General features: G+C 57.5%; 54 protein-coding genes and 2 pseudogenes (2 of these 56 running past the window's edge). 36 read left to right on the top strand and 20 right to left on the bottom strand.

What is annotated here, in order from left to right:
- The 3 genes from FE783_RS02600 to FE783_RS02590 all read left to right on the top strand — a co-directional run.
- A protein-coding gene (locus FE783_RS02600; RefSeq protein ID WP_138877735.1) for an energy-coupling factor transporter transmembrane component T family protein crosses the window boundary here: on the top strand, nt 1-134 show its end. 661 nt of this gene lie to the left of the window's left edge; 134 of the gene's 795 nt are visible here — the last part of the coding sequence; the start codon falls outside the window, past its left edge; the stop codon is at nt 132-134.
- 31 nt (nt 135-165) lie between these two features.
- Nucleotides 166-828 (top strand): thiaminase II, encoded by a 663-nt coding sequence (gene tenA, locus FE783_RS02595; RefSeq protein WP_138877734.1) that lies wholly within the window; start codon nt 166-168, stop codon nt 826-828.
- Between the two features lie 191 nt (nt 829-1,019).
- Nucleotides 1,020-1,652 (top strand): PilZ domain-containing protein, encoded by a 633-nt coding sequence (locus tag FE783_RS02590; protein WP_158301587.1) that lies wholly within the window; start codon nt 1,020-1,022, stop codon nt 1,650-1,652.
- Nucleotides 1,653-1,687: 35 nt separating this feature from the next.
- Here FE783_RS02590 and FE783_RS02585 read toward each other — a convergent pair whose 3' ends face one another.
- Both FE783_RS02585 and FE783_RS02580 read right to left on the bottom strand, forming a co-directional pair.
- On the bottom strand, nt 1,688-2,332 hold the full coding sequence (locus FE783_RS02585) for a response regulator (RefSeq protein ID WP_138877732.1): 645 nt from the start codon (nt 2,330-2,332) through the stop codon (nt 1,688-1,690).
- 349 nt (nt 2,333-2,681) lie between these two features.
- On the bottom strand, nt 2,682-4,835 hold the full coding sequence (locus tag FE783_RS02580) for a GAF domain-containing sensor histidine kinase (RefSeq protein ID WP_138877731.1): 2,154 nt from the start codon (nt 4,833-4,835) through the stop codon (nt 2,682-2,684).
- Between the two features lie 220 nt (nt 4,836-5,055).
- Between FE783_RS02580 and FE783_RS02575 the strand changes: the two genes are divergently transcribed.
- Nucleotides 5,056-5,634 (top strand): hypothetical protein, encoded by a 579-nt coding sequence (locus FE783_RS02575; RefSeq protein ID WP_138877730.1) that lies wholly within the window; start codon nt 5,056-5,058, stop codon nt 5,632-5,634.
- Between the two features lie 204 nt (nt 5,635-5,838).
- On the top strand, nt 5,839-8,382 hold the full coding sequence (locus FE783_RS02570) for a PEP/pyruvate-binding domain-containing protein (protein ID WP_138877729.1): 2,544 nt from the start codon (nt 5,839-5,841) through the stop codon (nt 8,380-8,382).
- On the opposite strand, the gene FE783_RS02565 is transcribed toward FE783_RS02570, so the two are convergent.
- Nucleotides 8,369-9,085 carry a hypothetical protein gene (locus FE783_RS02565; RefSeq protein WP_138877728.1) on the bottom strand — a complete coding sequence of 239 codons (717 nt, stop codon included), beginning with the start codon at nt 9,083-9,085 and terminating at the stop codon, nt 8,369-8,371. The genes FE783_RS02570 and FE783_RS02565 overlap by 14 nt on opposite strands.
- The gene (locus tag FE783_RS02560) at nt 9,054-10,313 is read right to left on the bottom strand and encodes a M48 family metallopeptidase (protein WP_238402827.1); all 1,260 of its coding nucleotides are present in this window, start codon (nt 10,311-10,313) and stop codon (nt 9,054-9,056) included. Before FE783_RS02560 ends, FE783_RS02565 begins: the two co-directional genes overlap by 32 nt.
- A gap of 170 nt (nt 10,314-10,483) precedes the next feature.
- Between FE783_RS02560 and FE783_RS02555 the strand changes: the two genes are divergently transcribed.
- Together FE783_RS02555 and FE783_RS02550 are read left to right on the top strand one after the other, a co-directional pair.
- On the top strand, nt 10,484-10,999 hold the full coding sequence (locus tag FE783_RS02555) for a GNAT family N-acetyltransferase (RefSeq protein ID WP_138877727.1): 516 nt from the start codon (nt 10,484-10,486) through the stop codon (nt 10,997-10,999).
- An 80-nt stretch (nt 11,000-11,079) separates the two neighbouring features.
- Nucleotides 11,080-11,382, top strand: a complete 303-nt coding sequence (locus FE783_RS02550) for a hypothetical protein (protein WP_138877726.1) — start codon at nt 11,080-11,082, stop codon at nt 11,380-11,382.
- A gap of 136 nt (nt 11,383-11,518) precedes the next feature.
- On the opposite strand, the gene FE783_RS02545 is transcribed toward FE783_RS02550, so the two are convergent.
- Nucleotides 11,519-11,920, bottom strand: a complete 402-nt coding sequence (locus FE783_RS02545) for a VOC family protein (protein ID WP_158301586.1) — start codon at nt 11,918-11,920, stop codon at nt 11,519-11,521.
- 112 nt (nt 11,921-12,032) lie between these two features.
- Between FE783_RS02545 and FE783_RS02540 the strand changes: the two genes are divergently transcribed.
- Nucleotides 12,033-12,860, top strand: coding sequence for a helix-turn-helix domain-containing protein (locus FE783_RS02540; RefSeq protein WP_158301585.1), 828 nt, complete (start codon nt 12,033-12,035; stop codon nt 12,858-12,860).
- Nucleotides 12,861-13,068: 208 nt separating this feature from the next.
- On the opposite strand, the gene FE783_RS37380 is transcribed toward FE783_RS02540, so the two are convergent.
- Both FE783_RS37380 and FE783_RS37885 read right to left on the bottom strand, forming a co-directional pair.
- Nucleotides 13,069-13,239: a hypothetical protein gene (locus FE783_RS37380; protein ID WP_158301584.1), complete on the bottom strand. Its 171-nt coding sequence runs from the start codon at nt 13,237-13,239 to the stop codon at nt 13,069-13,071.
- A gap of 20 nt (nt 13,240-13,259) precedes the next feature.
- Nucleotides 13,260-13,427, bottom strand: a complete 168-nt coding sequence (locus tag FE783_RS37885) for a hypothetical protein (RefSeq protein ID WP_202916113.1) — start codon at nt 13,425-13,427, stop codon at nt 13,260-13,262.
- A gap of 306 nt (nt 13,428-13,733) precedes the next feature.
- Here FE783_RS37885 and FE783_RS02535 point away from each other — a divergent pair, with 306 nt between their 5' ends.
- From FE783_RS02535 to FE783_RS02525, 3 genes and pseudogenes are all read left to right on the top strand, one after another.
- The gene (locus FE783_RS02535) at nt 13,734-14,360 is read left to right on the top strand and encodes an SGNH/GDSL hydrolase family protein (protein WP_138877723.1); all 627 of its coding nucleotides are present in this window, start codon (nt 13,734-13,736) and stop codon (nt 14,358-14,360) included.
- Between the two features lie 141 nt (nt 14,361-14,501).
- Nucleotides 14,502-15,792, top strand: a pseudogene (locus tag FE783_RS02530) (aspartate aminotransferase type Ic).
- 43 nt (nt 15,793-15,835) lie between these two features.
- Nucleotides 15,836-16,270 (top strand): DMT family transporter, encoded by a 435-nt coding sequence (locus FE783_RS02525; protein WP_138877722.1) that lies wholly within the window; start codon nt 15,836-15,838, stop codon nt 16,268-16,270.
- Here the strand turns inward: FE783_RS02525 and FE783_RS02520 are convergent.
- A complete protein-coding gene (locus FE783_RS02520; RefSeq protein ID WP_138877721.1) occupies nt 16,258-16,881 on the bottom strand; it encodes an NUDIX hydrolase in 624 nt (207 codons plus the stop codon). The two genes, FE783_RS02525 and FE783_RS02520, sit on opposite strands and share 13 nt — an antisense overlap.
- A gap of 105 nt (nt 16,882-16,986) precedes the next feature.
- On the opposite strand from FE783_RS02520, the gene FE783_RS02515 reads away from it, so the two are divergent.
- Nucleotides 16,987-17,229 carry a hypothetical protein gene (locus tag FE783_RS02515; protein ID WP_138877720.1) on the top strand — a complete coding sequence of 81 codons (243 nt, stop codon included), beginning with the start codon at nt 16,987-16,989 and terminating at the stop codon, nt 17,227-17,229.
- Nucleotides 17,230-17,233: 4 nt separating this feature from the next.
- On the opposite strand, the gene FE783_RS02510 is transcribed toward FE783_RS02515, so the two are convergent.
- Nucleotides 17,234-17,713 (bottom strand): MarR family winged helix-turn-helix transcriptional regulator, encoded by a 480-nt coding sequence (locus tag FE783_RS02510; protein ID WP_138877719.1) that lies wholly within the window; start codon nt 17,711-17,713, stop codon nt 17,234-17,236.
- A gap of 148 nt (nt 17,714-17,861) precedes the next feature.
- On the opposite strand from FE783_RS02510, the gene FE783_RS02505 reads away from it, so the two are divergent.
- A complete protein-coding gene (locus tag FE783_RS02505) occupies nt 17,862-19,238 on the top strand; it encodes an MFS transporter (RefSeq protein WP_138877718.1) in 1,377 nt (458 codons plus the stop codon).
- Between the two features lie 62 nt (nt 19,239-19,300).
- Here FE783_RS02505 and FE783_RS02500 read toward each other — a convergent pair whose 3' ends face one another.
- A complete protein-coding gene (locus FE783_RS02500) occupies nt 19,301-20,182 on the bottom strand; it encodes a pirin family protein (RefSeq protein WP_138877717.1) in 882 nt (293 codons plus the stop codon).
- Between the two features lie 212 nt (nt 20,183-20,394).
- Here FE783_RS02500 and FE783_RS02495 point away from each other — a divergent pair, with 212 nt between their 5' ends.
- On the top strand, nt 20,395-20,958 hold the full coding sequence (locus tag FE783_RS02495; RefSeq protein WP_138877716.1) for a dihydrofolate reductase: 564 nt from the start codon (nt 20,395-20,397) through the stop codon (nt 20,956-20,958).
- 23 nt (nt 20,959-20,981) lie between these two features.
- Here the strand turns inward: FE783_RS02495 and FE783_RS02490 are convergent, their stop codons facing one another.
- Together FE783_RS02490 and FE783_RS37375 are read right to left on the bottom strand one after the other, a co-directional pair.
- On the bottom strand, nt 20,982-21,623 hold the full coding sequence (locus FE783_RS02490; protein WP_138877715.1) for a class I SAM-dependent methyltransferase: 642 nt from the start codon (nt 21,621-21,623) through the stop codon (nt 20,982-20,984).
- A 141-nt stretch (nt 21,624-21,764) separates the two neighbouring features.
- Nucleotides 21,765-21,911, bottom strand: a complete 147-nt coding sequence (locus FE783_RS37375; protein WP_158301583.1) for a hypothetical protein — start codon at nt 21,909-21,911, stop codon at nt 21,765-21,767.
- A gap of 148 nt (nt 21,912-22,059) precedes the next feature.
- Here FE783_RS37375 and FE783_RS02485 point away from each other — a divergent pair, with 148 nt between their 5' ends.
- Complete coding sequence (locus FE783_RS02485) at nt 22,060-22,422, top strand: helix-turn-helix domain-containing protein (protein WP_138877714.1); 363 nt, start codon at nt 22,060-22,062, stop codon at nt 22,420-22,422.
- Nucleotides 22,423-22,513: 91 nt separating this feature from the next.
- On the opposite strand, the gene FE783_RS02480 is transcribed toward FE783_RS02485, so the two are convergent.
- The gene (locus FE783_RS02480) at nt 22,514-23,407 is read right to left on the bottom strand and encodes a LysR family transcriptional regulator (RefSeq protein ID WP_138877713.1); all 894 of its coding nucleotides are present in this window, start codon (nt 23,405-23,407) and stop codon (nt 22,514-22,516) included.
- Between the two features lie 118 nt (nt 23,408-23,525).
- Here FE783_RS02480 and aroA point away from each other — a divergent pair, with 118 nt between their 5' ends.
- The gene (gene aroA, locus FE783_RS02475) at nt 23,526-24,905 is read left to right on the top strand and encodes a 3-phosphoshikimate 1-carboxyvinyltransferase (RefSeq protein WP_202916112.1); all 1,380 of its coding nucleotides are present in this window, start codon (nt 23,526-23,528) and stop codon (nt 24,903-24,905) included.
- A gap of 64 nt (nt 24,906-24,969) precedes the next feature.
- On the opposite strand, the gene FE783_RS02470 is transcribed toward aroA, so the two are convergent.
- Nucleotides 24,970-26,040, bottom strand: a complete 1,071-nt coding sequence (locus FE783_RS02470) for a YheC/YheD family endospore coat-associated protein (protein WP_138877711.1) — start codon at nt 26,038-26,040, stop codon at nt 24,970-24,972.
- 530 nt (nt 26,041-26,570) lie between these two features.
- On the opposite strand from FE783_RS02470, the gene FE783_RS02465 reads away from it, so the two are divergent.
- Both FE783_RS02465 and FE783_RS02460 read left to right on the top strand, forming a co-directional pair.
- Nucleotides 26,571-26,909 carry a L,D-transpeptidase gene (locus FE783_RS02465; RefSeq protein ID WP_138877710.1) on the top strand — a complete coding sequence of 113 codons (339 nt, stop codon included), beginning with the start codon at nt 26,571-26,573 and terminating at the stop codon, nt 26,907-26,909.
- A 42-nt stretch (nt 26,910-26,951) separates the two neighbouring features.
- Nucleotides 26,952-28,118 carry a glycosyltransferase family 4 protein gene (locus FE783_RS02460; protein ID WP_238402826.1) on the top strand — a complete coding sequence of 389 codons (1,167 nt, stop codon included), beginning with the start codon at nt 26,952-26,954 and terminating at the stop codon, nt 28,116-28,118.
- A 70-nt stretch (nt 28,119-28,188) separates the two neighbouring features.
- Here the strand turns inward: FE783_RS02460 and FE783_RS02455 are convergent, their stop codons facing one another.
- Nucleotides 28,189-29,244 carry a CotH kinase family protein gene (locus tag FE783_RS02455; RefSeq protein ID WP_138877709.1) on the bottom strand — a complete coding sequence of 352 codons (1,056 nt, stop codon included), beginning with the start codon at nt 29,242-29,244 and terminating at the stop codon, nt 28,189-28,191.
- A gap of 135 nt (nt 29,245-29,379) precedes the next feature.
- Nucleotides 29,380-29,790, bottom strand: coding sequence for a hypothetical protein (locus FE783_RS02450; protein ID WP_138877708.1), 411 nt, complete (start codon nt 29,788-29,790; stop codon nt 29,380-29,382).
- Nucleotides 29,791-29,995: 205 nt separating this feature from the next.
- Here FE783_RS02450 and FE783_RS02445 point away from each other — a divergent pair, with 205 nt between their 5' ends.
- Nucleotides 29,996-37,543 carry a WIAG-tail domain gene (locus tag FE783_RS02445; RefSeq protein ID WP_138877707.1) on the top strand — a complete coding sequence of 2,516 codons (7,548 nt, stop codon included), beginning with the start codon at nt 29,996-29,998 and terminating at the stop codon, nt 37,541-37,543.
- A 68-nt stretch (nt 37,544-37,611) separates the two neighbouring features.
- Nucleotides 37,612-37,860 (top strand): annotated as a pseudogene (locus tag FE783_RS02440) (ATP-dependent Clp protease proteolytic subunit); the annotation flags it as partial.
- Between the two features lie 44 nt (nt 37,861-37,904).
- On the opposite strand, the gene FE783_RS02435 reads toward FE783_RS02440, so the two are convergent.
- A complete protein-coding gene (locus tag FE783_RS02435; protein ID WP_158301582.1) occupies nt 37,905-38,780 on the bottom strand; it encodes a metallophosphoesterase family protein in 876 nt (291 codons plus the stop codon).
- 68 nt (nt 38,781-38,848) lie between these two features.
- Nucleotides 38,849-39,496, bottom strand: a complete 648-nt coding sequence (locus tag FE783_RS02430; RefSeq protein ID WP_138877704.1) for a helix-turn-helix domain-containing protein — start codon at nt 39,494-39,496, stop codon at nt 38,849-38,851.
- A gap of 444 nt (nt 39,497-39,940) precedes the next feature.
- Here FE783_RS02430 and FE783_RS02425 point away from each other — a divergent pair, with 444 nt between their 5' ends.
- The 13 genes from FE783_RS02425 to FE783_RS02365 all read left to right on the top strand — a co-directional run bounded on the left by FE783_RS02425 (nt 39,941) and on the right by FE783_RS02365 (nt 52,281).
- Nucleotides 39,941-40,783, top strand: coding sequence for a glycosyltransferase family 2 protein (locus FE783_RS02425; protein WP_138877703.1), 843 nt, complete (start codon nt 39,941-39,943; stop codon nt 40,781-40,783).
- Between the two features lie 4 nt (nt 40,784-40,787).
- Nucleotides 40,788-41,921: a glycosyltransferase gene (locus tag FE783_RS02420; RefSeq protein ID WP_138877702.1), complete on the top strand. Its 1,134-nt coding sequence runs from the start codon at nt 40,788-40,790 to the stop codon at nt 41,919-41,921.
- Entirely contained in the window at nt 41,918-42,655 is a 738-nt protein-coding gene (locus FE783_RS02415; RefSeq protein WP_138877701.1) for a glycosyltransferase family 2 protein, read from the top strand. Before FE783_RS02420 ends, FE783_RS02415 begins: the two co-directional genes overlap by 4 nt.
- A 30-nt stretch (nt 42,656-42,685) precedes the next feature.
- On the top strand, nt 42,686-43,414 hold the full coding sequence (locus FE783_RS02410; protein ID WP_138877700.1) for a sugar phosphate nucleotidyltransferase: 729 nt from the start codon (nt 42,686-42,688) through the stop codon (nt 43,412-43,414).
- Nucleotides 43,411-44,628: an L-2-hydroxyglutarate oxidase gene (lhgO, locus tag FE783_RS02405; protein WP_138877699.1), complete on the top strand. Its 1,218-nt coding sequence runs from the start codon at nt 43,411-43,413 to the stop codon at nt 44,626-44,628. Before FE783_RS02410 ends, lhgO begins: the two co-directional genes overlap by 4 nt.
- A gap of 17 nt (nt 44,629-44,645) precedes the next feature.
- Entirely contained in the window at nt 44,646-45,209 is a 564-nt protein-coding gene (gene rfbC / locus FE783_RS02400) for a dTDP-4-dehydrorhamnose 3,5-epimerase (protein ID WP_138877698.1), read from the top strand.
- Nucleotides 45,209-46,252: an NAD-dependent epimerase/dehydratase family protein gene (locus tag FE783_RS02395; RefSeq protein ID WP_138877697.1), complete on the top strand. Its 1,044-nt coding sequence runs from the start codon at nt 45,209-45,211 to the stop codon at nt 46,250-46,252. Before rfbC ends, FE783_RS02395 begins: the two co-directional genes overlap by 1 nt.
- Complete coding sequence (gene rfbD / locus FE783_RS02390; RefSeq protein WP_138877696.1) at nt 46,249-47,133, top strand: dTDP-4-dehydrorhamnose reductase; 885 nt, start codon at nt 46,249-46,251, stop codon at nt 47,131-47,133. The genes FE783_RS02395 and rfbD overlap by 4 nt, the downstream gene beginning before the upstream one ends.
- 4 nt (nt 47,134-47,137) lie before the next feature.
- Nucleotides 47,138-48,280, top strand: a complete 1,143-nt coding sequence (locus tag FE783_RS02385; protein ID WP_138877695.1) for a CgeB family protein — start codon at nt 47,138-47,140, stop codon at nt 48,278-48,280.
- A 37-nt stretch (nt 48,281-48,317) separates the two neighbouring features.
- Nucleotides 48,318-49,409: a CgeB family protein gene (locus tag FE783_RS02380; protein ID WP_138877694.1), complete on the top strand. Its 1,092-nt coding sequence runs from the start codon at nt 48,318-48,320 to the stop codon at nt 49,407-49,409.
- Nucleotides 49,410-49,500: 91 nt separating this feature from the next.
- On the top strand, nt 49,501-50,508 hold the full coding sequence (locus tag FE783_RS02375) for a GT-D fold domain-containing protein (protein WP_138877693.1): 1,008 nt from the start codon (nt 49,501-49,503) through the stop codon (nt 50,506-50,508).
- Nucleotides 50,509-50,539: 31 nt separating this feature from the next.
- Nucleotides 50,540-51,901, top strand: coding sequence for a glycosyltransferase family 2 protein (locus FE783_RS02370; RefSeq protein WP_138877692.1), 1,362 nt, complete (start codon nt 50,540-50,542; stop codon nt 51,899-51,901).
- Nucleotides 51,902-52,011: 110 nt separating this feature from the next.
- On the top strand, nt 52,012-52,281 hold the full coding sequence (locus tag FE783_RS02365) for a hypothetical protein (RefSeq protein ID WP_138877691.1): 270 nt from the start codon (nt 52,012-52,014) through the stop codon (nt 52,279-52,281).
- 177 nt (nt 52,282-52,458) lie between these two features.
- Here the strand turns inward: FE783_RS02365 and FE783_RS02360 are convergent, their stop codons facing one another.
- Nucleotides 52,459-53,229 (bottom strand): sulfotransferase domain-containing protein, encoded by a 771-nt coding sequence (locus FE783_RS02360; protein ID WP_202916111.1) that lies wholly within the window; start codon nt 53,227-53,229, stop codon nt 52,459-52,461.
- Nucleotides 53,230-53,294: 65 nt separating this feature from the next.
- A complete protein-coding gene (locus FE783_RS02355; protein WP_238402837.1) occupies nt 53,295-53,801 on the bottom strand; it encodes a DUF4214 domain-containing protein in 507 nt (168 codons plus the stop codon).
- 302 nt (nt 53,802-54,103) lie between these two features.
- Here FE783_RS02355 and FE783_RS02350 point away from each other — a divergent pair, with 302 nt between their 5' ends.
- The 3 genes from FE783_RS02350 to FE783_RS02340 all read left to right on the top strand — a co-directional run.
- Nucleotides 54,104-55,039: a GDP-L-fucose synthase family protein gene (locus FE783_RS02350; protein WP_138877689.1), complete on the top strand. Its 936-nt coding sequence runs from the start codon at nt 54,104-54,106 to the stop codon at nt 55,037-55,039.
- Nucleotides 55,036-56,304 carry a glycosyltransferase family 2 protein gene (locus FE783_RS02345; protein ID WP_138877688.1) on the top strand — a complete coding sequence of 423 codons (1,269 nt, stop codon included), beginning with the start codon at nt 55,036-55,038 and terminating at the stop codon, nt 56,302-56,304. Before FE783_RS02350 ends, FE783_RS02345 begins: the two co-directional genes overlap by 4 nt.
- 277 nt (nt 56,305-56,581) lie before the next feature.
- Nucleotides 56,582-57,452 carry the 5' portion of a mannose-1-phosphate guanylyltransferase gene (locus tag FE783_RS02340; RefSeq protein WP_138877687.1) on the top strand. The gene runs 164 nt beyond the window's last position, so the window shows 871 of its 1,035 coding nt (coding positions 1-871); its start codon is at nt 56,582-56,584; its stop codon lies beyond the right edge, outside the window.

The following is a 57,452-nucleotide window of genomic DNA, read 5'->3' as shown; positions in this document are numbered from 1 at the left end:
GGCGCACCTTCTATTACGAAATCGGATTTTCCGCGGCGGACGCCGCGTTCGTCGCGGGAACGGCGCTTGTATGTGCTGCGGCCTATGCGGCAGGCATGCTGCTGCCGTATTTTCCGATCGCGGATGTACGTTAATTAGCCGGATATTGGGAGAGGAGAGATAACGATGTTGTTTTCCAAACGTTTGAGAGAGGCGGCCGATTCGAGCTGGGAGGCGAGCTTCGCCCATCCGTTCGTAACGGGCATCGCCGACGGCACGCTGCCGCTTGACTGCTTCAAGCATTACGTGCTGAACGACGCTTACTATTTGTCCTGCTTCGCGCAAGTGCAGGCGCTCGGCGCCGCCAAAGCGACGGACCTGCATACCGCGAACCGGATGGCCGTGCACGTGCAGGGCACTTACGGCGCCGAGCTGTCGCTGCACGAGAAGTTTTCCGGCATGCTGGGCATTACGGCGGAAGAGAGGAGCTCGTTCCAGCCGGCTCCGACCGCATACGCATACACTTCGCACATGTTCCGCGCGGCCTACACGGGCCATTTGGGCGACATTATCGCCGCCATCCTGCCGTGCTACTGGCTGTACTACGAGATCGGCGAGAGATTGCAAGGCGCGACGCCGGACGAGCCGATCTACCGCGAATGGATCGCGGCCTATGGCGGCGAATGGTTCAAGCAGCTCGTGCAGGAGCAGATCGACCGGCTGGACGCGATCGCCGATACGGTAACCGAAGCGGACCGCGAACGGATGGAGCGCCATTTTCTGATCAGCAGCCGCTATGAGTATATGTTCTGGGATATGGCTTACAAGAAGGAAAGCTGGCCGGTATAGTGCAAACCGCTCGAGAGGCGATAACATGATATAAGACGGACCGTTACCTTTCATAGGGGCGGTCTGTTTTTCGTCAAAACCCGAAAAAATGACATCGACTTTACTCTCCATTGACAGCCGGTTAACGTTTGTCCGGTAAAATCATCCATATGAGAAGAAGCATCAATGTCATGTCAGCGGAGGGATGCCGAATGGAAAGACGACTGCAGTGGATGTACGATCAAGCGGGGGCGGCGGGCGCAAGCATCGTAGTGGAAAACAAAACGTACGTGGAAACCGGTACGATCCGTTTTATGGAAGGCGATATTATTGAAGTGGAATGCGTGCAGACGAATAAGTACGCTGTCGGTGAGCAGGTGAAAATGAACATTTATGCGCGGGACGGGATGACGACGCATATTTCGACGATTATCGCCATTCATCGAAACGCCATGTTTTTATTGAACCCGGCGGAATTGCAAAGCAAAGCTTTGTGGAAACGAAGAAACGTACGCCTCGCGACTAACATCCCGGCAAGCATCGTACTTAATGCCGGCGAACATCAAATAGAGGCACAGGAGTCCGTCCGCTGCCTCATTCATGACTTTTCCGCGGGCGGGATCGGACTCGCCGTGGCCGGATCGCTAAGGCTGCTGGAGCAATTCGTCTACGGCATTCAAATCGACCTCGGGTTCGAATTCTCCTGCCATATCCGAATTCTGCATGTGCAGACGTCGGACACCGGGCTGAAATACGGGGCGGAGTTTGTCCATCTTCCGAAACCGATGGAGCATAAGCTTCGATCGTTTATTTTGCTGCAGCAGGTAAAAGCGCGGATCGGATAACGCGGGGAAGACCGAAATGGGTTGGAGCCCCTCTTCTAATCGTCCTTCGTTCGCTGCAGCCATTTCCTCGCTTCATTCCGGTCGGCTACCTGCAGCTTGTTCAGCAAATTGGATACGTTGTTGGCCACGGTTTTGACGCTGATGTGCAGCCGTGCACTGATTTGCGCGTTGGTGTCGCCCTCGGCGATCCGCTCCAATATTTCCAGCTCCCGCTTCGTCAGCTCGGACAAGACCGGATGCGCCGCAGTATCCGCCGAAGGGGTACGCTCGGAGAAATAATGGATCATCCGTTCCGCGATATCCGAGCTGAACACGGCCCGTCCGCCGCCTACCATCCGGATCGACTGGAGCAGCTCGTCCTCGTCCGCGTCTTTGAGCACATATCCTTTCGCACCGGCGCGCATGGCGGTAAAGACGGATTGATCGTCCCGGAACATGGTCAGGACGAGCACTTCGATTCGCGGGTAGCGCTCCTTGATCAGCCTCGTAACTTCGATTCCGTTCAGTCCGGGCATGCGGATATCCATCAGCACCAAATCCGGCTGCATCGTTCCGGCCAGCTCCAGCGCCTCGTCTCCGGACGAAGCTTCTCCCACTACATCCAGATCGTCCGTCGTTCCAAGCAAATTTCGCACCCCTTTACGAAACAGGGGATGGTCGTCCGCGATAATGATCCTCATCTGGCAGCGCTCCTTTCTTAACGATAAAGAAAGATTAACTTCGCTGAAGCGTTAAAGCGAAGTAAGACTTTCTTTACCAAGAAAAACTTCCGGAATTCGGGTCCCCGAAAAGTACCCGGTGCAACCTTCGAAGGATAGCGTCACTTTTTGGGGTGAGAGAGGCGGTCGCTCATCCTTGAAGTACGTCGATAGACGTTTTTCTTATCGATACAGAAAATTTAAGTTCGCTAAAGTGATACAGCTGCGAAGCAATGCCCCGTTAAAGCGAATTGTAAGTTTCTGTACTAAGAATAGCTACCTCTTACGCAGGGTCATTCATCGTGGAAAAGGCTTCGATTAGAAGCTTTTCTTACAGGGGAATGATGGCCGAAACTCGCGTACCGCCCTTCTCCATTCGCTCGATCGTACATTGGCCGCCGAGCTCGGCCGCCCGTTCCCGAATGGAAGTGAGGCCGATGCCACCTTTGTCTCCCGAGGCTTTGGTCCTGGTATGGATGCCGCCGCCGTTATCCGTTATGTCGATAACGAGCTCCTTGGACGGAGAAATGTCCAGCTGCACCGTGCACGAAGTTGCCTTGGCATGCTTGATAACATTTGCGAGAGACTCGGTCACGATCCGGTAGACGGCTACCTCTACGGCTGCAGGCACGGCCGGAAGCGGCGTCGGCGTATGGAACCGGATGAAGAGGGCGTCGGCCGCTGGATCGCCGGCAAGTGCCAGGGCAGGCTTGTTAAGCTCGGCGATTTTCGCTTCGATAGCGCCCGCAAGCCCCAGCTCATCCAGGGCGGGCGGACGCAATTCGTGAACGAGCGTGCGGATTTCCTCGACGGTCGAACGGATGACCTGTCTCAGCTCGGCCAGCATTTCAATCGCCGCGGCCGGCTGCTTTTCGACGTATTTTTGCGCCGTTGCCGCGTTCAGGGCAAGCGCCGCCAGCCTCGGGGCGAGATCGTCGTGCAAATTGTTGCGTATTTGCCGGCGTTCCTCTTCCCGGGCCAATATAAGCTTCTCCCGCGACTCCTGCAAATCTTGGACGAGCAGCTTCATGCCGAGCGTCATGTTGACGTTCTCCACGATCGGACCGGCTTGCCGCAGCAAGACGTCGAGCAATTTGCCGTCCTCGGACGAGAACGCTTCCCCGGGCGAGCGGCTTGCCAAATAGAGCGTTCCGACCTGCTCGCCCCGATGAATGATCGGAAACGTATGCGGATCGTCAGCCGGCTCCCCATCGGAGGCGACCATCGTATCGTGGCTGCCCACGCCGATGGATATTCCCGTATAAGGAAGGCGCAGCGCCGTTTTGACCGTCCGTACGACCGCATCGAGCATCGCATCCGGCGGCAGCGGACGGATCAGATGGTTGCCGAGCTCGATCAGCACGGCGTAAGGATCGTCGTGTCTGCCTTTCATCAGCCGGTTAATATGACGCTGCAGCCATTCCTTCAACGGAGCGAAAGCGACGGCAACGACCGCCGTGGCTAGCAGCGAAACGATAAAACTGTCGCCGGTCCGGAACAACCGGCCCAAATACAGCACGGCGGCCGTATACAGCAGCACGACGGAGACGCTTAATGCGGCATAGACGAGCGTCCGATTGACGAGCGGATCGATGTCCCACAGTCTTCTCCGCAAAACGGCGAGCGTGAGAGTCACCGGTATGGCCGTCAAGGCCAAGTTGAGCAGCGCGTTCAAATAGACGTAAGTAATCGCCGTACCGTCATGAAACTTCGGGTCGAACAAGAAGCTCATGCCGCTGAACCCGATAAAACCGATCGAGACCCCGTACACGACCCATTTTGTCTGCTGCCGCTCCGCCGGCGAGGACGATTTGCGGAACCGGTAAATTTGCGAGTAGATGAGAATGGCCGTCGACGATACGTACCATGCCAGTTGAACATAGGCCGGGATATGAAGCGGCTCCCACATACGCCCTCCGTATAGCAGGTTGAGGACATCGACTACAACGATTCCGGCGAAAAAAAGCCGCGACCAGCCGGGCACGAACCTTCCGTCGGGAAAAACGAAGAAAAACAGCGATATCGTGATCCAGCCGAGCATGGACACGAACATGAACCAGCTATGGGCAAAGCCAGTCCCAACGGATGCGACGACGGTCAAGGAAGGGAACGAGGTGCCGAATGCGACCATGGCCAGAGCGGCGAGCAGACCGACGCGTTCCCGGAATCCTTTCCACAGCAATATAACGGCCGACAAATAATAGACGAGCGTAAAGCATACGTCGATCAGCACGAACAATACGGCATACGTAGACAACGATAGCCCGTTCGCGGGCAAGGGCATCGCCGGGACCGATTTCCCGCAGCCGTCCGTGATGCACGTTGCTGTCAGGTTCACATAGTAATCGGGAATGCTGCCAACATACATGACCATCGTAATCAGGACGAAAACGACGACAAACGACTGCAGGCCTATCAATCTCCAGTCCGCCTGACCGGCGTTGCGGACGTCCGGGCCGCGCCTGTTCGGAGTTTCCGGCATCATGCTCTGGTCCGCCTTCCTATCGCTTATTTCCCATTATTATAGCTTTCTTCCCCGCATGCTGAACATAGGGCGGGACATATTTCCCGAATCCGTTCCCGGACTTCCCGAGAAAAAGCGCCGAAAGTTCCCGTGCAGCCGGGAATCCGTTCTCTGTTGCCGGGAATTTCCTTTCCTTTACGATAAATGCAGCGGTTTAATTCAGTTGTGGAGGATGATGGGAATGAACGAGAAGCAAGTGGTGAAGGCGCTCGGCATGATTTGTTTGCTGGCGGGGATCGCGCGGATCGGAATGACGCCGACCTCGATCATTTGGGGGACGGACAGCGTGCAGGAGCTGACGTTCGGGCTTATCGCCTGCGTCCTGATGTCGGTCGGAACGATCGCCACCTATATGGTACAATCGCGGGAAACTGGGGTGACCGGCTTCGTCACTACGCTCGCGATCATTATCGGCAATATCATCACGACGGCGATGGTATGGTCCGCGTTCGCTTCGGGCGATCCCGCAACGAATCCGGAAGGTGTGCTCATTACTGTTTCCCGGATGATCAACATGATCGGATTCATGGGGGGCACGCTGGTATTCGCTATTCTTACATTCCGTGCGAAAGTGTTTCCCAGATGGGTGGCGGGTTTGCTTGTGCTAATGATCTTAGGCGCATTTCTTCCCGTCGAGGATAACAAATGGTTCGCCTTTTTCTGGGGATTGGCCTATGTGGGGATGGGGTATTGCATCTGGGCGGAAAAGCTGAATAACGCTTCGGCCAAATCCGAAGCAGGCGGTACGATGAGCCTGTGAGGGCGGTCGGCTGAATGGGATGGGCAACGGGCCTCTTTGCGATAAAGAGGCTCTTTTTGTTGTACGTTGGCAGCGGAATCGCAGCATCTGATTGATCGAAATGCAAAAACTCCTAGCCTTCCCGCGATCGCATGGAGTGGTGAAGGGAAGCGGAAATGTTTTATGATAGAGGTATCATAAAACGAAGCGAAGGAGCGGACTCGGATGAATATTCGGGATAAGGCAAGCACGGGGATGCCCGGCATCGATCAGGCGATCGACAAGCTGAGACTCGGCGACAATGTCGTATGGCAGGTCGACACCGTAGCGGATTATAAACGGATGGTGGAGCGGTTCGCCGAACAGTCGAAGCGGGACGACAGGAAGCTCGTCTATGTCCGGTTCGGCGATCATGAGCCGCTTCTGGAGGACGGAGATGCCGACGCGACATACCGGGTCGAGGCGGAGAAAGGGTTCGAAAGCTTCGCTACGGCGGTGCACACGTTGATCGAGCAGGAAGGCCGGAAGGCGTTTTACGTGTTCGACAGCTTGACGGATTTGCTGCAGCATTGGCATTCCGATTTGATGATCGGCAATTTTTTCAAGGTGGCGTGCCCTTTTCTGTACGAGCTGGACACCGTCGCCTATTTTGCGATCATCCGCAACGCGCATACGTACGGCACGATCGCCAGTATTCGCGAAACGACGCAGCTGCTGCTCGAACTGTACCAGGTCGATGGCAGCTATTACGTTCATCCGCTCAAAGTATGGAACCGCTATTCGCCTACGATGTTTTTTCCGCATCTGATCCGCGGCGAGGAGGCGGTTTGCATTACGGCCAGCACGGAGACGGCCGAGCTTTTCTCCAGCATTCAGCGCGGCGGGGAACGGCTCGACTATTGGGATATTTTGTTCCAGAAGGCGACGGAGGCGCTGGCGCTCGCACCCGAGAAGCGGGAGGAGACGAAACGGCTGCTCATGTCGATGATGATCGGTCCCGAATCGAGAATGTCGGAGCTTTGCGACCGTTATTTTACGTTGGAGGATATATTGGCGATCGCCTCGCGCGAGATCGGAACAGGCTTTATCGGCGGCAAAAGCGTCGGGATGCTCGTCGCGAGGAAAGTGCTGGAGCGGGAAGGGGGGGACCGGTTCACCCCCTATATGGAGCCCCACGATTCGTTCTACCTGGGGACGGACGTGTATTATACGTACATCGTGCAGAACGGCTGGTGGAAGCTGCGGACGAAGCAGAGAACGCCGGAGGGCTATTTCCGCCACGCGCCGGAGCTGAAGGAAAACTTGCTTCGCGGCAAATTTCCGGAGAAGATCCGGGAGAAATTGATGCAAATGCTCGAATATTTCGGTCAATCGCCGATTATCGTCCGCTCCAGCTCTTTGCTCGAGGACAATTTCGGCAACGCCTTTGCGGGCAAATACGAGAGCGTCTTCTGCGCCAATCAGGGCACGCCGGAAGAACGATTCGAGGCGCTGGAGCAGGCGATCCGCACCGTGTACGCCAGCACGATGAACGAAGATGCGCTGCAATACCGGATGAACCGGGGGCTGTTCGAGCGGGACGAGCAGATGGCCATTTTGGTGCAGCGCGTATCCGGGGACCATTATGACGATCATTTTTTTCCTCATCTTGCCGGTGTGGGAAACTCCTCCAATCTGTACGTATGGGACAAAAGCATCGATATGGACGCGGGCATGCTTCGGCTCGTGTTCGGGCTCGGCACGAGGGCGGTGGACCGCACGGTCGGAGATTACGTGAAGATCGTTAGCTTGGACAACCCGCAGCGCAGTCCGCTCATGCACGCGGAAGATTACCGGAAATATTCGCAGCACGACGTCGATGTTCTTTCCCTGAAAGAAAACGCGCTGACGAGCAGACGGCTGGAGGACGTCCTGGCCGTTGACTTGAAGGCGGACAAAGAGCTGTTCGCTACGCAAGACTATGAAACGATGCAGCGTTTGCGCGAGCTCGGCTATTCGGACCGCAGTGCGCCGCACCTGCTTGATTTTCAGAAGCTGCTCAAGCATTCCGAATTCCCGGGACTGATGCGGGATATGCTGGCGCTGCTGTCCCGCGTTTACGATTATCCGGTCGATATTGAGTTTACGGCGAATTTTACGAAGGACGACCAGTTTAAGGTCAATTTGCTGCAATGCCGTCCGCTGCAGACGCGGGGCTTGGGCAAGTCCGTCGAGATGCCGACGGCGGATCGGGAGCGGAATCTTTTCTTCGAGATTAAAGGGAATTTTATGGGAGGTAATGTGCGGCTTCCTATCGACTATGTCGTCTATGTCCGCCCCGAGCCCTATTTGGCGTGCACCGAGCAAGGGAAATATGCGGTAGCCCGACAGATCGGCGTGATCAATGCGGCTCTGAAAGGGAAGCAGGTGATGCTGATCGGCCCGGGCCGATGGGGGACGACTACGCCTTCGCTCGGGGTCCCCATACGTTTCTCGGAGCTTAGCAACATGTCCGTCATATGCGAGGTGTCGTCGGTCGAGGCGGGATTTATGCCGGAGCTGTCTTACGGCAGCCACTTTTTTCAAGATCTTGTGGAGTCGGGGATCTTTTACGCGGCTATTTTCGATGGGCGGGACGACGTGAAGTTTCAGCCTGCCCGCGTGCTGGAACGGCCGAACCTGCTGATGTTCCCGAACAACGAACAGCTGTCGGACGTGATCCATATTGCCAAAACGGACGGCATGGAGCTGTTCTCGGACATAGTGACGCAGCGGCTTATATGTCTATAAGTCCCGCCAGAAGCAGCTCGTTCACGAGCTCCAGATTCGTGCGGCCGTCCTCGTTCCGAAACGGGGGGCGATCGCGGAAATAGTCGGCATGCCCGCCGATAATCGGAACGGGCGCCCGTAGTCCCGGAGCGAGCTTCAGCGGATTCCAGCGCGGGACGCCAAGCCCGCTTCTCTCCCAGCCTCCCCAGCTGCCGATGCGGCAGATCGGATCTTTCGCGGCCCCGGTCGCGGGATGGACGGCATATAGGTAGCGGACCCGGGCCTGAAGCTCCGGTGGAACGGCAGAGCGCGGGCAGCCGATCTGCACGATGTGCACGTCGAGCCCGGGCAGCCGCGCCCCGAGCAGCGATGCCGCATGTACGGCCGCGACGCCGCCTCCGCTATGGCCGATCAGGAGCAGCGCATCGACGCCGCTCAAGTCGCCGAACGACCCGATCAGGCTGCGGCCGCCGATCGACCGCTCGAATGCTCCGCGCCTTATCGACATATCCCGGCGAACTTGGCGGATTTGCTTGAGAAGACCGCAGCTCCAATCTCCATATGGGAACGACAGCCCCGAGCGCGCGACCTGCAGCCGGGTATTGTGTTCCAGCAGCTGAACGGCAGCCGCGAGAATATCCTCCATAAACGTAGGCGACGTATAAACTCCCGCCGCGGCGAAGATGGCCGCTTTACCTGCTTCTGTTCTCGAAAGCTTCAGCATCGACGATCCTTTCCATGGCGCTTGGATGAGTGGAGCGGAACAGCCGGACGAACCACGGCGGGTTCACCTCGTCAAGCGTCGCCACCGACAGCATCTGCTGCATGCTGACCGCACTGGCGGATCGGCCGATCAGCTGCTCGGCATAGCGGTCCGCCGCGCTCTCGGCCTGCCGGGATACCGCATTCGAGAACGGCAGCGAGACGAAGGAGAGCACCGACAGCAGCAGCAGAATAAGCGGAAGAGAGGCTGCCTGACCGATCTGCCGGATCCCCCACCTATGCCCCCAGGTGCGGATGATGATGCGAATTATTATACTTCCGAGCCATAGCATCGCCAAAGAGCCGCCCACCGCTCCCAGCACGCTCCATTCCAGGTGGTGCATCTTATAATGCCCGATCTCATGCGCCACGATCATCATAATCTCGTCGTCGTTCAACCGTTTCAGCGTCGTATCCCAAATGACGATCCGCAGGCTGGGGCCGATTCCGTCGACGTAAGCGTTCAGCGCGTTCGTCTTCGTGGACATGTCGACCTCGAACACTCGCTCCGTCGGAATGCCGGCATCGGCGGCCAAACGCTCGATCTTTTGCGCGAGCGCGGAATCGGACAGCGGGGAAAACCGATTGTACAGCGGATCGATCACGACAGGTTGAATGTACATCAGAAACAGCGTAAACGGGATGGACAGCAGCCACAGCTTCAGCCACCAGCGGCCTCCCTTGCGGATGAACCAATAAGCTACTGCTGCGACGACGAGCATCATAAGCGTATCGATGCCGAAGGCGACGAGCTTGTCGCGCAGCCATCCCGCGAACGGTTGGGTGGAGATGCCGTTGCTGCGCGAAAGTGTGTAACCGGTAAACCGGAGCGGCAGCCGCACGACGAAAGCAATCGCGTTAATGAGTATAACGATGGCGGCAAGGCGTCCCGCAAAAGGAAGGCGGGTATGCTCCAGCTTCTCCTCCCAGCGCTTGGCAAATCCGCCGAACAGCAGCACGATATAGATGCCCCATTCCCACGGATACGACACGAAGAACAGCCAGTTGCGCTGGGCGGAATATACTTCGCTCATTTTTAACTGCTCGGCAGTCATAAACGTTGCAGGGTCCGCCGGCGTGCCTTTGTAGATGTCTGGCACTGTATTCGCCGATGCCATCCATAGGAGGAGGCCGATTACGGCGGCGTAGAGGACAAAGCTAATGTAATAAAGGCGTATGGGCTTGTTCAATGGCGGTCCCTTTCCTTTCGTTACCTTTCCCGTCCGTCCGATCCGGGATTTTCCATCTCCATCATAGCATTCGACGAAGGCGCAAAAAAGAGTTATGCTCGCAGTAGTAGGGTTCCCACTTAGCTGGAAAGTAGGTGAATGCAATATTTTATGACGAGGGAGGGCTGCCAGTGGGTCAACTCGTAATTCGATGGGCCGATCTGGGCGATTGCCGGGATTTGGGGCGCGTACACTCGGAGGCTTATCGCAGCGCCTATAAAGGGATTATTCCGGATCATTACTTGATGCGGGTTACTGCGGATACCCGGGAAACGTACTATCGGGAAACGTTGGGCAATGGCTGCGAGAAAATCGCCATACTGATGGAGAATCAAGCGGCGGCCGGTGTTTTGGTAGTAGGGGAATGCCGCGACGACGATTTGGATGCTTCATACGGCGAGATTTCGAGCATCTATATGATCGAAGACGTTTGGGGAAAAGGATACGGCAAAGCCTTTCTCGGATGGGGAATGGAACGGCTGAAAGAACTCGGATATTCCAATGTATCCTTATGGGTGCTTGAGGAAAACAAGCGCGCGCGGAACTTCTACGAGCGGTTCGGGTTCTGGAGGGATGGGGCCGAAAAAACGATAACAAGAGGGACCCGGCTCGTTCAAATGAGGTATATATATTCAATCGATACCTGAAAGGTATCCACCCCTTCCGCGTATCCTTTGCCCGGCTTCTGTCAATGCTTGGGATAGAACGATGGAGGCAGGTGGACAAGATGAAAGCATGGATCGTCGCCGGCACGATACTGATACCCGTACTTATTGTCGTGCTGCGCCGTTTGTCGGGGCAATTGGGGCTGTTGGCTGACGCTGCTGCGGTCGTAAGCGCATTCGGATTCGGCATTCTTTCCGCATTTGCGGTGCTCGACATCCGTCGGCACGATACGGTCTACTCTACGGAGGTGCACCGGCTGTTCGACAGCTTCTGGTTTTTGGCGTTCGGCGGCTATTTGGGGCTTTACTTGATAAGTCTCCTGCTATGGAGCGCCTTCAAGACGTTCCGGCGCGAGCCGTCGTAGCCCGCTTGTGTTGGAAATAAAGACCTCGCTGTCAATTGAATAAGAGCCGCCAAAGACTGTTATTTCGCTCGGCAGCTCTTACCCGCCTGCCACCTGCGTCCGTCCATCCTCATTGCAGGATGGACTCCCCTTGCTGCTACTCTTGTCCTTTATTAGCCCATGTTGCGATATACCAATGGTTCCCGAAGGGGTCCTCGACACCTCCCGAGCGTTCGCCGTAGTCATGATCTTGCGGAGGGTACAAGGACCGCGCTCCCGCATTAAGCGCTCGAACGTACGTCGCATCCGCGTCCTCCACATAGACGTGAAGCGCATTGCGCATTGACGAGAAGTTCTCGTCGGAACCTCCGCCGAGCTCCACCACGGAATCCCCAAGCCTACATGACGCGTGGCGAACGTCGCCTTTCGCATCAACATGACGTTCGAGCAATTCCGCGTCGAACACTTCCCTAAGAAATTCGATCAGACGGTCTGCCCCATTGACGATCAGATACGGGGTGAGGCTGTGATATCCTTCCGGCTTCCACGATGCTTCCATGACAAATCCCTCCATTTGGCTTAGAATTGGTTATATCATAAGATGATTTGCCTCAAAAGTATTGTAAAAAATTGAAGTCGTTTCGTACCTCCAGCCGAGAAGGGAGATGCTCATGCAGCTGCATCTGTGCAGGCCGTCGCCGGCGCTGCGGAAATGGATCGATCGATATTGGATATGCGAAGGCTATCTTCCGTTGCATGAACTGGAATATAAGCTTCCCGATGCCCATACGAGCCTGATTTTTAATTTGCGCCATGACCGCCTCCGGATTTACGGGCAAGGAACGCCCGATCGTTATGAGCAGATGCCGGGAGCGATCGCAGCCGGGCCCAAGACGTCGCGTTATTGGTTGAATACCGCGTGTCAGAACGCTTGTCTCGGCATTGAATTCAAGCCAGGCGGAGCTCATCCGTTCTTGGGCGGTTGGATGTCGGTGCTGCAGGACGGCGATATTCCATTGCAAGAAGCGATAAAGCATCCGGACACAGTCAACCTGCGGTGCGAGCTTTCCGAGCTGTCGGTGCCGATGGAACGATTTCAGCGCGTGGAACAATTTCTTATCGATTGTCTGGCCAGGCAGATCGATATTCCGAGAGGCCATTCCGCCGTCGCCGCCGGACTGCGAGTGTTAGCCGAAAATCCCGCAGCTTTCCTTGTTCGCGACATGGCGGACTTAGCGAACCTCAGCGCAGAACGGTTTATTCAGCTGTTCAAGCGGGAAACCGGTTTGACGCCGAAGCAATATGCCGGAGTCGTCAGATTCCAACGGGCGGTGGAACATCTTCGCCGCAAACCGGAGGTTGACAGCCTGGAGCTGGCATTGGCTTGCGGATACTATGACCAGCCGCATTTCAACCGGGACTTTCGCTTGCGTTCCGGCATGACCCCGAAGGATATGTTGCGTCGCCGCGACATCGTATTCAACCACGTCCCCGTTTAAAGGGAGCGGATGTTCCGATTTCCGGTGTCGGAGAGCGGAGTTCAAAAAAAAGACAGTCCGGTCATGCCGGACTACCACAGTTACTCGTCGACACCTATTCGGATCGATTGGCCGAAATCCCGCGTCCCGATCCCGGATTTTCCGTTACCCTTTTAGCGATAACAGCCACTCCTCATAACAATCGTGGTACAGCACCTCGAAACGTTCTTCAGCCAGATTCCATCATTTCTTCGTTTCGATTTTTGGAATTGTCCAATTTGTGATTTTGTTTGGCATGAACGGGGCCGTCGATTTCGATTTCGTTTTGGTTTGCCAAATCTTCAGCACGGACCGTTTGCTCCAATTGCTCGGTTCCGATCTGTCTCGTTTGCTTGTCCATATGGTATACTTCCTCCCGGTTTACAGACCTTCTTGGTCTTGTTTTTCGATATGGCCTTTAATCGCGGCTATGGCGTCTTCTTCGGAACCTTGGATCGGGTCCTTATTGTCTTCCACGATATTGCGGTTATCGTATTGTTCGTTCTTCCTGTTTACAGGCGCGAAATAATCATTGTGCTTTTCCGTCATACCGGTCTCCTTTCAAACTCATTGTCAGATTTCCGAATTAGTATTTGTAATGGGTTTTCCGTTATTCAAATACAGTCTTCCCCTTGGAAAAGCATCAGCCTCCTGAAAACGGAATCTGAGCGCAAGGCGGCCTAGGGAGTCTCAGATGTTCTATGGATGTATGGGTCGCTACAGGAGAAAATTTTCCAATATGTATTGAAGGAACGGACGGCAAGTAGTATGATTTACGGGGAACGTAATTCTCCATACAAGAACATAAGAACAACGTTCTATATAATAGAACAATTCCGATTGGGAGGCCTATTCATGACATTCAGCAAAGGCAATAAAATCGTATTCATCGGCGACAGCATAACGGACAAAGGTAGAAAAACCGATCCGTTGAAGCTGGGCGCGGGCTATGTCCGGGTGCTGCACGACTACTTCGTCACGGCTCGCCCCGAGCTGTCTCTAGAAATCATCAACGAAGGAACGAGCGGCAACCGGGTCATCGATCTGCAGAAACGGTGGAGGCTCGACGTGCTGGACCATAAGCCGGACTGGGTGTCCGTATCGATCGGGATCAACGATGTATGGCGGCAGCTTGACTCCCCGGACGCCGAACAAGTATATCCCGACCGGTATGAGAGCGTATACCGCTCCCTGCTTCAGCAGACGATCGCGGAAGTGCCTGGTTGCCGGTTCATCCTGATGCAGCCGACAGCGGTCAAGGAAAACCCGGAATCCACCGGTAATCAGATGCTCAAGCCTTACGTTGAAATCGTCAACCGGCTGGCCGTCGAATTCAATGCGATTCTCGTTCCTACGCATACTGCGTTTATCGACTTCCTTCAGAGGGGAACGGGCAAATCGTTGACGACGGACGGCGTACATATGACAACGCTTGGCGATATGCTGATGGCTACGACCTGGTTGAAAGCGGTTGGGGAATAATCGGTTTTTATAGGAAGTTTCGTTCGGATGGAAGCCGCGCATAGCCGCGGCTTTTTTTGTTGAAAGCCTTGAACCCGCAACCGACAACTGCTAATCTGGCTATAGTCCATCAGGGGATACCAATACGGGAGGCTGACCAAAATGAACGACTGGAATGCGCTCGGCGCAGCCGAATTGAACGAACTCTTAGCGGAACGGCAAGCTATATATGAAGAGTACCGAAATCGGAAGCTGAAGCTGGATATGTCGAGGGGCAAGCCTTGTCCGGAGCAGTTGGATTTGTCTATGGGCATGCTTGATGCGCTGAAAGCCGGTGACGTTATGAACGCCGAGGACGGCTCGGACACCCGCAAATTATGGCGGGCTTGACGGAATACCGGAGGCCAAGCGGCTGTTCGCGCAAATGCTGGAAGTCCAAGCCGACGAAATCATCGTAGGCGGCAGCTCCAGTCTGACGATGATGCACGATGCGATATCGAGAGCGATGCTGCACGGAGTGCTCGGCAGTGTCGCCCCCTGGGGAAAGCTCCCGGCGGTCAAATTTCTTTGTCCGAGTCCCGGGTACGACAGACATTTCGCCATATGCGAGCTGTTCGGCATCGAAATGATCGTAGTGGACATGAATCACGACGGACCGGATATGGATACAGTCGAGAAGCTTGCCGGCGAAGACGAATCGATCAAAGGAATATGGTGTGTCCCCAAATACAGCAATCCGGACGGCATTACTTATTCGGACGAGGTTGTGGATCGGCTGGCGGGCATGCGCACGAAAGCCGGAGATTTCCGGATTTTCTGGGATAACGCTTATGCGGTCCATCATTTGAGCGACCGGTCGGACCGACTGAAGCCTATACTCGAAGCTTGCCGGGCGGCGGGGAATCCCGATCGCGTCTTTCTATTCAGCTCCACGTCGAAGATCAGCTTCTCGGGCGCGGGTGTAGCCGCCATGGCTGCGAGCGCCGCCAATTTGAACCATATCCGCAAGCAGCTTTCGGTCCAAACGATCGGGCCGGACAAAATCAATCAGCTCCGGCACGTCCGTTTCTTCGGCGGCATGGACGGCATCCGGGCGCATATGGACAAGCATGCCGCTATCATAAAGCCGAAGTTCGATACGGTAATAAGCTTGCTCGAGTCGGAGCTCGGCGACAAACGAATCGCATCGTGGAACGAGCCGAACGGCGGATACTTCATCAGCCTGAACACGCTGGACGGGTGCGCCAAGGAAGTAGTGGCGATGGCAGCCGTTGCGGGCGTCACCTTGACCAAGGCGGGGGCAACATTCCCGTACGGTCATGACCCGAGAGACCGCAATATCCGGATAGCGCCTTCGTATCCGACGACGGCCGAACTGAAGACGGCGATCGAAATTTTGTGCTTGTGCGTACAGATCGTAAGCGCTAAGAAGCTATTGTCGGGGCAGCGATGATCGCGCCAGTCAATGGAAGGCAGCGGAGAGGAGCAATTCATCTATGAACTGGATCATGACGTTAATTGTGCTGCTCGGCGGAGCGGCTACGGCGGTACAAGCCGGAGTGAACGGCGTACTCGGGCGGAAGGTGGGCACGCTTGAAGGAGCGTTTACTTCGTTTCTGATCGGGACGGTGGCGCTGTTTCTCATCATGATGTTTCTCGGCAAAGGCAATGTGCTGCAGATCGTTTCGCTGCCGAAGTGGCAGCTGACCGGCGGACTGCTCGGGGCGCTGTACATCGTCGGCATGGTGTTCGCCGTGCCGAAAATCGGCGTCGCCTCGGCCATGGTCGCCGTTATCGCGGGACAGCTGCTGACGAGCACGATCATCGACCATTTCGGCCTGATCGGCGGGAAGACGATCCCGATCGACTGGCAGCGGATAGTCGGGATCGTGCTGCTCGTTGCCGCGCTGTTCCTGTTTTATAAAAAGTGACGCTTGACCGCATCGAGGATATGCAGGTAATACGTCTCTCCGTGCGGCACGAAATCGCTGCGCCGAAGAAGGCGGCTGACGGGAACGAGTCGGCCGTCTTCTCCTTTTTCCAGGCCGTTCGCCGGTACGGTTTCATTCTCGCCTGCAAATAACCGCGACGCTTCCGCCGCATCGACCCGTACGAGTCCGACGACTTCATCCGGCTGCAGCCGGTACTGATCAAGCGGAAGGTCGGCTTCGTACAGAAACGTGTGGTAAAACTCCCGGTCGATCAACTCCCGGTAGCGCATCTCGACGGGGAGCGTGCCGATCGGGGTCAAATCGGCGAAAGGAACGTTAAGCCCAAGCTCCTCCTCCAGCTCGCGAATGCCGTCCTCCACGCTTTCTCCCGCAAGCAAATGTCCTGCGGACGTGATGTCGTACTTGTTCGGATGCGTGTCCTTGTCCGGGTGCCGCTTCTGGAACAGCAGCGCCGGTCCGTCGTTCCCCCGTGTCACGATCCAGCAGTGGAACGTCTGATGCCAATAGCCGTTCGTATGCGTGTCTTGGCGTGTGGCGGTGCCGATATGATTCATGTGCTCGTCGAAAATATCGAATAATTCGTGTTTCATGAGAGCCTCCGTCGTTTGCGTGTATTCTCGTTCATTATAGAATAACGGGCTTGCTTGTGAACAGACTGAAGGAAAAAAGTAGAACCGGAGGGAGGAGGCGTGTTTGTGAAGATGTCCCTGTATCTGCTTATTACAAGCTACGGGACCGCGCAATTGCTGAACGTTCGGAACGGCAATGCGCTACTTGTCGCTGTCGTCATCTCCCTGCTCCTGATTTCGGTGGCGCCTCGAAGCGTCCTCTCCGTAATGGAATTCGCCAATCAAGTCTGGATCCGTTACGTGTTTCCAATCAACATATTCGGGCTACCCTTGCTAATGCTGATTGTAGCGCGCATACGACGGGTATAGTCCGCTATTTCAGCGCTTCTTTACAAGGGTCGGACATATCTTTGTTCTCAATCAGGTGAAGCAGAAGGCTGAAAAACTGTTTACGCTGCTCCGCCGATAAATTTCCAAGCAGTTTCTCCGCTATTTCCGCCTGAAGCGCGAGAACGTCGTCAATATTCGTTTGGGCAAGCTCTGTAAGCCGGATTAGAGTGGCACGCCGGTCGGTCGGATCGGGTACCCGGACAAGCAGATTATCTTGTTCGAGCGCGTCAACGAAGTCGGTTACGGTGCGGGCTTTAATCCCTAACTTGGCCGCCAAATCGCTCATGCGGATTTGCCCCGATTCCGCAACGATTGACAAGAGACGCAGTCTTGGCCCCGAGATCGGGTAAGGAATCTGAAGTGCGGCCAACTGCGCGTCAAAATCTCTTTGGATGGAATGGGTTGCCCTGACCAATACGTGAATAACGTCGATCGCCGCAGGATAATCCGAATGGGGAAACATAAGCACCCTCCTTGACATTAGTGAGCTTCCTCAATAATATAATAATGAGCATACTCATTATATCGTATGCTCATTATATCGCTTCCGCTATTTCTATTGTAGCCGTTTATGTGCCGGAAGCAAGCTGAGCGAACAAGGAGGGAAAGTGATGAATGAAGCGGCATTGAAAAACGCCGACAAGCTGCTTCGCGTACTTGTCGTTACCTTATTATTCTCGGTTATGAACGGCACCATGTTCAACGTCGCGCTCCCCGAGATCGCCAAACAGTTTCGGCTTCTGCCTTCGGAGGTGAGCTGGATCATGACCGGGTATATGGTCGTCTATGCGGTGGGATCGATCGTGTTCGGGAAGCTTGCGGACAAATACCGCCTGAAGGATCTGCTGACGTACGGATTGACTTTATTCGCGCTCGGCTCGGTCGTCGGCCTGCTCTCCGCCAAATACGGGATGATCATTGCCGGGCGCATCCTGCAGGCCGCCGGAGCATCCGTACTTCCGGCAACAGCCATGATTATACCGATCCGCTATTTTCCGCCTGAGAAGCGGGGGAGGGCACTCGGTACGTCGGCTGTCGGCCTTGCGCTAGGCAATGCGCTAGGCCCTGTCGTTGCCGGGGTGATTACGAGCTTCGGGAGCTGGCGTCTATTGTTCGTGCTGTCGCTGCTCCCGCTGCTCACTTTGCCATTTTTCCGCAAATATTTGGATGACGGGAAGGGGAACGCGGGACGGATCGATTTTCTCGGCGGAGGGCTGCTCGCCGCCGCAGTCGCGCTTTTTTTGCTTGCGATTACTCAAGGGGGCTGGATGCCGCTCCTTGGGGGGCTTGTTCTGCTGGTGTTCTTTTTCGCGAGAATCCGGACGGTCTCCGATCCGTTTATTCGGCTGGAGCTGTTCCGGAACAAAAAGTTCTCCATCGGCTTGATTCTGGCATTCATCACGGCGGCGTTCAGCTTCAGCATGACGTTTATGACACCGCAATTTTTGGCCGCCTTAAACGATTTGTCTCCCGGTACGATCGGCTTCGTGCTGTTCCCGGCGGCGATTGCCGCCGCGGTAATGGGTCGAAAGGGCGGCAAGCTGGCTGATGAGCGAGGCAATGCCGCACTCGTGTACAGGGCTTCCGGACTGATCCTTGTTTGCTTCGCTCTCCTATCGACTATGGTCGGTGCTTCCCCCTACTTGATTGCGATCATTCTCATATTGGGGAATGTGGGGCATACTTTTATGCAGATCGCGATGTCGAATACGATCTCGCGGACATTGCCGAAGGAGGTGACCGGGGTAGGCATGGGGCTGTTCTCGATGCTGAACTTCATTTCCGGAGCGATCGCCATGAGCCTGATCGGGAAAATGATTGACCGCGAGTCCGCCGGCTTTGCTCTCAATCCGGTTGTGACGAATAAAGCTGCTTACGTATACAGCAACATTTTCGTCGTTTTATCCGTGATGATCGTAATTGTTGCAGCACTGTATCGTTGGAGGTTCGGGGCTGCCGCCACCGCGTCGAAATCAGAAGCCGCGTGATCCAGCGTAAAAAAAAGCAAGGGTCGAGCACGAACTGCTCGACCCTTTTGCTTTGCTATTTTTCAGAAATCCGGGTTCCCCATTTTGCCGGCTTGGAAATCTTGGAACGCCTCGATAATTTCCTCCCGGCTGTTCATGACGAACGGGCCGTGCTGGACTACGGGCTCGGCGATAGGCTCGCCGCTCAACACGATCACAAGCGCATCGTCGGTCAACCCTTCGATTAGAATGCGTCCCGGGCTGTTGCCGAACAATATAAAATCATTTTCATGGACGACTTTGTCTTCGCCTACTTTGACCGAACCGCGCAGTACAAGAGCGGCCGTATTGAAGGAGGCGGGAAGCTCGAAATCCGCTTTGCCGTTCCGGTTAAATGAAATGTCGAACAGATGAACGGGGGTGAACGTTTGCGCGGGACCTTTCACCCCGTCGTATTCGCCTGCGATAATGCGCACGGTTCCTCCGCCGCCCGGCAGCTCCGCTCTGCCCATTCGTTCCTTCGGCAGCTCCTGGTATTTCGGCGCATTCATTTTGTTCGCGCGGGGAAGATTAACCCATAGCTGGATCATCTGGAACAGCCCCCCGCGTCTCGAGAACTCGCGTTCATGGTACTCTTTGTGCAGCAGTCCCGAGCCCGCGGTCATCCATTGTACGTCACCGGGGCCGATTACGCCGTGGTTGCCTTTATTATCGTGATGCTCGATATAGCCTTCGTAGGCGATGGTCACCGTTTCAAACCCGCGGTGCGGGTGGGCTCCTACGCCCTTCACCTCGGCACTCGGCGGAAATTCGAACGGCGCGTTGTAATCCATCAAGATAAACGGGCTGAAACGTTGTTGAAAGTTATTTCCCGAAGGGAAGTAGTTGGTTACGCGGAAGCCGTCACCTACCATGTGGAAGGGCGCTCCTTTAAAAATGCCTTCGATCGGACGGAACGTTGTCATATGCAATCTCTCCTTTATATAAATGTTGTTGCGTTTTATATCTTGATTTCATAAATCTTAATTTAAAGATAAACCATTTTTTTATTTTCGTCAAGCGGTGAAAATGGGCTGTTTCGGCCATGCAGTCCTAACGCTCAAATGTGGTAATATGATATCATTGTTTCATTTCAACTTGGCTGCCATTTGAACGGAAGGGGTACGCGAATTTACATATGCATATTGGATCATCGGGGGATAAAGAGATAACGGAGCCGAATGTCGCCATGATCGCGGCTATGGATCGGAACCGCGTTATCGGCTTCCGCAATACGATTCCGTGGCGGCTGCCGGCAGAGCAGCAATATTTCAAGCGCATCACGATGGGACATACCGTGCTGTCGGGCCGGATCAATTATGAGGCGATGAAGCGGCCGCTTCCGGGAAGGACCAATGTCGTGCTGACGCGCGACCCGCAGTTCCCGGCGGAAGGCTGCGAGGTTGTAAGGTCGGTAGACGAGGCGCTGGCACGGTATGTGGGAAAACAAAATACCCCGCTGTTCGTGATCGGCGGGGAGCAAATCTATAGGCTGTTTTTGCCTTATGCACATACGCTGTACTTGACCGTCATCGAGGATGAATTCGAGGGGGATACGTACTTCCCCGAATGGGACCGTGCGGAATGGACCGAAATATTCCGCGAGCCGGGGGTTACGGATGAGCGGAATCCTCATTCGTATACTTATTACGTGTTTCACCGTAATCGGAAGAAGTCGGAAAATAATCAGTCTGGAAGATGATACGGACCGGATCCCCGTCCAAGTTACCGCAACCGGTAGCGGACCGACCAGAAGCAGGTCGCGGCTCGAACGTGCAGGTCGGCGGCGTAAGGAGAGAACAGCGCAGTTAGTTCGTCGCTATTATAATAATTTTTCAGTACTTCATGACGGGAGCCGTCCGCGAGCGTACGGAGCTTGTACGTATCCTCCTCGCCATCTTTGTGAAGCAGCTCGCCGCCGACACCTTCTACATAGCAATTATCGGCCATGTAGACGACCGCTCCGGAGTCGAGCCTAGCGTGAAGCCCGGTCACAAATTCGCCGATTCTCGCCTTCGGCACATGGGAGAGCCAGAAGTTGGCTAATCCGGCGTCATACGTTCCCGGTACTCGTTCCAAAGCGTAAGCATCCGCTTGAAGAAAACGGACCTTTGCCGAAGGCAAGCTTTTGGACGCGGCTATATCGAGCGTCTCCGGAGTGAGGTCGCAAGCCGTAACGTGGTCGGCGGACTTGGCCGCCCGCTCCGTCCAATATCCGGTACCGCATGCGACCTCCAGCACGCGGCGGCCTTGCAGGGCGTTCGTCATTTCCCGTTCCAGATCGGCAAGCTCCTTGCTGCGGACCGGATCGTCGCGGTGATAAATGCGCTCGTATTCGCTTGCTCGTCGGCTGTAATATTGCTGCATCGCTCAACCTCCCGATTATATGCACCCATGCGGGGTGCGGTACGTAAGCGGCTGCGGGGCCGTTACTTCGGAAGAAGGCGCTATCCGCAGGCCGTATACCATCATAGCCCGGCAGAGCGTTTTGTCAAGCGGTATTTTGCTTCAGGTGCGCTTCGTGCGTCGAATTTCTTCCATTTCCTTGCGCATCCTCTCCCGGTAGCGCATCTCGACGCGGATCGAATAAATAAAGCCGATAAGGCCGAGAACGACAACAGCTACAATGATCGGAATGCCGTAACTGGGCAGCACGTTAATGATTCCCCCTAACTGTTGGATGAATAAGAACTTCTTTCCATAGCTTATATTTCAAATTATACACTATCAATTGAATAATCTTCAACTATATATTGAAGAAAATTCAAATCTCTTATACTGAATGTCAGAGGTGATAGAAATCATGACTTTCGGTGCGAGATTGAAAAGCGCCAGAAACAGCAAGCGGCTCACCCAGCATCATGTGGCCGATACGCTTGGCCTCAATTTTACGACAATTTCCAAGTACGAGAACGATAAATCCCAGCCCGATAACGAGATCTTGCAGAAGATGGCCGTCTTGTACGACGTATCGATCGACTGGCTGCTTACCGGAGAAGCGGGCGGAGCCGCTGCGGCCGGAGGCAAGGCGAAAATGTATTTCGGCGGTGAGGTCGAGGAGCTGACGGAGGAAGAAGCCGAGCATCTGCGCGACAGCCTGGAAATGTTCCGGCTGCTGAAGGAGAAGCGGGCCAAGTACGACAGCGGTAAAAAATCCGATAAATAACGAAAGTAAACCGAACATCATTACATAAGCCGCATTCCCGTTGTCGCGAGAGTGCTTTTTGGCGTTTCCGCAGCGAGTCGCGTCGAAGCGGTCAGATCGAGTCGATCAGATGGTCCGACAGCTCGCCTACGAACAAGGAGGCGGCAAGAGACAGCGATGGGGCATCGGCCGAGACGACCCCGATCGACCGTTCCGGTACGGGCTCCAAGGTGCGGATTTCCAGCAGCGCCCCCGATTCCAGCTCTTTATGGACGAAATCGCGGGTCACGAAGCAGACGCCCATGTTGCGGGCGGCGAATTCGATGCTGAGATCGACGCTTCCCAGCTCGACTTCCGGCTCAAGCTCAAGCCCATGCGTCTGCAGATACGCCCGCAGAAACGTGCGGGTCCGGCTCTCCGCAGACAGCATGATGAGCGGTTGACGTACAACCTCCCGCAGCGAGACCGGCGATTCCGCCAGACGTGCGTAGGCAGGCCCCGCGACGAAGCAATCGCGGATCGTCCTTTGCGCCGTTACGCGGGCCGCCTCTCCGGCCGGCATATGCACGATGCCGCAGTCGATCGCGCCCGCATGCAGACGATTCAGCAAATCCTCGCTTTTGCCGTGCGTCAAGCAGATCTTGATGCCGGGATGACGGTTGCGGAACGATTCGAGAAACGGCAGCACCACGTATTTGCACAGCGAATCGCTCGCGCCGAGTCGCACGACGCCGGACAAGTACGATTTCATCTCCCCGATTTTCCGTTCACCTGCTTGCAGAAGCCCGAACGCCTGCTCCACGAAACGAAGCAGCACCCGCCCTTCCTCCGTCAACTCCACGCCTTTCGATTTTCGAACGAGAAGCTTGACCTCAAGCTGCTCCTCCAGCTGCCGGATCGCATAGCTGGCGCTTGGCTGGGTCATGTACAGGTCTTCGGCCGCTTTCGTAATGCTGCCGTTAAGGGCGGCCCGGTGAAATACTTTGTAATGGTCCAGTACGCTCATTGATATAGAACACCTCTATGTGATGGATACAAAACATCAATTATCTATATATCTTATCCGGCTTTATAATGAAAGACAAGCGGACAGCCGCAGAACAACAGGTAAAGGAGTAATGGCGATGAGTAGAAAGGAACCGGATTACGAAGCAAGGTCGCCGTGGTCGGCGCTGCACGACGTCGAGGAGGCGCGGCTCGATCCGCCGCGGCGGCCTCCGGAAGCGGTAAGCGTCACCGCTCCGGGCAGCAAAAGCATGTCCAACCGGGTACTGATCATGGCAGCCATGGCCGAGGGCCGTTCGATCGTCCGGAATATTCTGCGAAGCGACGACACGTACTGGTGCATCGATGCGCTCCGCAAGCTTGGCGTTCAAATGGAAGTAACCGATGAAGAAGTGCGGATCGAAGGGACCTCGGGAGTATGGCCGAACCGGAAGGCCGTGCTTTATGCGGGAGCGGCGGGAACGATCGCGCGATTTTTGCCGGGTGCGCTTGCGGCGGGGGTGGGCGAGTGGCGTCTCGCGGGGAGCGCAAGCTTGACCGTCAGGCCGATCGAGCCGTTGGTTCGTGCGATAAACGTCCTTGGAGGGAACATCCGTTACGAGGAGCGGGCAGGCCGGCTGCCGATTATCGTCGAGGCGGCCGGGCTCGGCGGCGGACGTGTCGAAATATCGGGAGCGGTCTCAAGCCAATTTGTGAGCGGAGTGATGTTGGCGAGTCCTTATGCCGCCGGTCGGACGGAGATTATCGTGCCGGGAGGCATCGTCCAGCATGCGTATGTCGGCATTACCGTCGACCTGATGCGGCGGTTCGGCGCCGAGGTAACCCATGGGGAACGGTTCGAACGGATAGAGGTGCAGCCCAAGCGGTACTCGGGGCAAACGGTCTCGATCGAAGCCGACGCGTCGACGGCTTGCTACTATATGGCCTACGCGGCGCTCACGGGAGGAAGCGTCCGGATCGCGAATTTGAATCCGGATACGCTGCAGCCGGATATCGGATTCACGGATCTTTTGCAGCGGATGGGGTGCGCCGTACGGAAAGGGTCGGATGGAATCGAGGTGCGGGGGCCCGGGCGATTGCGCGGGGGATTTGCCGTGAGCATGAGAGAAATGTCCGATCAGACGATGACGCTGGCGGCCATGGCGCCGTTCGCCGACGCACCGATCGCGATAACGGACGTGGCGCATATCCGTCATCACGAGAGCGACCGGATCTCGGTGATGTGCGAATCGCTTCGCCGGCTCGGCATCGCCGTGGAGGAGCGGGAGGACGGGCTGACCGTGCATCCGGGTGTTCCGGACGGAGGCGCAGCCGTCCTGGATACGTACGACGACCATCGGGTTGCGATGTCGCTGGCCCTGATCGGCGCGAGAGTGCCGGGAATCCGTCTTAGCGACCCGGGTTGCGTATCGAAGACAAGTCCCGCGTTTTTCGATGAAATGAAGCGGCTCGGCCTGCAGGTGCGGTTCAAGCGGAGAGGCGAAGCCGAGAACGGATAAGCCGCAAGGCCGCGGCGACCGGTATATTCGCTGTGTCCGCGGCCTTCAGGTTATGACGATATCGTCAACGATCCCCCGATTCGAGTAAATATTTGGCGAAGCCGACCGGATTCGAATAAATTTGCTGAAATGTATCCGGCATATTTCCTTGCTGGAAGCTGTAACGCAAATCGCGTCCGTTGCATTCGATAAACATAGGAAAACCGTGCTCCGTCAAGCCGACATCAAGTCCTATGTCCGCTAGCTGCGGCAAAAACCGGCTCAAGTGGTACGCCACCCGCAGCGAAAAATCGCTGATTCCGTGCCGGACCGCTTCCTTATGCAAATTCGGGTACGCTTCGAGCACTTTATCGAGCGTATATACGACGCCACCCTGGGCTACGTTTGTCCGGAATGCGCCCGGCTTGGCGACCTTTGCGGCGATCCCGGTTATTTGCCAATCCCCGGTTTCGTTGCGCTGGACGGATACCCGAAGATCGAACGGCCTGCCGTTATAGGTGGCGAGCGGCAGCAGCTGCTGCACGAGATAAGGCCGTGATTTCAGCTTGCGGCGGATGACGGCGGGCAATGTTTCCCGGAAGGCGATCGCCCTTCCTTTGGCGGCTCCGTGCAGCAGCCACCCGTGCTCCGTCCGTTCCAGCTTCATGATGCCCATGCCGATGCTGCTGCTGTTCGGCTTCAGGATGAGCCTCGGAAATAAGGCCATCATTTCCTTGATAGCCGAAGGGGTCGCCTCGCGGGTATGGGGCAGATGAGGCCGGAGCGTCGGTTCCGTCATGAGCAGCTGGTGAATGTACCCTTTGCCGTACCGGTTCCATTCGTTGAAAATCCGTTTCCCGTCCTCCACGAGACGCCGGATCGCGAGCTTCGGCCGTTTCCTCGTATACAGCGTCCGGTTGTGTATGACCGCCGGAGCGGGTATGCGGCATCGTTTGTACCCTTCTTCCGTCTTGACGTACGCGGTAATAAACGGCTGCCCCGGATGAATGTCCTTCAGCCGGAAATAGCAAGGGGTGACGCCGTGAAGCTTCCCGGCTTTTTCATAACAGGGCAGCGATTCGTGGTACGTACGGCCGTTCGGGATTCGCCGGTACCAGGAGTCGCCCACGAGAATGCCGATAAATCGTTGGTCCATGGCTGCTTCTTCACCTCCCGTATACCGTATGCGCGAGTGCAAGTCCCGGACTGGACGAGTGCGGTTAGGCGAAAGCGTACGTATGCCGGACAGGCCGGCGCGGGCGGTTCGACGCGAGCGCGGCGGCGTATAATCGGCTTTCGTTTCCATATACTAACAGGGCATGTCTATAGCGGGAAGGAAAGGATGGTGTCACGTGGGCCGCAACCAAGCGAACAATAACGGGAAAAGAAGGCAGCCGGGCAATAAAGGCGATTCGGAAACCGCACAAGCCGGCACTTCGAAAGAGAAGTAAGCTCCGAGGCTGCTAGGAAGGGCCGAGTCCAAAACCGTCTGAAGCACGATAGCATGGCGAATCGGTCCGCACGGGCCGGCTTGACCGGCTTGTGCGCCGCAGGCGGTTTTATTCTTGTTCGGGAAATCGGGCAGCCAACTTCTGCGGATCGCGGGGAACTTATCGATTCGTGCCGCCGCCGGATGTCAGCCCGCCCTTTGCCCGCATATGATGTATGGTCGGGAGGAGATGCAAGATGCCGCAAACCCGCATCATCGTCGATTTATCGGATCGCATGCTCCATCTGCTGGAGGACGATCGCGTCGTCCAGTCGTACCCCATCGGCATCGGCAAGATGCTGACCGCCACTCCCGAGGGGGAGTTCAAAGTGATCAACAAAGCCCCCAATCCGGGAGGGCCGTTCGGGGCTTATTGGATCGGGCTATCCAAGAAACATTACGGCATACACGGCACGAACGATCCTTCTTCCATCGGCAAGCTCTCATCGCACGGATGCATCCGCATGTATAACCGGGACGTCCTGCAGCTGGAGCGCCGGGTACGGATCGGGACGCCCGTCACGATCCGGCAGTAGACCGGAGTGCCGGCGCCGTAAACCGAAAGGAGGTGAACGCCTTTGTCCCGTATACGGGTCGCGATCGTTACGCCCGGCACCTTCGCCGTTCCTTCGGGGAGAAGCAGCTCGGTCGAGCTCGTTGCCATGCAGGTCGGGGAACGACTGAAACGATACGCCGATGTCCTCGTGCTCGGCAAAAAAACGAAACGGCTGCCGATCCGGGAGCAGCGCGGCGGCATCCGGTTCATACGCCCGCCCGCCAGGCCGTACATCGGTCAAGTGTCAAGGGTGCTGAGAAGAGAGGGGCCGGACATCATTCAGGTGGAGAATCGCCCCCGCTATGCCCGTTTCGTCAAGAAACGGCATCCGGATAAGCGGGTCGTGCTGTCGCTCCATTCGACCTCATTCATATCCAAGCCGCACATTTCCGCGCCCGTTCTCCGCGATTGTCTTCACTCCGCCGATGCGATCGTAGTGAACAGCCATTATTTGAAGGAGCGGGTCGTTTCCGAGGACGAATCGCTCGCCCCGAAAGTCGTAGTGAACCATCTCGGAGTCGATACCGACCGCTTCGTGTCCCGATGGTCGGAAACGGAGCAGGCCAAACGGGCGGAGCAGCTCGGCAAGCTGGGGCTGTCGGGCAAAAAAATTATCGTTTACGCAGGGCGGTTCATCCCGATAAAAGGCGTGCATCATCTCGTCGCCGTTATGCCCGTCATTGCGGCGATGGAGCCGGATGCCGTACTGCTGCTGATCGGCGGGGCCTATTACGGCTCGAACCGGCAAACCACTTACGTACGGCGGCTGCGGCGAATGGCGCAGGTCGTGAAGGAACACGTCCGCTTCGTGCCTTTCGTATCGCACAACGATATTCCGGCATGGTTCCGTCTCGCCGATGCCGTCGTCGTCCCCTCGAACGAACAGGAGGCGTTCGGACTCGTCAACGTCGAAGCGATGGCGTCGGGAGTTCCGGTAATCGCCGCCGCGTCGGGCGGAATGAAGGAAATTATCGAGCATGGCCGTTCCGGGCTGCTGGCCGCCCCGGACAAACTTGCCGAAGAGCTCGTTCAGCACGTATGCTCGGTACTGGCCGATCCGGAGTACGCGAGAAGCTTGGGCGAGAACGGTATAGAGCGGGTGCGGGACAGCTTCACTTGGCAGCATACGGCGGACCGGCTGCACGAGCTGTACAACAACCTGAAGCAAACCGGAACGCCGAACCGGTAAACGGCGGCACGGCAAAGAAGCGGCTCCTCTCCACCGTGGAGAAAGAGCCGCTTCTTTTTCGTGCACATGGTCATAATTGGGCCAGTTCTTTCCGTACGATTTCGCGCCGTTCTTGAATGTAGCGCCGAATGAGCTCGGGCTCCCCTTCGAAGACCCGAATGGGCCAGTTCCGGGTATGATCGCGGTATATGCTGTCGGCGATCTGGCCGTGCATGCTTTTTACAATCGGCATAATGTTTTGTTCGGTAAATTTCGTTTGCACGATGTCGGCAAGAAGACCGGCATACCGCTTCCGGACCGTCGTGTCGGCTAGCAGCGCTTCGGTTAGCGCATTGTAGCCCGTAATTCGCACCAGATCGCTCGCGCATGGCTTGCCGTAGCAATTCCGGCCCCAGGTGCCCTCGTAATCCCAAGGAATGATTCTGTATTTGCCCGACGTCTTATGTTCATACAAAGCGTAGTTTTGATCGAACCCGTCGTAATTGTTCGTCAGCACCGCGCCGGCGAGCCAACGCAAATAATTCGCAATGTCCAGCCTCCGGTTCAAATAAGCGCGCAGCCGCGTGCCTTTAAGCCGGTGAAGGCTGCGGATAAAGCTCTGCACTCTCGAACGGCCGGCAGCGGTGCCGATGACGAGCGTGTATCCGTCGAACAGCGTTTTTTTGCGTCTGCCGGTTTCGGGACTGATAAGCGAGAAATTCGCGCTGTCGTTGTCCGCATACACAAGGGTGGATACGGCAATGTTTCTGCGTCGGAAAAAGGTCCGGTTTACGGCTTCGATCAACAAATAAACGCCTTCGCTCTGCCCGTTGATCCTGAGCGTGCAGTGACGGGTAGACGGGCTCGGTACGCCGATCGATACGAAGAACCGGAAAGAAAGCGCATTGCGGATCATCGACGGATCGTCATACTCGGCGTTGAAATGATACGTTTTACCGTCAAGGCGGACTTCATACGATTTCTTCGGATAGGTCCGCGTATGGCCTCCCCGATATCGGATGCGGATCGGAACCAGTTTTCCTTCGTGGGCCAGGTGACCTTTCACGAATGTTCCGCTCCATATGTTTTTTTTCATCGTGTTTTTCTCGTTCGTCCCGATGAGAATGTTGTACTCGGCCAGTGCCATATGCTTCGTCTCCGCCTTTCCTGCCAGGAGAACAGCCTACCCGTATCGGATAGGCTGTCGTGGATACGATATGCGCAGGATGGGGCGGGCGCGACGGCAGGCGCCCGGTCGGAGTCCGCCAATCGGAATGAAAATCTATTTGCGGCGGCCGCAGCGGCACGCGCATCCGCACTTTTTCCGCCGCTTGATCGGGCGGTGTTTGCTTTTGTGTGCGCCTTTTGTGCGTTTGCCGCTTGTAATATTCCGGTTCGGTTTGCCGCTCGTAATATTCCGGTTCGGGATGCCCCCCGTAATATTCCGATTCGGGAATCCTCCCGTAAGGCTGCCTGCATGGCGGTTGGCGCCCCCGGTCAAGCTGCCGGGGGTCTGATGTCCGCCGGTAGGACGGGCGTTCGTACGATGGCCGCCGGTGGAATGATGACCCTTCGTACGGTGACCGCCGGTGAGGCTGCCGGCCGTGCTGTGACCGCCTGGGAAGAAACCCGGGCTGCGGTCCGCAAGCCACATTTCATACATCCGATTGGGTACGTTTTTGATCGTAGGCATAGATGGAACTCCTCCTTTCCTTTGCCAATGGTACAGTTTATGACTCGTCCGGGCGTTTTGGTTCTGGTCATATGCAGGTACGGGACAAAAATGGTGCAATGGCGGAAAGGTATGGGCCCTGTCAATTTCTCCGGGCATTTGTGACCTCTATCTGGGTGAACGCATATGTTACAGATGACTACCCCTGAGAAGAAAGGTGACCCGGATGAAAAAGAACAGATCAAGCGAAGGTTCGAGACGCGGTAAACAATCCGGTCAAAGAATCTACAACGCGAACACGAATGAGCTGAACTGGCTGGACGACGATAAGGGAACGAAAACGCCGCGTAGAAAACCGAATGTCCCGGAGACGGTCAAAAACGAAAGCGAGCCGGCCGCCAAGAAATCGGCGGGCGGGGAACCGCCGGAGGAGCAGGCTGCCGTCGCTTCCGTTCTTGTACCGGAGGCGCCCCCGGCGGCCGAGGAGGCGTACGAGGAAGAGCTCGAGCAATTGGAGCCGTCGCCAAGTCAAAGCTCGCGCACCGCTCCCGTCGAGCAAGTCGAAGTGTTCGCGGAGCCGTCGGACATTTCCCCCGTCCTGCTGCTGTTCGAGCGGGCGCAGCACGAGAATGTGGCGGTCGTGTATACGGACGACATCGTCGACGAGGCCGTGACGAACGAGAAAATCGCCAATCGCGCGATAGACGGCACGAAAATCAAACCCGGCTCGATCGGCCGCGATTCGCTCGCCGACTACGCGGTCGACAACGCGAAGCTGGCGGAAGGCAGCGTCACCTCGGGCAAAATCGCCCCGGCATCGATCGAGGATAAACATATCGTCCAAGGGACGATTTCCGGCAAGAAGCTGAAGGCGAAGTCGATCGGCGGTGACAAGCTGATCGACAACAGCATCACGTCGGAGAAGCTGGCCGATAAGACGATCGATTCGATGAAAATCGCCGAAGGCTCGATTGTCGCCAAGCATCTGCACCCCCAGAGCATATCGACCGATCTCATTCAGGATCAGGCGATCGTCAGCGAGAAAATCAAGAGCGGAGCGATCCTGTCGATCAATTTGGCGAACGGCGCGGTCAACTCGGCCAAAATCGCCGACGGCGCCGTACTGACCGAGAAGCTGCGGGAGGGAAGCGTGACGGCGGAGAAGCTCGCCGAAGCGAGCATAGGCTCCGTCCACTTGCAGAAAGCTGCGGTTATGGGGGAGCATTTAGCGGCTGGGACGGTGGCCGCGGAACATTTATCGGCAAACAGCGTCCGCACGGAACATCTGTCCGCGGAAGCGATCGAAACCGCTCATCTGGCGTCTCAGGCGGTAACCGCCGAGAAGCTGGCCTCCGAATCCGTAGGATCGCAGCAGCTGCTCCCGCAGTCGGTCCAATCGTCGCATCTGGCGTCAGCGTCCGTACGGGATATCCATCTGGCAGTCGCCGCGGTCACGACGCCAAAGCTGGCTCCCAAATCGGTAAACGCCGAGCAACTGCAGGACGGAGCCGCTACGGAAGCGAAGCTGGCGAACAGCGCGGTCACGACGCCAAAGCTGGCGGACGCGGCGGTGACGGCCCGAAAAATCGCCGATCGGGCGGTAGAAAGGCGGCATCTGGCGCCGGGCGCGGTCAGCACCTCCGAAATTGAGACGGAGTCGGTCGGCGAAAACGAGCTGGCGCCGCGCAGTGTGGTAACCTCGAAGCTGATGGACGGCGCCGTGACGGAAGCGAAGCTGGCCGACGGGGCGGTGACGTCGACTAAGCTTGCAGCCGGCACGGTGAACGCCGAGCATTTGGCCGACGGAGCGGTCACCTCGGAGCTGCTGGCCGATGGCGCCATCGAATCCCGGCACGTGAGCCCGGGGGCGATCGGCACCGAGCATCTGCGCAAAAATGCGGTCGCCACCGAATCGGTGCAGGATTATTCGATTACATGGAACAAAATCGCGCTCGGCTCGATTACGCGCAACCATCTGGTGCAAGGAACGGTCTATACGCACCATGTTGTCGATCATGCGATTACGACTTCCAAAATGGCCCCCGAGGCGGTATCGACCGATAAGCTGACGGATTTGGCCGTGACGTCGTCGAAGCTGGCGGATGCGGGCGTCACGTCGTCGAAGCTGGCGGCGGGCGCCGTGCGGACCGCGCATTTGGCGGCGGGCTCGATCATTTCGGAGCATTTGGCAGCCGGAGCGGTCCAAAGCGAGCATTTGGCCGAGGAGTCGGTAGGCACCGAGCAGCTGCGCGAAAATGCCGTTGTCGCGAAGACGATCAGCGACGGTTCCGTTACGGAAGCGAAGCTGGCCGACGGGGCGGTGACGACCGGGAAGCTCGCGGCGGGCAGCGTCGACGGCAGGCGGCTTGCAGCCGGCTCGGTCGAAACGCGGCATATTCAGCCCGGCGCGGTGTCGTCGGCTTCGCTCGCGGATGGCAGCGTCGGATCGGCCCATATTATTCCAGGTGCGGTAACGGGGCTGCATGTGGCGGGTAGTGCCATCGGCGAGCATCACTTGGCCGCCGGAGCGGTCGGGGCGTATCATTTGGCCAATGGAAGCGTAGCCGGCAAACATTTGGCGGACGGGGCGATCGTTTCCCGGCATCTGACGGAAGGCAGCATAGGTCCGGCGCATTTGACGGAAGGCTCGGTCATGACACGCCATCTGGCGGATAACAGCATCGGCTCGGCGCAGTTGGCCGGATATTCGGTCGGACCCGAGCATTTGCGCGAACAGGCGGTATCGACCGATGCGCTGCAAGAAAGCGCGGTTACGGAGGAGAAGCTCGCGAACGGAGCGGTAAGCACGGATCGAATCGCTCCGGCGTCGGTAACCGGCGACAAGCTGGCGCTTGAATCGGTAGCAGGCATACACATCCAGCACGAAACGATCCAGGGCTATCATCTGAAGTCGGGCACGATCCGGTCGAACCATCTGGAGGCGGGCTCCGTCTCGAACGGACATTTGACCCGGGAAAGCGTGGACGGCGACAAAATCAAGCCGTCCTCCGTCGGGAAGGAGCATTTGGCATCGGGTGCCGTGACGGCGGATAAAATCGGATTCGGCGCGGTGAAAGCCGAGCATTTGTCCGATGCTTCGGTCCAATCCGGGCATGTGGCTCCTCTGACGGTCGCCGAGCAGCACTTGAAGGATCAGGCCGTATCGGCCGCCAAGCTGCAAGCCGGCGCCGTAACGGAAAGCAAGCTGGCGGCCGACTCGGTAACGGCCGAGAAGCTGGCGGCGGAAAGCGTCCGGGGCGAGCACGTGATGGCCGAATCGATTCGGGGCTACCATCTGCAGACCGGGGCGGTCAAAGGCCACCATCTGGAGCAAGACGCCCTCCGCACCGAGCATTACGGTGACGGCAGCATCACCGGCGACAAGCTGGCGGAAGGCACGGTCGGCACCGAGCAGCTGATGGACGGAGCCGTAACGGGCGACAAATTGTCGATCGCATCGGTAGGCAAAGAGCACCTGTCGAACGAATCGGTCGAATCCCGCCATCTGGCCGACCAATCGATCGCCGAAGAGCACATTCAAGACGGCGCCATCGCCACGACGATGCTGCAGGACGAGGCGGTAACGGGCAGCAAGCTGGCCGCCGAAGCCGTCACCTCCGAGAAGCTCGCTTCGGAATCGGTGACCGAAGAGAAGCTGGCCGACGGCAGCGTAACCGAAGATAAGCTCGCAAACGGGGCCGTTACGGCCGAGAAGCTGGTACCCGGTTCCTTAACCGGTGCCTTGCTGGCTGCGGATAGCATCGAGAGCCGCCATATTCGGCGAGAAACGATTCAAAGCTACCATATCGGAAAAGGCGCGATTCAAGGCGAGCATATCAACAACGTCGAATGGATCGCCGGCCGGCTGGACGACGGAAGTATCGCCGGCACGAAGCTGCAGCGCCGATCGGTCACGTCGAAGCAGCTCGCTGCGGACAGCGTCACGGCAGAGCACCTTGCCGCCGCGAGCGTCTCCGGCGAGAAGCTGACGGAGGGAGCGGTGACGGCCGAGAAGCTGGCGAACGGCGGCGTGACGACAGAGAAGCTGGCGAACGAATCGGTCACGTCCTTGAAGCTGGCGGAAGGAGCGGTTGCGACCCGTCATTTGACCGAGGGCAGCGTCGGAGCCGAGCAGCTGGCGGAAGCTTCGGTCGGCGCCGAACATCTGCAAGAAGGCGCCGTAACGACAGAGGCGCTTCAAAACGGCGCCGTTACGGAAGAGAAGCTGGCATACGGCGCGGTCGGCACGGACCATATCGCCCCGTCGTCGGTGACCGGCGACAAAATCGGCGCGCTCGCGGTCGGGAAGGAGCATTTGGCGGAAGGAGCCGTCACGGCGAATAAAATCGGCGCGTACGCGGTGAAAGCCGAGCATTTGGCCGACGAATCGATTCATTCGAACCATGTGGCTCCGCTCGCGATAACCGAGCAGCACTTGACGGATCAAGCGGTCTCGTCGGCTAAGCTGCAGGCCGGGGCGGTCACGGAAAGCAAGCTGGCGGCCCATTCGGTAACAACCGATAAGCTGGCGGCGGAAAGTGTAGGAACCGAGCACGTTAAAGCGGAATCGCTGCGGGGCTACCATCTGCAGGCCGGAGCGGTCAAAGGCTACCATTTGGGGCAGGGCGCGATCCGGACCGAGCACTATAGCGCCGGCAGCGTCACCGGCGATAAGCTGGCGGCCGATTCCGTCGACGCCGACAAGCTGGTCGATGGAGCCGTGACGGGGGAGAAGCTGGCGGTTTCGTCGGTGCATCAGGAGCATTTGACGGACGAATCGGTCGAATCGAGGCATTTGACTAACCGGTCGGTTGCGGAGAAGCACATCCAAGAGCGGGCCGTATCGACGGGAATGCTGCAGGACGAAGCGGTAACGGGCGCTAAGCTCGCGGCCGGCGCGGTGACGCCGGAGAAGCTCGCCGGCGGCATCACGTCGGGGAAGCTGGCCGATGGGGCCGTAACCGCGGAGAAGCTGGCGAACGGCGCCGTAACGGGGGCCGCGGTCGCTGCGGACAGCTTGGAGAGCCGCCATATTCGCCCGGAAACGATTCAAGGCTTCCATATCGGAAAGGGCGCGATCGGGGAAGAGCACCTGAATGACGTGGAATGGATCGCGTACCGGCTGGCCGACGGCAGTATTGCCGGCTCCAAGCTGCAAGGAGGCTCGGTTACGACTTCGCAGCTGTCGCACGAAAGCGTCACGGCGGACCAACTGTCTTCCGGCAGCGTCTTGAACGAGAAGCTCGCGGCTCGCGCGGTCACGTCCGATAAGCTGGCCGACGGCAGCGTTACGGCGGAGAAGCTGGCGGACGCGTCGGTCACGGGAGATAAGCTGGCAAGCGAGTCCGTAACGGGCGATAAGCTTGCGGGCGGCGCCGTAACGGGCCGGGCGATCGCCGCGGAGAGCGTACAGGGAGTTCATATAGGCCCGGAAACGATCGAAGGCTACCACATCGGAGCCGGCGCGATCGGAGAAGAGCACTTGAGCGACATCGACTGGATCGCCGATCGTTTGCCCGATGACAGTATCTCCGGAAGCAAGCTGCAGACCGGGACGGTAACGTCGGAGCAGCTTGCAGCCGGCGGCGTTACGTCGGAGAAGCTGGCGGACGCGTCGGTCACGGGTGTCAAGCTGGCGAACGAGTCCGTAACCGCCGTGAAGCTGGCCGAAGGTGCCGTAACGAGGCGGGCGATCGCCCCGGAGAGCGTGGAGGGAATCCATATAGGCCCGGAAACGATCGAAGGCTACCACATCGGAGCCGGCGCGATCGGAGAAGAGCATTTGAGCAGCGTCGATTGGATCGCCGATCGTTTGCCCGATGACAGTATCTCCGGAAGCAAGCTGCAGACCGGGACCGTAACGTCGGAGCAGCTCGCCGAGGGCAGCGTCACGGCAGAGCAGCTGACGGCCGGAAGCGTCACGGGCGAGAAGCTGGCAAGCGAATCCGTAACCGCCGATAAGCTGGCTGCAGGAGCCGTAACAGGGCTGGCGATTGCCGCTGAGACGATCGAAGGAGCCCATATAGGCCGGGAAACGATTCAAGGCTACCATATCGGAGCCGGCGTAATCGGAGAAGAGCATTTGAGCAGCGTCGATTGGATCGCCGATCGTTTGACCGATGATAGTATCTCCGGAAGCAAGCTGCAGACCGGGACCGTAACATCGGAGCAGCTCGCTGCGGGCAGCGTCACAGCGGAGCAGTTGACGAGCGGAAGCGTCACGAACGAGAAGCTCGCGAACGAGTCCGTAACCGCGGAGAAGCTGGCGAACGGAGCCGTAACGGGAACAGCCGTCGCGGCCGAGAGCATCCAAGGGTACCATATCGGTGCGGAAACGATCCAAGGCTGCCACATCGGTCATGGCGCGATCGGAGAAGAGCATTTGAGCAGCGTCGATTGGATCGCCGACCGCCTGCCGGACGACAGCATCTCCGGAAGCAAGCTGCAGACCGGAACCGTTACGTCGGAGCAGCTCGCTGCGGGAAGTGTTACGGCAGAGCAGCTGACGGCAGGCAGCGTCACGGTCGATAAGCTGGCGAACGAGTCCGTAACCGCGGAGAAGCTGGCGAACGGAGCCGTAACGGGAACGGCCGTCGCAGCCGAGAGCATCCAAGGGTACCACATCGGCGCGGAAACGATCCAAGGCCACCACGTCGGCAGAGGCGCGATCGGAGAAGAGCACTTGAGCGGTATCGATTGGATCGCCCATCGTCTGCCGGACGACAGCATCTCCGGAAGTAAGCTGCAGACCGGAACCGTAACGACGGAGCAGCTCGCGGCGGACAGCGTCACGACAGAGCAGCTGACGGCCGGTAGCGTCACGGTCGATAAGCTGGCAAGCGAATCCGTAACCGCCGATAAGCTGGCTGCAGGAGCCGTAACGGGGCCGGCGATTGCCGCAGAGACGATAGAGGGAGCCCATATAAGCCCGGAAACGATCCAAGGCTGCCACATCGGAATTGGCGCGATCGGGGAAGAGCACTTGAGCAGCATCGATTGGATCGCCGACCGCTTGCCGGACGACAGCATCTCCGGAAACAAGCTGCAGACCGGGACCGTTACGTCGGAGCAGCTTGCGGCGGGCAGCGTCACGACAAAGCAGCTGACCGACGAAAGCGTCACGAGCGAGAAGCTGGCGGGCAGATCGGTTACATCGGAGAAAATGGCTTCCAGATCGGTAACGGGGGCGATCCTTGCCTCGGACAGCGTAGAAGGCATCCATATCCGCCCCGGTACGATCCAAGGCCACCATATCGAACCGGGATCGATCCAGCCGCATCATCTGAAAGGCTTCGTGCTTCCGATTGACGGAGGCGCCCCGGTTCCATCGTCCGGCAGCGCGCCGGCTTCCGGCGGGGAGTTGGCGGATGGAGCGGTAACCGGGCCGAAGCTGGCCGATGAAGCGGTCACCGCCGCCAAGCTGGCGCCCGAAGCGGTTCGCGGCGAGCATGTGGCCGACGGCTCGATCACATCCGGCAAGCTGGGCTTCGTTCCGGTGCAGGCGACCGCAGCGGCGCCGGCCGTACTGCAGCAGTTCGGGTCGGTCGCGTTCCAGTTCGCCGTACACGCGGAGACGGTCGGCATCGAGATCACGTTCGAGGAGCCTTTCGCGAATCCGGGCTACGTCCTTGTCGCGATGACGAACCATACGGCGTGCTACCCGGTGCTGAGAGCCCAAAACGAACGGAGCGCCGTCATCGAAATCGTGCGCACGAAGTTTACGCCGGAGCCGTCCGGCACGGTCAATTGGATCGCCATCGGCGCGAAAGCGTAGCGCATAGCGTATAACCGCAAACCCCCGGATCAATAGGATCCGGGGGTTCTTTTGTGTCCGGACACTAGCTTCATCAGGCGCTGGGCGGCGCCCGCGGACAAGCGGCGGATATTGCGATCTGCGCCATCCGCATTTTGAAATTGCGGGAGCGGCTCAATAGGCTTCTGGCTAGGCAAAACGGCCAGCCAATCGAAACGATCGAGCGGGATACCGATCGCGATTGCTTCATGTCCGCTGTGGAAGCGGTGGATTACGGCTTGATAGATGCGGTCATGACCGCAGAACCGTTCCGAATCGGCGGCGCGGGCAAAGGCTGATCGTCCATCCGTGCAAGCACAACGAAAAACCGACACAGGAAGCATCAGCATCCCGTGCCAGTATTTTGCAACTCCTCGCAATATTGGACGAAATCCATTCCCTTGTGGAAGGTCGACAACCATTCGTCGGTTATAAAGCTTAGCTCCCCGTTGTCGGTATCCAGCAAGGCGAAGCTTCCCGGCTTCACGGTCCCCGTTTCGTCAGCTTTATGATAAATAATAAGATTGAGTCCCAGGTAGGTTGTAGCGCCGAACGTTTTGGGGCCGTTCATATGGTGGAAATGCCCGCCAATCATATATTTCGGCTGGATGGTCTCGATTAGCTCAAGCAGCATCTGCGACCCTCGGAGCTCGCCATCCTCATTGATTATCGCTCCATAGGGAGCGTCGTGCGTCACCAAAATATTGATTTCCCCGCGCGGATAGCTCGTCAGCTTCCGATAAGCCTCTTCATCGATCGAGCGGCTGTCGGCTATTTTGTTATCGACTCCGCCGAGAAACGCTATGGTCGGACCGTCGGTTTTGATCACCGTGCCGTCTTTCACATAAGCGAACAAGCCGAACGGATCGATGCTCTCCGTAGGATGGCTTGATCTCGAGCTGATCTCCGCAAGCCATTCGAAATCCTCGTGATTGCCGCGAATGAAATATACCGGTCTTGCGAAATGGGTGCGGATATATTGAAGCTGATCCGCCAGCTTGCCTTCGGCACGCAAATACCGGCTGAAATCAAATTGGGACGGGTCCAGATCGATGCGCCTTTTTTGTTTCAATTGGTCATTCGGATGCGGGTAGGCGCCGAAATCTCCGACTTGAATAATCCAGTCGAGCTTTTGTTTATGCTGAATTTGCCATTTGGACATAATAGCCAGACTGTGGAGCACTCTACCGTGCAAATCTCCGACAAATGCGATCTTCAATATGCATCTCCTCCTATGAAAAACGGTTTAAGCAAGCGCTGCCTGAGCCGGTTCCGTTGGCCGATAACTTAGTCCACCTTATTGTTCATGTCATATAAAACGGTCATGATGTCGGCATCGAGCTGACCTTCCAGCACGGCCGCACAAATTAGCGTATGATAGCCCCCATCCATATAAGGGAGCATCGGAGCCAGCAACTCGCGGTCCAGCTCGCCGTCGATAATTTTGGCAAAAATGGTGTCCATCGAATCGTGATCCAGAAAAGGAGCGATCCGCTCAAGCGCGATTTTATCCAGCAGAAGCGGCGGGGTATCCATCCAATCCCGGTTTTGCAGCTGCGCGGTCTGCATGTAATCGGCAAGCTTCACGAGAGGACCGATATCGATGCCGAAAGCCTCGAACGGCGCAAACAAACAGCTTGGCGTTGTTGAAGCATCCGTGCTGATCGGCTGTTTCAACCTATCGTCTTGTGGCAGCGAATTCCTGCCGGAATCACCTTCCTTCAGGATATTTTGACCCACCAACAGTTGATCTACAGTTACTTGAAAACATTTTGCAAGTAGCGGAAGCTGCGTTATATCCGGGAAAGATTCTCCGGTTTCCCATCTGGAAACCGCCTGACGCGTCACATTCAGCAAGTCGGCTAACCGGGATTGGCTAAAGCCATGCTGTTTGCGAAGCTTGGATAAGGAAGCGCCGAACTGTTTCATTTCCATAGGTTTATCACCCCCATAATCGAGATTATTAAGACCATCTTATCAGTCTGGTAATGGAAAATAAAGCAAGTATTGGTTGCGCTTTCGGTAATGCTATTCCACGACAAAAAGCCCGTATCCATCTTTAAGGAAAGAAGCAGGCTATCAACACATTCGACTAGTTGGCCGGCCGTATCGCTTCGGCAAGTGCATGTGGAGCCACAGCTGTCCGACGATCTTGCAAGCTGCCGCGTTGCGGTTCGCGCCGACTCTCTTTTTGGGGAAGCGCGGAGCCCTTTTTCTCGGACAATCGACAGATGCCCTTCCGTCGAATGCGGATTTTCATAAAATGACTCGTAAGATAGCTTCCAACGAATACCTATTCCGGCGGCTTGCGCGGAAGGGGACGAAGGCGGAAGCTTCCCGCAAGTTGCATCCCGCTTCAAGCGAAACCGGAGGTGAATGATGTTGAAGTCTCGCTCGGGAAAAAGAAGGGCGCCTCCGCGGCGAAGGACGCGCGTCGGAGCGGCCCGGAAAGCTTCTCCATCCGCCGTCCTCCCGAAAGCTCCTCCGTCCGCGACGCCTGTCGTTTCCGTCGTCATCCCGGTCGTCAACGAACGGAAGACGATCGCCCGCATCATCCGGCAAGCGTTCGCCCTTCACCGGGATACGGAAGTCATCGTCGTCGCAAACGGCTCGACGGACGGCACCGCGCAGACGGCCGAGTCGCTCGGCGCGAAAGTGCTGCACTACCCCGAGCCGCTCGGCCATGACGTCGGACGCAGCATCGGAGCGAGGGAGGCGAAGGGGAGAATCATCCTGTTTACGGACGGCGATATCGTCATTCCCGCCAAAGATTTGATGCCGCTTGTGAAAGCGGTGGAGAACGGGGTCGACATCGCGCTGAACAGCTATTTGGGACCGACCGACAAAATGAACGTCCATGGCGTCGTACTCGCCAAGCACGCTTTGAATATCGCTCTGTCCCGTCCGGAATTAAAGGGGGCGTCGATGACGACCATTCCGCATGCGATAAGCCGCAAGGCGCTGGAGGCGATCGGGTGGGAGCAACTCGCGATCCCGCCGAAAGCCCAAGCGATCGGCATATGCAGAGGACTCGATGTCCGGGCCGTTCACTATATCGAAGTGGGCAAAACGAATCCGAGGCGGAGAAGAAAGCAAGGAGACGATCCGCTCGAAGGTTTGATCGTCGGCGATCATTTGGAGGCTATCGATTGGTTTATCCGGGCGACCAACGAAAGGGGAAATAAGCCCGACTTGACCCGGGCCAGGGAGGTCGTGAGGTGATTTCATGAGTCGTATACGAAAACGTCATAACCGGAAAACGGGACGATTGCGCACGAAACGACTGAGGCGTTTTCGCTTGGCCGGCTCGGTGAGAGGCAGGCGTACGGCTCGCCGAAGGGCGGCCTCGTTCAAACCCGTGCCCCGTTCCCCGGCGAACGCCGGAATGGCGCAGCGGGCGTTCGAAGCGGGGCGCGAGGCGGCGCTTCATCCCGGCGACGGGGGGAACGCCGGCCCGCTCAAACGGATGAATCGGTGCTGGAACGAATGGGGGGCGGCGAACAACGCTTCCGGACTGTCGTGGAGCGCCTACCACGAGATCGCCGGGAAATTCGCCGACGGCTTCCAGCACGAGTCGGGGGTTCGGCTGAACAACCCGGTGCTTGTGCAAACCGGGAAGACGATCGGCGCGGTCATCACCGCCATGAACGAGGAGAAGGCGATACCCGGCGTCTTGGAGCAGCTGGGACGGCTGCCGCTGGATGAAACGGTCGTCGTCGTGAACGGCTCGGCGGACCATACGTTTTGGAGCGCAAGAAACTTGAGCGGCGGCATCGTCGTGCACTATATGCGTCCGCTCGGCCACGATGTGGGGCGCGCGATCGGAGCGAAGCTGATCCGTTCGGATATCGTGCTTTTCCTGGACGGGGATTTCCCGATCTTTGCCGAACATCTTGTTCCTTACATCCACGCCGTGGAGCGGGGAGCCGATGTGGTGTTGAACGACATTACGCCTTATATCGACGTCTTCGCCGGCCGCGACCCCGTCACGATCGTGAAAGAAATGCTCAACCGTTCGCTCGGGAGAGAGGACCTGCGTGCGAACTCGCTCACGGCAGTGCCGCACGCGTTGTCGCGCAAAGCGATCGACACGATCGGCTGCGCCAGCTTGATGGTGCCGCCGAAGGCGCAGGCGCTGGCCGTGCGGGGCGGGCTGCGGGTCGAGACCGCGATGAGCGTCGACGTCATTTCGAAGAACAGGGTGCGCGATAAAAACTCCGGCCGCGACAATCCGGTATCCCATCTGATTATCGGGGACCACCTGGAAGCCCTCGAGCTGCTGATGAGGACCGACGGGGCCAGGCTTGCGTCGGCGGACCATATCCGGAACCGCAATGTGCTCGGGAGGGCTACGTCATGAACGTAACGAGCATCGTCATCCCGACTTACAACGAGCTGATCCTGCTTCGCGAATGCTTGCATGCGATCGAGACGTATACCGACAGTCCGTATGAAATCGTAGTCGTCGATAACGGCTCGACGGACGGAACGGTGGAGTATTGCTTGAAGAAGCCGGTCACACTCGTTTCCTTGCCGCAGAACAGAGGGTTTCCGGAAGCTTGCAACCTGGGGCTGAAAGCGGCCAGCGGCAGCGAGCTGCTGCTGCTGAACAACGACGTCGTCGTGTCGCGCGGCTGGCTCGCGAATATGCTCGGCTGCCTGTATAGCGACGCCAAGGTCGGAATCGTCGGTCCGCGTACGAACTATGCGAGCGGCAGACAGCAGATGGAGCTGTCCTACGGCAGTATGGAGGAGTTCCACCGGCAAACGGAAACGTTGAACGTGCCGGACCCGGGCAAATGGGAGGAAGTCAGACGTCTCGTCGGGCTATGCTTCCTGTTCAAGCGGGAATTGATGGATCAGATCGGTCTGCTGGACGAACGGTTCTCGCCCGGCCATTACGAGGACGACGATTATTGCTACAGAGCCCGGCTCGCCGGGTATCGTCTTCTGATCGCCGGAGATACGGTCGTTCACCACCACGGCAGCGCGAGCTTCCGCAAGCAGGGGCAGGAGCGGATGGACCGGCTTGTGGAGACGAATTACCACAAATTTGTCGATAAATGGGGGATCGATCCTAAGTCGTTCATATAACCAGAAACGTGCAGAAGGGATGGAGGACTTGTGAAGGGCGTTATATTGGCGGGAGGCACCGGGACGCGTCTGGCCCCCTTGACGAAGGTGGTCAACAAGCATTTGCTGCCTACGGGTAAATACCCGATGATCCATCATGCGGTCCGCAAGCTGGCGCAGGCCGGCATAGAAGACATTATGATCGTGCTCGGCAAGCAGTCCGCCGGCCTGTTCCTCGATTATTTGGGCAGCGGCAAACTGTGGGGCGTCCGGCTGACGTACCGGATCCAGGAGGAAGCGGGAGGGATCGCGCAAGGTCTCTCCTTGGCCGAAGGCTTTATCGGCGCCGGCGAGAAGATGGTTGTCCTGCTCGGCGACAATTTGTTCGAGGACGACCTGAAGCCTTTCGCGGAACGGTTCAAGCGGCAGGAGCAAGGGGCGATGGTCATGCTGAAGGAGGTTGACGATCTGAACCGGTACGGCGTGCCGGTATTTCTGCAGGACCATATCATCTTTATCGAGGAGAAGCCTTCGACCCCGAAATCCGACTATTGCGTGACGGGCGTCTACATGTACGACTCCGCCGTATTCGACGTCATCCGGAAAATCCGCCCTTCACAGCGGGGGGAATTGGAAATAACCGACGTCAACAACGTGTACGCGATGAACGGCGGGCTGCAGTACGGGCTGCTGACCGGCTGGTGGACGGATGCGGGGACGTTCGAATCGCTTCGGGAAGCCGGGGAGAGGTTGTCAAACGCAGACGGAGGCGAACGATGAAACGGTACGATTATGTCGTCATCGGCGCGGGCATTATCGGACTGACTATAGCGCTCGAGCTGAAGCGCCGGTTTCCGGACGCCGCGGTCGCCGTCACGGAGAAGGAATCGGACGTCGGCTATCACGCGAGCGGCCGGAACAGCGGCGTCCTCCATGCCGGCTTCTATTATACGGCGGACAGCCTGAAGGCCAGATTTTGCCGGGACGGCAACCGGGCGATGCAGGACTATTGTGCAAGCCGGGGTCTCGCGGTCAACCGGTGCGGCAAGCTGGTCGTGGCGAGCGACGAGGAGGAGCTGAAAGGGCTGGAGGAGTTGAAGCGCCGCGGCGACGCGAACGGGGTCGAGCTGCAATGGATGAGCGAAGAGGAGATCCGGACGATCGACCCGAATGCGCGCACGTTCCGCAAAGCGCTGTTCTCTCCCTCGACCGTTACCGTCGATCCGGTCCAAGTATGCATGTCGATGAAGCGGGAAGCGGTGGAGCAGGGCATCGACTTCCGCTTCGACTCGAAATACGAAGGCCGGTGGGAGGAAGGCATTCATACCGGTGGGGGACCGATCGAAGCCGGTTACGTGGTGAACGCAGCCGGATTGTACGCAGACCGGATCGCCCGAGATTACGGATTCGGGAAACGGTACACCATTATTCCGTTCAAGGGCATGTACGTGAAATATGCGAAAAACAAAACCGATATCCGCACGAACATTTATCCCGTACCGAATCTCGCCAATCCGTTTCTCGGCGTTCATTACACGAAGACGGTGGACGGCGGCATCAAGATCGGACCGACGGCGATACCCGCTTTCTGGCGGGAGCAGTACCGCGGCTTCTCCCGTTTCAAGCTCGGCGAATTTTTGCAAATTTTGTATTACGAGGCGAAGCTGTTCGTCACCGATTCGTTCCATTTTCGCCGTCTCGCGCTGCAGGAGCTGAGGAAATATGTCAAGCCGCATTTCGTCCGGCTGTCGATGAAACTTGCGGACAACGTGGATCCGAACGGCTTCGGATCGTTCATGCGGCCGGGCATCCGCGCCCAGCTGCTGGATACGAAGACGCTTGCGCTCGTGCAAGATTTCGTCGTGGAGGGGGACGATCGTTCGATGCATGTGCTGAATGCGGTATCTCCCGCATTTACGTGCTCCATTCCGTTCGCGCGGCACGTCGTCGACACGATCGCCGCCCGAAGAGCGGCGCCAGCTCGTAAACCGTAAAGGAGTTTTGACCGATCATGAAACGAATCGAAACGAAACTGCCCGGGGTGTTCCTCCTGGAGCCGGTCGTCCATGGCGACCACCGCGGTTTTTTTATGGAAAGCTATACCCGCAGCAAGCTCGAGCAGATCGGCCTGACTTATGATTTCGTCCAAGACAATCAGTCGTTATCCGCGCAGGCCGGCGTCATCCGCGGGCTGCATTACCAGTTGTCCGCGAAAGCGCAAACGAAGCTCGTCCGCGTCTTGGCGGGAGCCGTCTACGATGTCGTCGTCGATATCCGCAAAGGCTCGCCGACGTTCGGTCAATGGATCGGCGTTCTGCTGAGCGAGGACAACAAGCGGCAAATCGTCGTGCCGAAAGGGTTCGCCCACGGCATTTGCACGCTCGTGCCGAACACCCAGCTTTTGTATAAAGTGGACGAATATTATTCCCCCGAGCACGACCGGGGCATCGTATGGAACGATCCCGGGCTCGGCATCGACTGGCCGGTCTCGGCTCCGATCTTATCGGCCAAGGACGGAAGCCAGCCGACGCTCGCGGAAGCGGAAATCGATTTTGTATACGGGGAGGGACTCTGATGCGCACCGTACTTGTTACAGGGGCCGGAGGCTATATCGGATCGGTGCTCGTTCCGAAGCTGCTGGCCAAAGGGTACCGGGTGAAGGCGCTCGACCGGTATTTTTTCGGGACCGACAAGCTGGAGCCGCACCCGAACCTCGTTACGATACGCGAAGACAGCCGGCGTATCCGCGAGGAGCATTTCGCCGAGGTGGAGGCCGTTATCGACCTTGTGGCGATATCGAACGATCCGAGCGGCGAGCTGTTCCGCGAGGCGACGTACCAGATCAATCATATCTCGAGGGCGAGAACGGCGCACATGGCCAAGAGGCTCGGCGTGAAAACGTATATTTTGCCGTCCTCGTGCAGCATTTACGGGTTTCAGGAGGAGGGCGTCATCGTCGACGAGCAGTCGCCGACCAATCCGCTGTCGTCCTACGCCAAGGCGAACGAGAAAGCCGAGGAGAGCGTCCTTCCCTTGGCGGACTACCGGTTTACGGTCGTGGTCATGAGGCAGGCGACCGTGTACGGCTTCTCGCCGCGGATGCGCTTTGACCTGGCGATCAACGGCATGACGCTGGGAGGGTGGAAGAACGGGGTAATCCCGCTCATGAAGGACGGCACGCAATGGCGGCCTTTCGTCCACGTGCAGGATACGACCGACGTCATGTGCCTGCTGCTGGATGCGGATCCGATGAGCGTGAACGGGCACATCTTCAATATCGGCTCGAACGCCAACAATTATCAGCTCGGTCCTCTCGGCGAAACGATCGCGGGCGTGCTGCCGAAGCCGGTGGACATCGAATGGTACGGCGAGCCGGATCACCGCTCGTACCGGGTCAGCTTCGACAAAATCGAGCGGGCGCTGAATTGGAAGGCGAGCTGGACCGCGGCGGAAGGCGCGATGGAAATCTACCACGCGCTGGAGGCGGGGCGCGTGCCGGAATTCGAGCAAACCGTCACGCTCGGCTGGTACAAGGAGCTGGCGAAGTGGCACCGGATCATCCGGCAGACGGAAATGTACGGAGGCATGTTAGACATCCGGGGAGACGACGGCCGATGAAACGGGTCGTTCTGCTTGGTGCGAACGGACAGCTCGGCACGGATATCCGGCGCGTATTCGATGACGCGCCGGCACACCTTGTTCCGCTGTACCGCAAAGACATGGACGTGGAGCGGACGGAGGAAATAAGCGGCGTGCTGCGGGAAGCGGGACATTTCGACGTGCTGATCAACTGCACCTCTTATCATAAAACGGACGAATGCGAGGATTATGCGGGCAAGGCGTTCGCGGTCAACGCTCTGGCGCCGAGAGAAATGGCCAAAGCATGCGCCGGTAACGGGGCTCTCCTGATCCATATTACGACCGATTACGTGTTCGACGGACGGAAACGGACCCCGTATAAGGAGGAGGACGCGACGTCCCCGTTGAACGCGTATGGCGTATCGAAGGCGGCGGGGGAGCATTTCGTCGCGGCGCATCACGACAAGCATTTCATCTTTCGCGTATCTTCGCTGTTCGGGACGGCGGGGGCAAGCGGTAAAGGCGGCAATTTCGTGGAAACGATGCTCCGCCTGGCGGCCGGCGGCGCCCCGCTTCGCGTCGTCGGCGACCAGATCATGTCGCCTACGCATACGCTCGAAATCGCCAAGACGATCAAAGCCTTCATCCTGGAAGGCGTGGACGAGTACGGGATTTATCACTGCTCCGGGGAAGGGGAGTGCAGCTGGCACGACTTCGCCGCTGAAATATTCCGCCAGCGCGGGATCGAGGCCGACTTGCGTCCGGTGACGAGCGCCGAATTCCCGACGAAGGCAAGAAGACCGGCATACAGCGTATTGGATAACGGGAAGCTGAATCACATTCGCCCGATGCCGCATTGGAGCGAATCGCTCGGCGACTATTTCCGGCTGGGAGACGGCGGCGGACAACGGAGGGGGTGAACGTATGCGCAGGTTGAAAGGACGCGCCAAGGCCGGGGCGGCTCCGTCCCCGCCCGCGCCCCGCGAAGAAGGGATTATAGGCTGGGAGGACGGATTCCGGGAAGGCCGAAGCGCAGGGTACCATTACGGCTTGTGCGAATCGATCTATTCGCGTGCCGCCACCGAGCCGGCCCGACTGCGGGATGTGAAGGTGTTGTACGTCAAAGCGGACGGCGCTCCTTACGCCGCTCTCGATCAAGGAATCGAGGACGCGCTGCGGGCTTCCGTCCGGGAAGCCGTCGTCGTCGCGCCGGAGCAGGACGTCGTGACGCTGGCCGAAGCGGCGAAGCCCGATTTGGTGCTCGTCCTCGATGCGATCGGACGGTCTTTTCCTGTGGAGCAGATCGACCGGATGCGGGCCAAAGGATTGCGGACGGCCGTATGGCTGCCCGACGATCCTTACCATTCCGACAAGACCGTTCATATCGCTCCGCACTACGATTACGTATTTACGCTCGAATCGAGCTGCGTACCGCTCTACCGCGAGCTGGGCTGCGAGCGGGTTCACCATCTGCCGTTCGCCGTCAATCCGGACTACATCCGGCATTCCCGGGTGGACGAATCGTACCGGAACGATATTTGTTTCGTGGGCAGCGCCTTCTGGAACCGGGTAGAATGCTTCGACGAAATCGCCGGGTATTTGGCCCGTCAGCGGTTCAAAATCATCGGCTGGTGGTGGGACCGGATGCGCAATTACGAGCTGCTGGCCGACAAAATACACGGCGTATGGCTGACGCCTGAAGAAACGGCCAAACATTACAGCGGCGCGAAAATCGTCATCAACCTGCACCGGTCGACGGAGGACGCTTCCCACAACAGCAACAGCCGGAACATCCCGGCGACTTCGGTCAATCCGCGGCTGTTCGAAATTTCCTCGTGCGCCACGCTCCAGCTCGTGGATAACCGGGAGGAGCTGCCGGGCTTGTACACGCCGGGGTACGACATCGCGACCTTTTCCACGCCGGGCGAGCTGGTGGACAAAATCGAATATTATTTGACCCATGAGGACGAAAGGCGGGAAATGGCGAGAAGAGGACTGCACCGGACCGTAAGCGAGCATACGTACCGGAAGCGGCTGGATCGGCTGCTCGGAATCGTGTTCGGGTGAGCCCCCGGAAAATGCCCCCAAGAAAGGAGGGAAGCCAATGCCGGCAAGGAAGACCGCAAAACCGCCGGGCTGGAACGACGGCTACAGGGCGGGCTGGCTGGAAGGGAGGCGGCTCGGCAAATGCGAGGTCATCTCGCGGCAAACGCGCTTCGAAGCGCATGTCTCGGAGCTCCGGGTGCTCTATGTCCGGACCGGGCTGTGGTCCTACGATCCGCTCGATCAGGGCATTATCGACGCTTTGCGTCAATTGGTCCGCGACGTTCACGTAGCGGTCCCGACCGACGATGCGGCCGCTCTGGCGGCGTCCATCCGTCCGGATCTCGTGCTGTCGCTCAACTCGGTCGAATGTCTCGGCGTCTCGCAGGTGGACGCGATTCGCGGCATGGGGATCCGCACCGCCGCCTGGTTCACCGACGACCCTTACTTTATCGACGTCACGAAGCATATCGCCCCTCACTACGACTACGTGTTCACTTTGGAAGAAGCTTGCGTGCCGGTTTACCGGGAGCTCGGCTGTCCGAACGTGACGCATTTGCCGTTCGGGGCGAATACGGCTTATTATTCGCCCAAGCGAACCGACGCCCGTTACGAGGCGGACATCTGCTTCATCGGGAGCGCCTTCGGCAACAGGGCCGCCTTCTTCGATCGGATCGCTTCCTATTTGCAGGGCAAAAAAGTGTTTATCGCGGGATATTGGTGGGAACGGATGGCCCATTATCCGATGCTGGCCGACCAAATCCGGAACGGGTTATGGATTTCCCCCGAAGAAACGGCGTCTCATTACAACCGGGCGAAAATCGTGATCAACCTGCACCGCGCCATCGATGACGAAACGAACCAGAACGTCGGGGGTGTTCCCGCCCGATCGGTCAATCCGAGAAGCTTTGAAATCGGCGCCTGCGCGGCTTTCCAGCTGTCCGACATCCGCCATAGTCTAGGGGCGGCCTTCGTGCCCGGGGAAGAGATCGCGACTTACGCGTCACCCGAGGAGCTGGTCGAGAAAGCGGAATATTATTTGAACCATGAAGAGGAACGCCAAGCGGTCGCCCTTCGGGGCTATGCCAGAACGATGCGGGAGCATACGTACCCGCGCCGCGTCCGGCAGCTGCTGGACTCCGTCTTCGGCTGAAGCGGACAATTGGTCGAATGTCCCCGGCACGGATGGACCAGGGACGAATACGATAAGGGAAAACCAGCACAATTCAAGGTGGTGACGTCTATTGTCTCGTCTCGTTTTGCGCAAGAAGAGGCCGCTGCTGAAACGAAAAGGACGGCTTCGACGGAAGGTGCTGCGGAACCCCAGGGGCAAAGCGCGCGGCATAAGGAGCGTTGACTCGTATAACGAAGGCTATAACACTGGGTATAACAAAGGCTACAATGGCGGCCATGAGGAAGGCTACCGGCAAGGCAAATACGACGGAGAGGGGCGGAACGAATGGCGTGACGGCGTCGAAGGACTGATTGATTCGTTCATTCCGGAGTACGAAATATTGCCGGACTTCTCGGCCGAGCAAATCGTGGCGGCGGGGGTCGAACATTTGCGCCCCCACTTCCGGCATATGCTCACGCCGGATGAGATGGCGGGACGCATCGTCCATGCTCTCGATACGCGCACTCCGTTCTCGCTCGTACGGATCGGCGACGGAGAGCTGCTGACGCTGGCTCAGGGGAGCGTGCTGAGCGTGGAGCAGGTCAGGGAGCAAGGGCCGTTCCTCGGCTACGCCGGCGTAGACGTGCCGGACTTTGACGCCAGGGACCGGGTGAGGGCGGCGATTATGCAGGCGTCGGTCGTCGGCGTTCCAAAGCTGCGGGTGCGCAATTTCCAACCGCTTGCGCTCGCGGTATTCAAAGCCCACGGCATCGATTTCGGCGCATTGACGCTGACCGACTCGCTGATCAACTACTATTTGTACCATGCCGGCCATATATCCCGGATCGTCCGCGGAAGACGCGTGCTGATTGCAGGGAAGCTGGCGGAGCCGCTCGCCGACTATATGCGGCAGAACGGTGTGAACGTCGTGGCCGCGATCTCGCCGGTCGAAGGCGTGAAGGACGTACCCCGGGTCGTGGCGGAGATCGCTTCCCACGATTTCGATCTAGCCCTAGTGGCGGCGGGAGTGGCCGCCGTCCTCATCTCGACGCGGATCGCCTCCGAGCTAGGCAAGGTCGCGATCGACTTCGGCCATCTGGCCAATTCGATGATCAAGGGCGAAGCGCCCTTCCGATAATCCATACCGACAGGCGAAAGGGGGAGAAGTAGTGGGAACGAGGAAGCGCAGGGGAGCCCGGGCGCGGGTTTCCTTGAACAACGCCTATAACAACGGCTACAACACCGGATACGATGCCGGGCATTCGCACGGTTATGCGCTTGGTTTCCAGAAGGGAAGCGATTCGTACGCCGCGGGCTTCGAAGGTACGAGCATCGTAATCCCTTCTTTAAACCAGCAAGCCTATTTGGCCGATTGCATCGAGAGTATAGGCCGCTATACGCCCGAGCCGCATGAAATCATCGTGGTCGACAACGGCTCGACGGACGGCACCGCCGACTATTTGCGGTCGTTGAAAAACAAGACGGTCCGGTACAAAATCAGCGAGCGCAATCTCGGCTTCGCCGGGGGCGTCAATCAAGGGCTGATGATGGCGCGAGGCAAGACAATCCTGTTTCTGAACAACGATACGGTCGTTACCGAGGGCTGGCTGACCAATTTGCTCGCTTGCTTGCACGGCAGCGACCGGTTCGGTCTCGTCGGTCCGGTAACGAATTACATCAGCGGCGACCAGCTGATCAAGACGTCTTATGGCTCGACGGAAGAGATGCACCGGTTCGCGAAATCGTTCAACCGGTCCGATTCGGGCAAATGGGAAGTAACCGGGCGGCTCACCGGTTTTTGCGTGCTGATGCGCAAAGATGTGTTCCGCCGGATCGGGTTTTTGGACGAAGGATTCGAAATCGGCAACTGCGAGGACGACGATTTCGGGTTCCGCAACCGGCTGCTCGGGCTCGACCTGGTTATCGCCAAGGATACGTTCATTCACCATGTCGGCAGCACGACGATCAAGACGCTGACTCCGGCCCAATTCGAGGAAATGTACGCCCGCAATCTCGCCTTCTACTCCGACAAGTGGGGCGAAACGCATTCGCTGCTGCAGGAAGTTTCCGGCCATTGGAACGGGAATCCGATCGCCATGAACGATTTCTATCCGTCGCATGTGACCGTGAAAGGAACCGGTCCGACCGTATTTTGGGTGGAGCACGGCGTCCGGCGTCCTTTGGAGCATTACGAAGGGGTTCCGGCTACGAGGCTGTCTCAGATCGATCTGAAAAACTGGCACGTCGGCGAGCCGATGTCCGTCGCGGAATGGAACGCCAAGCAAGCCGTTCTGGCCGCGGGGGGGAGCCCGGGAGCGCAGCTTGCCGAGGGAAGGATCGTGCAAACTCCGGACGGAAGGCTGCACCAGCACCGCCGCGGCAAGCTGCACCGGATCGCCACGGCTTGGGTGTCGGAAGTATGGAACTTGAACCGGCATCCGGTTCAGCCTTTGACGGAAGACGAAGCAGCCGCCTACCCGGCCGGTCTGCCGATCATCGCTCCGCCGGTCATCAAGGCCGATAATATTTAGCGGATGCAGCAAAGCTCGGCGAATGCTTACGAAGCCAGTTTTGCTCCGCAATGCTCAGCGAATGCTTACGAAGCCAGCTTTGCTCCGCAAAGCTCTAAGGAGTTGATAAAATGACCGTCATCAAGAAGAAGCCGTCTGCCGGCAAATCCGGGAAAAGGCGCACGCGACGCGCGGTCAAACGTCTCGGCGGCAAAAGACGGCTAGCAAGGCGCGGCAAGCGCCGGCTGCAGGGGCGCCGCCGCGCGGTACGAAGGGCGCTGCCGCCTTCCGGAGTGAAAATGACTTACGATCAAGGCTACAACTTGGGGTACAACAGCGGATTCGACGTGGGATTCGCCCAAGCGTTCGAGGAAGGCTACCAGCACGCCTACGCTTCTTAGTCCCCCAAAATGCCCCCCTAAAAGTAAAGAGAGGGCCTTCGGAGCTTATTCCGGGTACTTTTGGGGGAGCCCCCCCGAAATCGCCCCCAAAAGTGAAGAAGGCCTTCGCAGCTTAATCGGGGTACTTTTGGGGAGCCCCCCCAAATTGTCCCCCAAAAGTGAAGAGGCCCTCGGAGCTTAACGGTCCCAGCCCAAATCAACGCCTAACATTCGATATAACCTTTGATTATGGGGTCTGAAATATTCGGTTAAATAATTCAATGTCTCCTTTGGTATATCCCGCTTGTATTTGCCTTTGTTCATGATGTCATAATGATTCGGCTCCCAGAGGGGCAAATTTAAAAATTTCAGCGTTTTGCGATAAACCGTCGACGGATCGGTAAATAAGTCTTCGCTTTTTAATATCAATATCTGCTCTCGCGGAAATCGTTTAAAGTAAGGCTCTAATTGATCGGCATATACGCTTCTGGACAAGTAGGAAAAGTAAAAATGCTCTTTACTGAAATAATTCGGATCCCCGAGCATTTTCGGCAGTTCGTCCCGGATTCGCGATGTTTCCTCCTGCATGGCCTGTTCAAATGACAAATGCTCCTTTTTTCTTCGGTGCATCATCTTGTAGGAGGAGATCGTTCTTTCGACCGGGTTTCTTAATAACGCAATGAGTTTAACCGAAGGGATCGCAGCCTTTATTCTTTTCGCGGCGTGCGGATGGAACATATAATACGGGCTTGCCTCCCCGGTAATCTTATCGTTTGGGCAATGCGGAAAATGCGATCTATACCAATCGATTCCTTTATGGAAATTATAGTCGAAGTAATGAACTTCTTTTTCCGTTGCCGAGGCGATATTCGGATGCTGCGTCAAGTAATGGTATAACGAAGTGGTCCCTCCTTTTTGCACGCCGATGATCAGAAAATGAGGCAAATTCCCTTTAGTCAATCCGTTCAAAAATAACACCTCGCTTGATTCATTATTTGGGTGATCACTCTTGCAACGATATCCCTATCGAATCTTTAGTAATGGTAATCCGGATAAAACGTCCGGTTCGCGTAGTCAAACAATATTTTTTGCGCGATCGGAGTGCCGTTCTTGGCCTTAAGCAGCTCGACGGCTTCGCCGGAGTGCAGCAGCTGGGCGGCGATCGATGCCCGGGAAGCCCCGTGCTGCAGGTGGCGGACGTTATGGCTTGCGCCTTTATGATCCGGTCGCCTGCACAGCAGCTCCTCGTACAAGCCCCGTACGTACCGGTCGTCCGGATACGTGTACAGCTTCCGGAGCAAGTCGGCAGCCGACGGGCGTTTTTTGCCGGTATGGGGCGGTGGACCGGAGCGGTACAGCTGCTCGGCCTCCGGGCTTTGCAGGAGTGCGGTCATGATGGCGAGCTTCGACTTTCCGCCGAGCAGTTGTAGATGATGCTGCATGCCGCCCGGATCGGGCTCGCGTCCGAGCAGCTCGCGGTAGCAGGCGGCTATGAACGATTCCCTATCCTTCTGGTACACTTTCCGCAATATTTCCATCATTCTCACTCGAATTCACCCCAAGGCCCGTATTCGGTCGATTTGTTGTATGTTACGGGGAATCGACCGTACCCGCGTGGACATGTACCCGTCGGCAAACGCTTGTTTTTTTTGGCAACCCGATGTAGTTGTCTATACCGCTCGGAGGGTAGTCACATATCGTAAATCAAAGAACTTTAACGGAATTACCACCCTGACTGACGACCGGGGTTTTATGGAACGGCAAGTCCCGATCGTCAGAGAGCAGGTACGTTATTCCGTTAAACTAATTGCCGAAAAAACCGCAATCGAAGGGGAGATTATTGATGGAGCTAGCCGATAAATCGATCGTAGTGACCGGCGGAGCCGGGTTTTTGGGCAAGCATGTCGTGAATGAGCTGCGGCGCCTCGGGTGCGAGCGCGTACATGTACCCCGCAGCAAACAATACGACCTGCGCCAGGAGCAGCACATCGTCCGGATGCTGGACGATTTCCGCCCGGACGTCGTGTTTCACTTGGCTGCCGTCGTCGGAGGCATCGGGGCGAACGAGAAAAATCCGGGATCGTTTTTTTACGACAATCTCGTGATGGGGGCACATTTGATCGAGCATTCCCGGCGTAAAGGGATCCGGAAAATGGTGGCGATCGGCACGATCTGCTCGTATCCCAAATTCGCCCCCGTCCCTTTCAGCGAAGCCGACTTGTGGAACGGCTACCCGGAAGAGACGAACGCCCCGTACGGGCTTGCCAAAAAAATGATGCTTGTTCAGTCGCAAGCTTACCGCAAACAATACGGCTTCAATTCGATTTTCCTGCTGCCGGTCAATTTGTACGGCCCCGGCGACAATTTCGATCTGGAGACGTCCCACGTCATCCCGGCGATCATCCGCAAATGCGAGGAAGCGAAACGGCGAGGAGAGCCGTCCATTACGCTGTGGGGGGACGGAACGCCGACCCGGGAGTTTCTGTACGCCGAGGATGCGGCCGAAGGAATCGTCCGTGCGGCGGCGCTGTACGACGGCTCCGACCCGGTCAACCTCGGATCGGGGCAGGAAATCCGAATCCGGGAGCTGGCCGAAACGATCCGCGAGCTCGTCGGCTACGAGGGTGAAATCGTCTGGGACACCGGTCGCCCGAACGGGCAGCCGAGAAGAAAGCTCGATGTGCGGCTCGCGAAGGAACGGTTCGGCTTCGAGGCCAGAACGGATATGCGGACCGGCTTGGAGCGGACGATCCAATGGTATAAGGAGGAATATTCATGAGCCGCACGGATGATCCAGGGAAGTATCCGCTCGTATCCGTCATTACGCCGTCGTATCAGCAGGGGGCCTTCATCCGCGAGACGATCGAGAGCGTGCTGTCCCAGGACTACCGCAATGTGGAGCTGATCGTCGTCGACGGAGGATCGACGGACCAAACCGTCGATATATTGCAAAAATATGCGCGCAAGTACGGGGAACGGTTCCGCTACGTTTCGGAAAAAGACAAAGGTCAGTCGAATGCGCTCAATAAGGGGCTCGCGATGGCGAACGGAGACATCATCGGATGGCTCAATTCCGACGATACGTATTGGCCGAGAGCGATAAGCCGGGCCGTCTCGGCGCTCGTCAAGCATCCGGAATACGGCCTCGTCTACGGCAAGGCCGACCATACGGACGCAAACAATAAGCATCTGCGGCCGTATCCGGTCGATTCCGGCATCAACCGGGCCCGCTTGTTCGACGTATGTACGATCTGCCAGCCTGCCGTCTTTATGCGCAAGAGCGTTCTGGATGAGGTGGGGCCGATCGACGAAAGCTTGCATTTCTGCATGGACTACGACCTGTGGATGCGGATTGCCGCCAAGCATCGGCTCGGCTACGTGAACCAGTTGATGGCTAACTCGAGACTGCATGACGACTGCAAAAGCGTAAAGCAATATTTTACCGTCGGCCTGCCGGAAATTATCCGCACGAGCCTGAAAAACTACGGAGCGGTATCGAATCATTGGCTGATCCAATATATCGCGCATCATTTGCCGGAGGGCCCCGCATGGCTGATGGAGAAAATGAAGCAGTTTCGCGTATTCGGCATAGGTCCCCGGGTGAGCGCGTCGAACCGCTTCGAGGACGGCTGGGTGCCGCCCCACTGGAAGATGGAAATCGACAACGGCGGCGAATCCGGGATCGAATGCCTGATCATCGAGGGGGATCACCAGCAGCCCCGTTTCGACCGGAAAGCGGGCCGATTGGGCTTGACCGTTTACATCAACGGCGTCCGTCACCGGGAGTACAAGTTCGACGAGGGCACTTTCACGATCAAAATCCGGCTTCGCGATCAAGCGCCTTCCTATACCGTCGAAATCCATTCCGACGCCTCCTTCATCCCGGCCCGATTGAAAGTGAACGACGACGACCGTCAGCTCGGCTTCAAAGTCATGGGGGCCGTTCCCTTAAGCGCGACTGAAGCCCGCATGTACGAGATTTTGCAGGAAGAACCCGCTTCCGTCGGCCAATGGCTCGTAAAACGGCGCAAATTCAAATGGTAGTCGAGGATGCCCGCCGCGGCATCTTTCTTTTTGCTTTGTTGCGAAGCATCACTTCACTTCTGGGGGCATTAAGGGGGGGCTGTTTGGGGGTTTGGAATCGGGGGCTCCCCCAAAAGTAATCGGATTAAGCTCCAGAGGCATTCTTCACTTTTGGGGGACTTTTAAGGCTTGGGCAAGCGCCAATTTCGCCCGCTATCGGCAATACGTCTACGTCGGCCGTGAGAGATGAGCATAGTATATTAGCGTATTCCATCGCTGTAGCGGGGAGGGAAAAGGATTGAAGATCGTAATTTTGGCGGGTGGAGCAGGGACCCGGTTTTGGCCCAGAAGTGTAAGAACGCGGCCGAAGCAGTTCCTCTCGCTCACTTCCCATGAAACGATGCTGCAGCAAACTTACAGACGCTATACGCAATGGCTGCCGGAAGCCTCGGTATACGTCGTTACTGCCAGATCGTACAAAGCTCTCGTCGAAGCTCAGCTGCCGGAGCTGCCCGATGACCGGCTGCTGCTGGAACCCGAGCAGCGGGATACAGGGCCTTGCATCGCATTGACGGCTTATCATTTCCTGTCGCGGGAAGACGATGAAGTGCTCGTGACGATGCCTTCGGACCATTATACGGATGAGCCGGAGGAGTTGGTCATGGCGCTGCGCAAAGCCGAGAAGGCGGCCGAACGCAACCATGCGATCGTCACGCTCGGCGTCGTCCCGACGCGGCCGGAGACCGGATACGGCTATATTCGCACGTCGGAAGTCCGCACGGAAGACGGGCTGCTCGAAGCAAGCTCGTTTATCGAGAAACCTCCTTTGGAAGTGGCGGAGAAGCTCGTTCGCGATCCGGGCATATTCTGGAACAGCGGCATTTTCGTCTGGAAGCCTTCCACGATTGCCCACTATATGAAGCTGCACCAGCCTTTCATCTGGAGTCTGCTGTCGAGCGGAGACGGCAATACGGAGAGCGTGTACCCGATGCTTCCGAAAATATCAGTCGATTACGCCATCTTGGAGAAGGCCGACTTGATCTTGACGCTGCCGGTCAAGTTCAAATGGGACGACGTCGGCATTTGGACGTCGCTCGAACGGATCCAGAAGGCGGACGCCGAAGGAAATATTTTGAACGGCCGCGGTTACGTCCATCTCGAATCGACGA

The sequence above is a fragment of the Paenibacillus mesophilus genome (assembly GCF_005938385.1).
Taxonomy (GTDB): domain Bacteria; phylum Bacillota; class Bacilli; order Paenibacillales; family NBRC-103111; genus Paenibacillus_AB; species Paenibacillus_AB mesophilus.
This window is presented reverse-complemented; position numbering and strand designations above follow the sequence as displayed.

Coding starts and splice junctions, on each gene's coding strand:
- FE783_RS02510 (WP_138877719.1), bottom strand. CDS start 17,713: ATGTTTCCCCATTCGGATTATCCTGCGGCGATCGACGTTATTCACGTA.
- FE783_RS02520 (WP_138877721.1), bottom strand. CDS start 16,881: ATGAAACACGAATTATTCGATATTTTCGACGAGCACATGAATCATATC.
- lhgO (WP_138877699.1), top strand. CDS start 43,411: ATGAAACGGTACGATTATGTCGTCATCGGCGCGGGCATTATCGGACTG.
- FE783_RS02450 (WP_138877708.1), bottom strand. CDS start 29,790: ATGCCTACGATCAAAAACGTACCCAATCGGATGTATGAAATGTGGCTT.
- FE783_RS02505 (WP_138877718.1), top strand. CDS start 17,862: ATGAATGAAGCGGCATTGAAAAACGCCGACAAGCTGCTTCGCGTACTT.
- FE783_RS02575 (WP_138877730.1), top strand. CDS start 5,056: ATGAACGAGAAGCAAGTGGTGAAGGCGCTCGGCATGATTTGTTTGCTG.
- FE783_RS02455 (WP_138877709.1), bottom strand. CDS start 29,244: ATGGCACTGGCCGAGTACAACATTCTCATCGGGACGAACGAGAAAAAC.
- FE783_RS02540 (WP_158301585.1), top strand. CDS start 12,033: ATGCAGCTGCATCTGTGCAGGCCGTCGCCGGCGCTGCGGAAATGGATC.
- FE783_RS02545 (WP_158301586.1), bottom strand. CDS start 11,920: ATGGAAGCATCGTGGAAGCCGGAAGGATATCACAGCCTCACCCCGTAT.
- FE783_RS02365 (WP_138877691.1), top strand. CDS start 52,012: ATGACCGTCATCAAGAAGAAGCCGTCTGCCGGCAAATCCGGGAAAAGG.
- FE783_RS02525 (WP_138877722.1), top strand. CDS start 15,836: ATGAACTGGATCATGACGTTAATTGTGCTGCTCGGCGGAGCGGCTACG.
- FE783_RS37885 (WP_202916113.1), bottom strand. CDS start 13,427: ATGACGGAAAAGCACAATGATTATTTCGCGCCTGTAAACAGGAAGAAC.
- FE783_RS02470 (WP_138877711.1), bottom strand. CDS start 26,040: ATGGACCAACGATTTATCGGCATTCTCGTGGGCGACTCCTGGTACCGG.
- FE783_RS02570 (WP_138877729.1), top strand. CDS start 5,839: ATGAATATTCGGGATAAGGCAAGCACGGGGATGCCCGGCATCGATCAG.
- FE783_RS02345 (WP_138877688.1), top strand. CDS start 55,036: ATGAGCCGCACGGATGATCCAGGGAAGTATCCGCTCGTATCCGTCATT.
- FE783_RS02380 (WP_138877694.1), top strand. CDS start 48,318: ATGCCGGCAAGGAAGACCGCAAAACCGCCGGGCTGGAACGACGGCTAC.
- FE783_RS02350 (WP_138877689.1), top strand. CDS start 54,104: ATGGAGCTAGCCGATAAATCGATCGTAGTGACCGGCGGAGCCGGGTTT.
- FE783_RS02535 (WP_138877723.1), top strand. CDS start 13,734: ATGACATTCAGCAAAGGCAATAAAATCGTATTCATCGGCGACAGCATA.
- FE783_RS37380 (WP_158301584.1), bottom strand. CDS start 13,239: ATGGACAAGCAAACGAGACAGATCGGAACCGAGCAATTGGAGCAAACG.
- FE783_RS02430 (WP_138877704.1), bottom strand. CDS start 39,496: ATGGAAATGAAACAGTTCGGCGCTTCCTTATCCAAGCTTCGCAAACAG.
- FE783_RS02490 (WP_138877715.1), bottom strand. CDS start 21,623: ATGCAGCAATATTACAGCCGACGAGCAAGCGAATACGAGCGCATTTAT.
- FE783_RS02585 (WP_138877732.1), bottom strand. CDS start 2,332: ATGAGGATCATTATCGCGGACGACCATCCCCTGTTTCGTAAAGGGGTG.
- FE783_RS02420 (WP_138877702.1), top strand. CDS start 40,788: ATGAGTCGTATACGAAAACGTCATAACCGGAAAACGGGACGATTGCGC.
- FE783_RS02590 (WP_158301587.1), top strand. CDS start 1,020: ATGGAAAGACGACTGCAGTGGATGTACGATCAAGCGGGGGCGGCGGGC.
- FE783_RS02425 (WP_138877703.1), top strand. CDS start 39,941: ATGTTGAAGTCTCGCTCGGGAAAAAGAAGGGCGCCTCCGCGGCGAAGG.
- rfbC (WP_138877698.1), top strand. CDS start 44,646: ATGAAACGAATCGAAACGAAACTGCCCGGGGTGTTCCTCCTGGAGCCG.
- FE783_RS02355 (WP_238402837.1), bottom strand. CDS start 53,801: ATGATGGAAATATTGCGGAAAGTGTACCAGAAGGATAGGGAATCGTTC.
- FE783_RS02395 (WP_138877697.1), top strand. CDS start 45,209: ATGCGCACCGTACTTGTTACAGGGGCCGGAGGCTATATCGGATCGGTG.
- FE783_RS02485 (WP_138877714.1), top strand. CDS start 22,060: ATGACTTTCGGTGCGAGATTGAAAAGCGCCAGAAACAGCAAGCGGCTC.
- FE783_RS02550 (WP_138877726.1), top strand. CDS start 11,080: ATGAAAGCATGGATCGTCGCCGGCACGATACTGATACCCGTACTTATT.
- tenA (WP_138877734.1), top strand. CDS start 166: ATGTTGTTTTCCAAACGTTTGAGAGAGGCGGCCGATTCGAGCTGGGAG.
- FE783_RS02465 (WP_138877710.1), top strand. CDS start 26,571: ATGCCGCAAACCCGCATCATCGTCGATTTATCGGATCGCATGCTCCAT.
- FE783_RS02415 (WP_138877701.1), top strand. CDS start 41,918: ATGAACGTAACGAGCATCGTCATCCCGACTTACAACGAGCTGATCCTG.
- FE783_RS02565 (WP_138877728.1), bottom strand. CDS start 9,085: ATGCTGAAGCTTTCGAGAACAGAAGCAGGTAAAGCGGCCATCTTCGCC.
- FE783_RS02500 (WP_138877717.1), bottom strand. CDS start 20,182: ATGACAACGTTCCGTCCGATCGAAGGCATTTTTAAAGGAGCGCCCTTC.
- FE783_RS02480 (WP_138877713.1), bottom strand. CDS start 23,407: ATGAGCGTACTGGACCATTACAAAGTATTTCACCGGGCCGCCCTTAAC.
- FE783_RS02580 (WP_138877731.1), bottom strand. CDS start 4,835: ATGATGCCGGAAACTCCGAACAGGCGCGGCCCGGACGTCCGCAACGCC.
- FE783_RS02495 (WP_138877716.1), top strand. CDS start 20,395: ATGCATATTGGATCATCGGGGGATAAAGAGATAACGGAGCCGAATGTC.
- aroA (WP_202916112.1), top strand. CDS start 23,526: ATGAGTAGAAAGGAACCGGATTACGAAGCAAGGTCGCCGTGGTCGGCG.
- rfbD (WP_138877696.1), top strand. CDS start 46,249: ATGAAACGGGTCGTTCTGCTTGGTGCGAACGGACAGCTCGGCACGGAT.
- FE783_RS02445 (WP_138877707.1), top strand. CDS start 29,996: ATGAAAAAGAACAGATCAAGCGAAGGTTCGAGACGCGGTAAACAATCC.
- FE783_RS02385 (WP_138877695.1), top strand. CDS start 47,138: ATGCGCAGGTTGAAAGGACGCGCCAAGGCCGGGGCGGCTCCGTCCCCG.